Source organism: Pseudoalteromonas sp. 2CM37A (assembly GCF_023161885.1).
In the GTDB taxonomy this organism is placed as follows: domain Bacteria; phylum Pseudomonadota; class Gammaproteobacteria; order Enterobacterales; family Alteromonadaceae; genus Pseudoalteromonas; species Pseudoalteromonas atlantica.
In genome coordinates this window covers 793,807-851,470 of record NZ_JALNTJ010000001.1, presented here as the reverse complement: position 1 = coordinate 851,470, position 57,664 = coordinate 793,807, and the positions used below count along the sequence as shown (strand labels likewise).

Genomic DNA, 57,664 nt, shown 5'->3' with positions numbered 1-57,664 from the left:
GAGCTGGATTCGAACCAGCGAAGGCTGAGCCGTCAGATTTACAGTCTGATCCCTTTGGCCGCTCGGGAACCCCTCCAATGCAACGGCGCTGATAATAGCAAACTGCGTATTTAAGTAAAGAAAAAAGCTAAAGAAATTTGAAATAAAGCCGATAAATATCTATCAGTTATCATAATCGGCTAAAGACTATGCAAATCGATGGTTTGTTAATCACAGAGAGTCAACTAAAGACCAGGCTAAATAAAAGTGTGCATGAAAATCGCAGAGGCGAATTCTCACTTTTATTAGCGATGCTATCGCACGATGCGCTGGATTTTAGTCAATTTCACTTGCCAAAAAGTGAAACGCATAGTGCTTATGTAGACGAAGAGCAGTTAAGGGAGCGCTTTGGTGCTGGACCAAAGCAATTATTAGCTCCCGAAAAATTTGATATGACCATAGGGCAAGAGCACGCGTCGATGATTGTTCAACAAGGCGAGCAAGCGGGCATGAAAACAATAAAATTAAGCCACTGCTTAAACCCTGAGCCACTAGCGATTAGAGATGACAAGTTACATATCCCTTTAACAGTAATCGATAATTGTGAACTATCAGTACGCAGGCGCTTAAATGACACGCACACCGCGCTTGCAAGTCCACAAATGGACGCCGCAGCATTTTATGACGATTTAACTAATGAGGCTATACATAAGCCATTGCTTGTTGCTAACGCATAAAAATAATTTAACACTTGTGCGTTTTAAAAGCCTAAAACACCTTATATTTAATAATCGGTTATGCAATAAAATAGAACAATTCTTTTTTTGTTTAAAAAAAGCATCCACAAATTAAATGCAATTGCTATAATGGCTGCAAATGGTATGACTTGAGTGCCATTATCATTAAATCAAGGTAATTAGGAACGTAATGAAGAAAACATTCACGCTAAATCATGAGAAAATCAAATACCCTCGTATGGTTGATGCTGCAAAGCATGAAGTGAAAAAATATTTGAAAAGAGAGCGCAATAAAACGCTACCTGTTGAAGCTGATTACTGGGCGTTTGACTGTAAGTTTGGCACAAGTGCCGATGATGCCGAAGTTGTTCACGTAGCTGAAATTAACAACAAGATCAGCGAAATCGAAAAGCAGGCGCTTACTTCATTCTATGTTGAGATTTTAGCTAGACCTGCGCAGCGTGAATCGTTCGATCTAGATGATGATGAATAACCAATAGCAATATTGTAGAAAATGGACCTAGATGGTCCATTTTTGTTTATGGCAGTTATTAACGTGTTTAGTGGTATAGAGTAGCGCTTAAATAAAAAGCTATTTTATGCTAAGTGTTTAGCTTATTTTATACACTGTGACACTTTTTATATTTTTTACCGCTTGCACATGGGCAGGGGTCGTTTCTGTCAACTTTTATATCGGCGGCCGGATTAATAATACCCTCTAAATAACGCCATTCACCGTCCTCTTTTATAAAGTCTGATTTCTCATCTAACTCACAATATAAGTTTTGGTAAAAATAATACGCGTTAAAGGCAACATAACCTCGCTCATCACTTTGCTGCGTATCGCGCACAACTAATTTTACAAAGCGGCAGCTATTGGCAAAGTCAGCAATTTCATTTACTGGGTTTTGTGCTTGTTTTTCTTTGGCGTAAGTTTTAAATACATAAGATGCATTTTTTAATGCATAAGCACTAAAGCGCGAACGCATTAGTTGCTCAGGTGTTGCTGGGGTTTTTATATCAAGATGATAAGGCTGGCAACAGTCCCCATAATTAAGCTGACTGTTGCATAAGCAAGCGCTAGTACTAGTTACACTCATAAAATACTAATTAACATAAATTAAAAATGCATTTTACCAAGCTTATTGAGTAAGTGATATTGCTGTAGTGCTGGTTTTTTTAGTAAAGCAAAATAGCTTAGCGCTTCTTTTGTTTAAATTAAGCGATAAATTAACAAGCTGCTGCTCACTTACTATATCTGTCCACGTAATAATGGCTGCAAAGTTCCCATTATGAAGTGCTGAATTAAGTACATACTCTAAATTTACTAAATGCTTTTGTCTTATTACAAGCAGTTTGCTGGTATCTATAGAGCAGCTATCTAGCAAGGCTTTACTAGGCACATGGTCGGGCGCAATCAGTAAGGTCCACGCGTTAGAGCTATTGTATTGGTGCAACACTTTTAGCATCTCAAACGTAGCAGAAATTTCATCTTCTACTTTAATTAAGTTTACCGACTCACTTTCATCATGTTGTTGGTAGCTTTTAACGGTTCTTACGGTAATTGGCTGTAGCATAGGTCTCACTCACTGGGTTTATATACAGTACATGTATACAGTAGTTTATACAGTTGTTGTGTGCAAGCGTTTTTTGTTATTTTTTATACAGTTAATGGTTTTAAAAAATAAACAATAAAAATAATACTTTAAAAACAGTTGGTTACAGTTTGTGCTGTGCAAGTGAAAGCTGAGGGTGTTTGCAGTACTGTATAAAGTGTAGCAGTGTTATACAGTACTTAAGGGATGGCTATACAGTTATTTTAGTGTGTTTTACAGTGCTTAGCTGTTAGCTATACAGTAGTTAGTTATTTTTTGGGATTAAGTGGGCAAACTGAATTTGGTGGATTTGCTCATACAAACTGGCTGCATAGCACTGAGCGTCTTTAAGACGTTTGGTGTCGATATATTTTCTTAAATCATTTAAAGCAACGGTTGCCGGTTCATAGCCTTGGCTGCTGGCTAAACTCAGCCATGCTGCTGCGTGAAATACGCTTTTTGGTACGCCTTGGCCTTTGACAAAAAATAACCCTAAATAAAACTGGGCGCGATGATTTCCGGCCATTGCGGCAAGGCGCATCCACTTAGCTGCCAACGGTGCCTGGTTATGCTTTAAATAATACAGTGCTTTGTTAAGTGTTGTTTGCTCACTTACATCACTATTGTTTTCAGCGCTGTGGTTTGTAGGCTGTGTTACAAAATTTAAAATATTGTTTAATTGCTGCTCTAAGTCTTGTCCGCTAGGCTGAGTCTTATTCATATATTTTCTTTTTTATAGTTTCTACGTCAACAGTTTAGTATATCGCAAGGTAAAATGTCCTGTTTATACTTAATTTTATGGTAAAATCACGTCACTTTTTACTATCACAAGTCTATTATGCTCGAAGCTCTATTTAAACTCCGCGAAAATAACTCCAATGTGCGACGCGAAAGCATTGCTGGAATCACTACTTTCATTACTATGGTTTACATTGTATTTGTAAACCCTGCAATGCTTGCGGAAGCAGGCATGGATCAAGGTGCTGCATTTGTTGCTACCTGTATTGCGGCTGCTATTGGCTGTTTTATTATGGGATTGTGGGCTAATTACCCTTTAGCACTTGCGCCGGGCATGGGTTTAAACGCATTTTTTACTTACGGTGTTGTACTGGGCATGGGTTATAGCTGGCAAGCTGCATTAGGTGCGGTATTTATGTCTGGTTGTATATTTTTAATATTAAGTTTGTTTAAGGTCAGAGAGTGGATAATTAATGCTATCCCTCTGGTTTTAAAGCAGGCTATTGCCACTGGTATTGGTGCGTTTTTAGCGTTAATTGCGCTTAAAAATGCAGGCATTATTGTTTCAAGCCCAGCTACATTAGTACAGCTTGGCGATATTACTTCGGCAGGTCCTTTATTAGCTATTTTAAGCTTTTTTGTCATTGCTGCTTTGCTTTATCGTGATATAAAAAGCGGCGTACTTATTAGCATTTTGCTAGTAACGGGCATTGCGTTAAGCCTCGACTTAGTTGAGTACCACGGCGTAATGTCAATGCCACCGTCTATTTTACCTACCTTCATGCAACTTGATTTTGCAGCAGCCTTTGAGCTTTCTATGCTGAGTGTAATCTTTGCGTTTTTGTTTGTTGATTTATTTGATACATCAGGCACGTTAGTTGCTGTAACTCAAAAAGCAGGCTTAGCCGATGAAAAAGGCAATATGCCACGTTTAGGGCGTGCTTTAAGTGCCGATAGTACAGCTACTATTGCGGGTGCAATGTTAGGTACTTCTACCACTACTTCTTATATTGAGTCTGTGGCCGGTGTATCGGTTGGTGGGCGTACTGGCTTAACAGCTGTTGTTGTGGGTATATGCTTTTTACTAATGATGTTTTTTGCGCCGCTTGCGCAAATGGTGCCGGCTTATGCAACAGCGGGTGCTATTTTATACGTTGCGGTATTAATGCTGCAAAACCTTAAGTTTGTAAACTGGGATGACATGAGCGATGCAATTCCGGTAAGTGTGGTACTACTTATGACGCCGCTTACATTCTCTATTGCGCACGGTATTGCTCTTGGTTTTATATCGTACACTGCGGTTAAAGTACTGTGTGGTAAACGCGATCAGGTTAGTATTAGCGTGTGGATTTTAACAGCGTTATTTATTATCAAGTTTGCATTTTTATCGTAATAGCTAATACCCATTCTTTTAGCTAAGAGGCTTAGTTTGAGGGTGGGTAAACATTTATTATTTAGTGTCTATCGCTCATGCCGCTGCGTTGTTATACCTTGCGTATCTATGTTGTGGTAAATGAGCGTTTATAATGTAGTTAGCGCTAGGTAGTGCCTCAAAATACGTTAGTATTTACCCATTGGTAAAAGCTTAACAGATACAAAAAAGCCCATACATTATGTATGGGCTTTCTTTTGGGTATTTAAAATTACCATTTCTTTTTAGGTGCAAATAATACGTCTAAGTCATCTTGCTCTGCTTCTGCTTTTTTCTTCAAGGCAGTGGCATTTGATGCTTTTAGTTCGGTGCTTATTTCTTCTAAATAGGCTTCAACTTCTTGGCGTTTTGCGTTTACGTATTCATCAGAATAGGTAACGGCACTAAGTGTGGCATAGGCTTTTTCAAAATATTGCCTAGCAGAGCCCACCATGCTCGCTGAGCGAGCAGATAAACCGCGTTTAATTTGGCTTTCTATATTAATTCTAAGTTGTAACTTTTCTAGGCGCTTATCTTCTGCTGCAAATACTTGGCTATCTACACGGCCTTTACTGTGCTCAGAGCGCATAATAACTCTAAGCTTTTTTATGCCCTGAATTAACGAGACTAACTGCTTATCGTTACTTGGTAACGATAAATTGTCGCTGCTATTACCTTGAACAGCACCACTTAGCTTTTCTTTAGCTTCGTTCATTCTGCTTTTTAATGCTTTAGAATTAGGTGAATGGTTCACCATAGCGTTTAGTGCTTCGTAACATCTACGTTGTAAAACGCGTATAATGTTTTCAGAAAGCGGAATATTAGCGCTATTCATAAGTGCTTCTTCGGTTTCTTCAATTATCGCTTTTTGTTTTGTTAATTCTTTGCGACGTTCAACTTCTTGCTTTTCTTTATGCTGCTGTACAGCGCTTACCCACAGTGCAATCACTATCAGTGCCACTATAAGCACAATTATAATCGAAACGATCATGGCTTAATTCTCGGATTCATAATCTATTTTTTTATATTACATCAAATATATGCTTTGAGGGTAGCTTTGCGCTGATTAACTTAAAAATATGTTAAAAATTAGATATAAGAATAATGTATTATAAGTTGAACCTGAATAAACATCGCTATCTGCAGCGGGTTTATTATGCTAGCCTTAATGCTTAAATAATGAAAATATACGTGCTTACTTTGCCAAGTTTTAACTAAATTAAACTTGGTTTTGCTTAGTATTACCATCATATAAGCTTAATAATAACGTTAAAAACTGCAACCATGAAATTACAACAACTTAGATACATCGTAGAAGTTCAAAACCATAAGCTAAACGTATCAGCAACTGCTGAGAGTTTATTTACCTCACAGCCTGGTATATCTAAACAAGTGCGCATGCTTGAAGATGAGCTAGGTGTACAAATTTTTGGCCGCAGTGGTAAGCATTTAACGCATGTTACAGGTGCCGGCGAAGAAATAATTAACATTTCTCGCGAAATTTTATCTAAAGTCGAAGGTATAAAAGCGGTTGCTAATGAGCATACGCTGCCTGATCAGGGTAAACTAAATATAGCCACTACACATACTCAAGCTCGTTATGCTTTGCCAAGTGTTATTCAGGGCTTTATGAAAAAATACCCAGCAGTTTCGCTGCATATGCATCAAGGTACACCACAACAGATTTCTGATGCGGCAGCGCGCGGTGACGCAGACTTTGCCATTGCAACTGAAGCACTTCATTTATACTCAGATTTAGTTATGCTGCCTTGCTATCATTGGAACCGCAGCATTGTGGTGGCAAAAGATCACCCTCTAGCACAAAAGGCCGACAATTTAACCGTTGCCGATATAGCGCAGTATCCGCTTATTACGTATGTATTTGGGTTTACTGGGCGCTCTGAGCTTGATAAAGCATTTAACGCGCACGGCCTTGAGCCGCACATTGTGTTTACTGCAACCGATGCCGATGTAATTAAAACTTATGTAAGGTTAGGGCTAGGTGTAGGTGTAGTCGCTTCAATGGCCGTTGATCAATTAAGTGACACAGATTTAGTGTGTATTGATGCCAGTCATTTATTTGAAGCTAGCACAACTAAAATTGGCTTTAGAAAGGGCAGTTTTTTACGTACTTATATGTATGATTTTATTGAGCGTTTTGCCCCGCATTTAACTAAAGAGCGAGTAGAGCGAGCAAGCTTATTACGTAATCAAGAAGATGTTGATGCGTTATTTGCCGACATAGAACTGCCGGTAAAATAGTAAGACTTTAACTATATAAATACTAAAAAACCGCGTATTGCTAAAATACGCGGTTTTTTGTTTTTATACGCTTAACATTCAATAATGTTTACCGCTAATCCACCGCGGGCGGTTTCTTTATATTTGGTTTTCATGTCGTTACCGGTATCGAGCATGGTTTTAATCACTTTATCAAGCGACACCTTTTGCTCGCCACTGCCACGTATTGCTAGGCGAGAGGCATTAATTGCTTTAATGGCGCCCATGGCATTGCGCTCAATACACGGTACTTGTACCAATCCGCCTACAGGGTCGCAAGTTAGGCCTAAATTATGCTCCATGCCTATTTCGGCGGCGTTTTCAACATGTACTACATTACCACCAACAATTTCGGTGAGTGCGCCAGCGGCCATTGAACAGGCAACACCTACTTCACCTTGGCAGCCTACTTCTGCGCCCGAAATAGAGGCATTTTTTTTGTATAAAATACCAATCGCCGCTGCGGTTAATAAATAGCGTGTGGCTATGTCGCGGTCCACTTCTTTAATAAATGTGTGGTAGTACATTAAAACGGCCGGCAATATACCCGCAGCACCATTTGTTGGCGCCGTGACTACGCGCCCACCTGCGGCATTTTCTTCATTTACAGCCAAGGCGAATAAATCCACCCAATCCATTGCTCTGAGTGGGTCATTACTCACTTCTACATTTAGCTTTAAATACAAACTAGGTGCACGGCGTTTAACTTTTAAACCACCTGGTAAAATTCCCTCGGTGCGCATGCCACGTTCAATACAGGCTTTCATTACTTGCCAAATATTAAACAACTCGTCTTTAATATCGTCTTCTTTGCGCAGCGTTTTTTCGTTATGCATCATTAAAGTAGATACACTAAAGCCTGATTCTTTACACAGCTCTAGTAAATCTTTTGCACTTTCGAACGGGTAAGGAGCCGGGTTTTGTTCGCGTATATCAAGGGCTGCTTGTTTTTCGTTTTCAAATTCTTCATCGGTAACAATAAAGCCGCCGCCAATAGAGTAGTACACTTTGCTATATACTTTTTCGCCATTGTTTGAGGCAATAATTTCCATTGCATTAGAGTGCTTAGGTAAGGTTTTGCGACGATGAAAAACAATAGCCCCTTGCTTAGGAAAGTTCGCTTTATGGGTTTGGTTGAGGTATATCACTTGCTCTTTTTCAATGGTGGCAAGGATATCGTCAACTAAATCGGCATCTATTGTTTCTGGGTCGTAGCCGGCAAGCCCTAATATAACGGCTTTACCAGAGCCATGGCCTACGCCGGTTTGACCCAGTGAGCCATAAAGCTCTACCTTTATATCGGTAACAGAGGTTAAAAGTTGTTGCTCTTGTAGGTCATTAACAAATAAGCGCGAGGCACGCATTGGGCCAACGGTATGTGACGACGATGGGCCAATACCAATGCTAAACATATCAAATGCACTGATCATACTATGGGTCTCTACTTTATTTACTCAGCCCGAAAGCTGTTCTTTGAACGGTCGAGTATCATAACGTTAATTCTATATTATGTAACTATTTGGCCGTAAGTTTTACACTGGTAGGGCAAGCTGTTTTGTAAAGTTTTTTATAATGCTAGCCGTTGCTCCCCACAGTAATCCGTGCGGTGTACTAAACCCTTGCAAGGTGATGGTTTTGCCAAAACGTTGAAAAGGAATGGGCTGCCAATTGGCCTCGTTTGAAAGCTGGGTAAGCGACAGTAAAAAGCTAGCTTGCACTTCATTATAATCGTTCTCCCATACTGTGTGTTCACCAAGTAAACCCACAAATGGGCTAATGCTAAAGCCAGTTAGGGTAGAGTATTGTGGCAGCTGCCCGAGCACTTTAACATTACTTGGCGCTATATTAAGCTCTTCGTGTAGTTCTCGAAGCGCTGTGGTGCGCAGGTGTTTATCGCTTTGCTCAAACTTACCGCCGGGTAAACAAATTTCCCCAGGGTGATGATGTAAATAAGTAGGGCGTTTGCACAATAAAATATGCGCGTGGTTATCAACATCAATAATAGGCAGCATAACCGCACTGGCACGCTTTTTACGGGTATCTTTTATTTGATTTGGCGCGGCAGTAGGGCTTAGCTGAAACCGCGCCATAATATGTTCACTATTCAAAGCGTTCTACTGTTTTAATAAAGGAAGTATTTTATTCACTTTATCGTATGTTTCTTGGTATTCCAATTCGACTTTAGAATCAGCGACAATACCACCACCGGCCCAGCAATAAATGTGTTCGTTATGACAAACCAATGTACGGATTGTAATACTGGTGTCCATATTACCGCAGGCGCTTAAATAACCTATAGAGCCACAGTAAATACTACGCCTATGAGGCTCTAGCTCTTCAATTATCTCCATAGCTCTAATCTTAGGCGCGCCAGTGATTGACCCACCGGGGAATGCTGCTTCAAGTTGATCAACACACGTTTTGCTCTCATCCAGTTCTGCCGTTACGGTACTCACTAAGTGATGCACTGCCGGAAAGCTCTCAATAGCAAAAAGTGAGGGCACCTTTACAGAGCCAGGTTTTGCAACCTTACCTAAATCGTTACGCAGTAAATCAACAATCATTACATTTTCTGCGCGGTCTTTAGTTGAGTTTTCAAGGGCTCTGGCTTGCTGTTGGTCGGCGATTGCATCTGCCATGCGTGGCAAAGTGCCTTTGATGGGTTTTGTTTCAACTATATTGTCGTGAACTGCAATAAAGCGCTCTGGCGATATTGATAAAATGGCGCCACGTGGGTGGTTAATAAAGCTAGAAAATGGCGCTTTATTAGCCTCACGTAATACTTTGTAGGCTTGGAAAGGGTCGCCTTTAAAACCGGCACTAAAGCGCTGTGCTAGGTTGATTTGATAGCAATCACCACTTTTTAAATAATCTTGTATTTGCGCAAATTTGTCAGCGTATTCATGCTCACTCATATTTGAGTGCCAAGCGCTGGTGAGCGAAAACTGTGCAGGCGCTGCATCGTTTGCTAAATACTGCTGGTAAAGCGCTAAACGGTTCACCTCAGGTTGGGAAACGTAAAACCAACTTTGCTGGTGTTTATCAAATATCAGCGCATCTAAATAAAGGCCAATGGCCATTTGTGGCAATGTTATATCGTGTTTTGCCGTGCGTGGCATGTGCTCAATAATACGCCCTAAATCGTAACCAAAATAACCAAGCCAGCCGCCGTTAAAAGGCAGGTTATTAGCGGCTTTTTGCGCGCTAAGTTTACTTAGTTCTTCGTTCATTATTGTAAAGGGGCTACGCGAGTCAAGCTGCTGATTAAATATACTTTGATTATTGTTTACTTCTAAAATAGCGTGAGGCTCTATCGCAATAATATCAAAGCGACTATTTATGTGCTCGCTATTGGCTGAGTCTAGTAATACGGCATAGGGTAAATGCGCAAAATGCGCGAAAACATCAATGCAGTTTTGTGTTATAGCTAATTTTACACAATTTTTTTCATTGTTTAGCATTTACTGCCCCTTTAAGAACTGGCTCGAAACGGGCTGGGAGGGTATCATAAGTCAAATTTTTTTGGCAGCGTTTAGTATCAAATCTACGTTGTAATTAAAACAGTGCAAACCACCGTCACCGGTTTGGTATAGATTACGCTTAAGCGTAACGCTAACTTAAGGAACCACTATGAGTACAATCCGTCAGCAAGACTTTATTGATAGCATTGAAGATGCGTTGCAATATATCTCTTTTTATCATCCCCTTGATTTTGTTCAAGCGCTAGAAAAAGCCTACAACAAAGAACAAAGCAAGGCTGCAAAAGATGCAATCGCGCAAATTTTAATTAACTCGCGTATGTCGGCTGAAGGCAAGCGTCCATTGTGTCAAGACACGGGTATTATTACCTGTTTTGTAAAAGTAGGGATGGATGTTAAGTGGGATAAAACAGATTTAACCGTACAACAAATGGTTGATGAAGGCACACGTCGCGCATATTTAAATCCAGATAACCCACTACGAGCTTCTATTGTGGCTGACCCTGCTGGCACACGTAAAAACACTAAAGATAATACCCCTTCAGTTGTGCACATCGATTTAGTGGCGGGCGGCGAAGTAGAAGTAATGGTTGCAGCGAAAGGCGGCGGCTCAGAGAACAAAAGTAAAATGGTTATGCTAAACCCATCTGACGATGTAGCTGCATGGGTAGAAAAAACGCTACCGACAATGGGCGCTGGTTGGTGCCCGCCAGGCATGCTAGGTATAGGCATTGGTGGAACCGCCGAAAAAGCAGCGGTAATGGCAAAAGAGTCGTTAATGGACCCGGTTGATATTCATGAGCTTATGGAGCGCGGTGCAGAAACAACGGAAGAAAAACTGCGTTTAGAAATTTTTGAACGTGCTAACAAGCTAGGTATTGGCGCGCAAGGTTTAGGTGGTTTAACAACGGTTGTTGATATTAAAGTAAAAACAGCGCCTACGCATGCGGCATCAAAACCTGTTGTGATGATCCCTAACTGTGCTGCTACGCGCCACGTACACTTTACACTAGACGGCTCAGGCCCTGCAGATTTAAAAGCACCTAAACTAGAAGACTGGCCAGAAGTGACGTTTGAAGTAGGTGAAGGAACTCGCCGTGTTAATTTAGATACGTTAACTAAAGAAGATACCCGCGAGTGGAAAATGGGAGAAACTGTTTTACTCTCAGGCACTATTTTAACAGGCCGTGATGCTGCTCATAAACGCTTACAAGATATGATCAATTCAGGTGAAGGTTTACCTGAGGGCGTTGATTTTGATAATAAGTTTATTTATTACGTTGGTCCAGTTGATGCTGTAGGTGATGAAGCTGTAGGCCCTGCAGGCCCTACTACTGCAACACGTATGGATAAATTTACCGATATGATGCTAGAAAAAACCGGCATTGTAGGCATGATAGGCAAAGCTGAGCGTGGTCCTGCTACAGTTGAGTCGATTAAAGAGCATAAATCGGTTTATTTAATGGCTGTAGGTGGTGCGGCATACTTAGTATCTAAAGCAATTAAAAAAGCACGCGTGGTTGCCTTTGAAGATTTAGGTATGGAAGCAATCTACGAATTTGAAGTAGAAGATATGCCAGTTACGGTTGCCGTAGACAGCGAAGGTGCTAACGCACATACGCAAGGCCCTGCAATTTGGAAAGCTAAAATTGAAGAGCTAGACGGCAAGCTTAAATAAAGGTTTACGTAATCTAATAACAAAGCGAGCTTAGGCTCGCTTTTTTTGTATTTGTTTTATGAAATATTAAAAAAGCGCAAATTGCCCCTTCAAATAAACACCTCAGACCAGTTGTGGTAAATCTGCTTTTTTCTTCATAAACCTATACACTGTGCGACTTTGCTGGGAGGGGAACTGTGTAATACAAGGTTTACACTTGGTATTACCTTTACGTTCACGTAAATGTGAAGGCGCTTTTTAACGGTGTTGTTAGCTTTAAATTTAATTTATATGCCTTTTATTGAATTTTATATCCGTATTTTGTTGTTATTTAGATTTATTAATTCACAAGGCTGGCTTTTTACGGGTTTAACTTCTCATTATGTGGCACCCTTAAAAATGAAGTGGTAAAGTTTCGTCAATTTCCAGCGCTCATCCCTCTCACGGGTAAACTATTTTGGAGTAATTACAGTGGCTGTGTTTAATCAAGCTGAATTTGATAACCACGAACAAGTGGTTTTTTGTTCTGACGAAGCGTCAGGTTTAAAAGCAATTATTGCCGTACATAATACTAACCTTGGCCCTGCTGTTGGTGGTTGTAGAATGTGGGACTATGCCAACGATGAAGATGCCGTTTACGATGTTTTACGTCTCTCTAAAGGGATGACCTATAAAAATGCGGTTGCTCGCCTACCGTTTGGTGGTGGTAAATCAGTTATAATTGGCAATGCAAAAGAGATTAAGTCAGAGCAGTTATTTCGAGCTTTTGGTCGCCAATTAGAGCGATTAAATGGCCGTTACTATTCTGCCGAAGATGTAAACATTACATGTGATGACGTTGCATTAATGAATAAAGAAACGAATTATGTGCTGGGCTTGGAAGGAAAAAGCGGTAATCCGTCACCTTTTACAGCTTACGGTACGTTTTTAGGAATTAAAGCGGCATTACAGCACCAACGTGGGCATCAAGATTTTGCGGGCATTAAAGTGGCGGTACAAGGTTTAGGTGCAGTCGCCTATGGTTTATGTAAGCATTTAGCCCAAGCTGGTGCAAAATTATTTGTAACAGATATCAATCAAGATGCTGTAGAGCGCGTAGTAAATGACTTTGGTGCTACGGCAGTGGGTATTGATGAAATTTACGACCTTGATGTTGATGTATACGCACCTTGTGCATTAGGTGCCACCATTAATGATGAAACCATTGCACGTATTAAGGCAACCATTATTGCTGGGTGTGCTAATAATCAGCTAGCGCAGTCTCGTCACGGTGAAGTACTTCGTGAAAAAGGTATTTTGTATGCACCCGATTACGTTATTAACGCTGGTGGCATTATTAATGTGTATTACGAAACTGCACCACAAGGCTACAGTGAGGCGGCGTCTAATAAACATGTTGAAGGTATTTTTGATACCTTAACCGAAATATTCACCCGTAGTGAAAAAGAGCAAAAATCAACGCACTTGATTGCCGATGAGTTAGCGCAAGAGATAATTCAAAACGGCCTGTAAACTTACCCCGTTTATTTAAACTAAGGCGTACAGTGGTACGCCTTTTTTGTTTATACTCTGTGGCGTGGTAGTTTTTGTGGCCAAGACCCTAAAGGCATTGCGGCCTAATCGTTAACGACAAGCTTATGGATATTATGACTGATACAAACGCCTTAATGGAGCCCATCGACCTTGATACATGGCCTCGCCAACAACACTTCGAATTATTTAAAAACTTTACCCAGCCATATTTTAATGTGTGCGTAACACTTAACGCCAAGCCTTTATTTGAATATTGTAAACAAAATAAACTGTCTTTTTTTCAAGCATATGTGCATGCCACATTAAAAGCTTGCCACGCTTATAACCCGATTATGCTAAGAATTATTAATGACCGTCCATGGCGATTAAAGCAAGTAAGAGCCAGTGTGGTAGAGCTTGCTAGTGATGATTCGTTTATATTTAGTTACTTTAATTATTCGCCTTGCCTTGAAGAATTTGCTCAGCACGCCACAGCGATAAGCGCCAATGCTAAATCTCAACCGTTATTTTCTCAGGCGTTTAATCAAACCGAAGGGCAGGCCGATTTGATACATATATCGGTTTTACCTTGGCTTAATTTTAGTAGTTTTTCGCATGCCTTTAGTGAAGGGAAAAGCTTAGGTATTCCTAAATTTGTGTTTGGTCAATACGATAAAACCACGGGCCTAATGCCGTTTTCGATTGATGTGCATCATTCGCTAATGGACGGTTTACACGTCGCAGCGTTTATAAACGTATTACAAAACAATATTGACGACTTTTGTAAAGATTAATTGAATTTAGTTAATGCAATGTATTTATTTGCTATGGTAGTATTTTTAGTTAGATAGGCGATATAAGTTAATTTGTAACGATTAGCTGATACGTTTACGACATTAAGTTTTAGCGACTTATTTAAGGTGCTTTTTAGCACGTATTATTACGTTGTTTACGCTATTGTTTAGTTTTAATTAACGCGCTTTTAGCGCTTAAACAAACCCTAGTGTATTCACCCAATGCGTATAGGGATTTTAACGCTTTGTTGGAGCGCACAATTTTGGTGTGCTCAGTGCCAAGTAAATTCTTTCCTACTCCTTTTAAATAACGATAAAACGCTTACACACAAGTAAAAGAATAACTAAGGCAGTTGATGATGAGACAATTAAGCATTATATGTTCTTTTTTCGTCATGTTTTTATGTGAAGCCCAAGAGCAAACCCGTTTACCGTTAAGTGATTATTTTTCTGAAACATGGAATACCCGCTCTGGATTGCCACACAACAGTATTAATAGCGTTACGCAAACCCAAGATGGCTACTTATGGGTTGCTACATGGGAAGGTTTGGCACGTTTTAATGGCCAAGAGTTTACAATATTAACCCGTGCTCATATTAATAACTTACCCGACTCGGGTTTAAGGGCACTCACTCCCACAAATAGTGGTGGGTTATACATAGCGGGGTCGCGCGGAGGAATTAGCTTATATCAACATAGGCAGTGGGATACCAAGCGATCAGCATCAACCATGGTTAATCATTTAATTGAAAGTGCTGATCAAAGCCTATGGTTAGCTCTTGAAAACGACGGCGTGTTTTATCGTGAACATAACAGCGATACCGACCTTGCAATTATTAAAAATGTGAGTGCTTATCGGGTTATAGAAGATCACGATGGGGTTATTTGGGCAGCAACCAGTGCAGGCCTTTATAAAATACACAACAAAATACCGACCTTAATGACACCACACTTTGGTTTACCAAATGCACCTGTCTATAACTTATTAATTACTCGTGGTGGCTCGCTTATTGTGGGAAGTGAAAAAGGCGCGTGGATCAAAACCAATGCGCAGTTTCAGCCAATACATGAAAAGCTTAGCAATGAATCTATTTCTAGCTTATTAGAGGATAACCATGGAGATTTATGGTTTGGCACAATTAATAAAGGGGTGTTTAGGTTATCGCCTGATGGCGTAGAGCAGTTAGATGCCAATAACGGATTACCCGCCAACCGTATTTTATCTTTGTTACAAGATAGAGAAAACAGTATTTGGATTGGCACAAACGCCGGATTGTTTCGCCTGCGTGAGTCGCCGTTTTCATCGTGGACCCAAAAAAGAGGTTTAGCGGGGGATTATACCCGCACAGTGCTTTCTCACTCCGATGGCAGTTTATGGGTGGGGGGAAGCTCTGGCTTAAATATAATAAAAAACAACCGCGCTACCTTGGTTTCAGGCTCTAAAGAAAGCAGTCCTTATTCTGTGCTCAGTTTACACGAAGCACCCGATGGTAGCGTGTGGGCAGGTACGTATACCTCAGGTGTTTTAAAAATAGTTAATAATACCTTTACCCCGTTTATTAATCGTAGCACTGGCCTTGGGAGTAACGAAGTAAGGGCTTTATTATTTGATTCTAAAAACCGTTTGTGGATAGGCTCTGCCATGGGGCTGACGCGCATCAATGAAGATGGCAGCTTAAATCAATTTACAAATAAAAAAGACTTACCAAGTGGGTTTGTACTTGCACTTAGTGAAGATAACGCAGGCAATATTTGGGTAGGCACCGGCAATGGGGTAGTGGTATTTGATATTGTTAGTGAGCAATTTACAACGGTTGAATTCCCTCGTGAGTTTTCTGCGCAATATGCGTTTGGGTTTTATATTGATGAGACCTATACATGGATGGCCACAGATAGAGGCTTAATACGCTATGAGCTAACAAGCGGAAAAATGGCCATGCTTGGCTTAGAGCAAGGTTTACCTATCGATAAACTATTTCAAGTGGTGCCGCACAATGGCTCATTTTGGCTCTCGAGCAATCGCGGAATTATTCAAATCGATAAAAATCATATACAGCAAATCCTCGACGCTCCCGCGAGCGCTAAAGCACCCGTGCTTAACTATCAACTGTATGATGAAGGCGATGGGATGTTAAGTGCGCAGGCCAACGGAGGTTCAACCCCTTCGGCTGTAACGCATAACGATGGGAGTATTTGGTTTGCAACCGCAAAGGGTGTGAGTACCGTAAAACCAGCGCGCTTACAAGCATCAACGCAAATTGCGCTGCCGACCATTATTGAAAATATTTTTGTAGATGGTAAGCCTATTGCGCTTCCGCTTGAAGGGGAGTCGGTATTTTTGCCTCCGGGGGTTTCTCGTTTATCGTTTCATTATGCAGGGCTGAGCTTTATTATGCCGCAGCGATTAAATTTTCAAACCCAATTAAAGGGCTTTAACGATAAATGGGTTAATCGCCAACATATGACCGGTGCTGAGTACACTAACTTACCGCCAGGGGAATATACCTTTATGGTACGAGCAAGTTACCCTAACGCACAGTGGCAAGATAATCAGCAAGCTGTAAATATTGTAATTCAGTCATTTTTTTGGCAAAAACCGCAATTTAAGTTTGCAGTATTTGTATTATTTTTAATGGTTATTTTTGCTATATACAAATACCGTTTATACCACTACAAAAAAATAGAAATAGAGTTGACTAATCGCGTAGAAAAACAAACCCAAGACCTACAAACGCAAGCCAATGCGTTTGCATACCAAGCAACGCACGACCAACTTACCGACATGCCTAACAGGCGTGCTTTTGATAGCTGGCTTGCCCATAACTTTGCCACTTACAAACAGCAAAACCGGCCGTTAGCCATAGCTATACTGGATATTGATCACTTTAAGCGGATTAACGATAACTGGTCGCATATTATTGGCGACAAAGTGATTTGTACTATTGCAGAGCTGCTTAAAAATGGCTGCCAAGAAAACCAGCATATAGCACGTTGGGGCGGTGAAGAGTTTACAATTGTTTTTGCAGATAAAACCGCCGACGAAGCAAAAATCATATGCGAAGCACTGCGCGAGAGCATTGCACAGCATGACTTTTCGGCCATTGGTGAGGGGTTAAGTGTAACAGCCAGTTTTGGCTTGTCTGACTCAACCAACGTCGGTGATTACGACCGCCTTTTATCGCGGGCAGATCAAGCATTATACAAAGCTAAAAATAGCGGACGAAATTGCACAGAAATTATCTGATTGAAAATGAGTGAATGCGCACATATTAATAAGAGACTAACTTATTTTGGATGTCCCCATGATAAACGGGCTACTCATTTTTGCTTTGGCTATTTTTGTTGTAATTTATTGGCGCTGGCAGGCACTACAAAACTGGCTTTGGAATAAAAAATATAAAAACGCGGTTTTAAACTCTCAACAAAAAGAAATACTCCTTCGTTGCATGCCTATCTATAAAAAGATGACGGATAACGACAGAGCCAAGCTTGAGCGCCACATAATATGGTTTTTAAATGAGAAACGCTTTTTAGGCCGAGACGGACTAAAGCTAACCCCCGCCATGAAGCTGATAGTTGCTGCCGATGCCTGTGTGTTAGTGCTTAATAAACCTTGGCCACTTTATAAAAACGTGAAAGAAATTTTACTCTACCCCAGTGCGTATTATGCGCCGCAATCTACACGAGATAGTGCTGGGCTGGTTAGTTACCACAACGCGGTACGCTTAGGTGAGTCGTGGCCTGGTGGCACGTTAGTGCTAAGTTGGCATGATGTACTTGAAGGCAACCGTTTACCAAGCGATGGCCATAATTTAGTGTTTCATGAATTTGCTCACCAGTTAGACCAAGAAACCGGAAAAACCACTGGCACTCCATTATTAAAAACCCCCAATGCTTATAAAGAGTGGGCCCGAGTGTTTAGCCGTGCCTTTGTGCAGTTAAAAAGTCATGTTGCTTATAACATGCCTCACGTTATTCATAGTTATGGGGCCACCAACGAGGCTGAGTTTTTTGCAGTACTCACAGAGACCTTTTTAGAAAAGCCGGCGCAGCTTAGGCAACACGACCCTGAAATTTATAGAATGCTGGTGGATTACTACCAATTTGACCCCATAGTTTGGCATTAATTTTTGGTACTTGGTCTGATAACGCTGGCAAGTTAGCGCTGTTTTTGTTGCAATCGTGTTAGAGAGTTTAACTGCAATAATAACAAGCGAGAAATGCATGAAAAAAATGCTTCACACTGCACTGGCTTTATCAGTCGCCCTTGCAATAGGTCAGCCGCACGCAAACGAAGAGCAAGAAAAGTGGCAGGTAGACTCACCAAAAGGCGAGTTTGTAGATGCCACCATTAGCACAGAGCAAGGCACATGGATGAACATTGATGTTAGTCCTGATGGCAACACGCTAGTGTTTGACTTACTTGGCGACATTTACACTATGCCTATAAGCGGAGGTGAAGCAACTAAACTCACCTCAGATATTGCTTGGCAAATGCAGCCTCGCTTTAGCCCTGATGGTAAACACATTGCGTTTACCTCAGATCAAGGCGGTGGTGATAATATTTGGGTTATGGACGTTGATGGTAGCAATCAACACGCTGTGACTGACGAAACCTTTAGACTTTTAAACAGCCCCGCATGGAGCCCTGATGGCGATTACCTTGTCGCACGCAAACACTTTACCGCTAGTCGCTCACTAGGGGCTGGAGAAGTGTGGCTCTATCACAAAGCGGGTGGTAAAGGTGTTCAGCTTACTAAACGTGAGAACGACCAAAAAGACTTAGGTGAGCCAATGTTCTCACCAGATGGGCGCTATGTTTATTTTTCTCATGACGCGACACCAGGTAAAACCTTTCACTACTCTAAAGATTCTGTTGCCGGTATTTATAAAATTAAGCGCTACGATAGAGAAACAGGCGAAATAGAAACCATAATACAAGGCATGGGCGGTGCGATAAGACCCACACCTTCACCTGATGGTAAAAAGCTTGCCTATATAAGACGTGATGACTTTCAAACAAGCTTGTACTTATACGACCTAACCAGTGGCGAGCACACCAAGCTTTATGACAAGCTTGAACGCGATATGCAAGAAACTTGGGCTATTCATGGTGTGTATCCGACCATTGCGTGGACCCCAGATAACGAAGAGCTGGTGTTTTGGGCTTCCGGTTCGATACATAAAATTGCTGTTGATGATAAAGCTGTTGCGCGTGTTCCCTTTAAAGTAAACACCAGTAAAAAAATACAAACCGCGGTACGCTTTACTCAAAATTTAGATACCGATGAGTTTGATGTAAAAATGTTGCGCAACGTGCAGGTTAGTCCCGATGGTGAAACTGCGATTTTTGAAGCATTAGGTTATATTTATAAACGCGATTTAGACTCTGGTAAAATTAAGCGCTTAACCAAACAAACTGATCATTATGAGCTGTTCCCGCAGTACTCCCGCGATGGTAAAAAGATTGTTTACACCACGTGGAGTGATACTCAGCAAGGCACTGTACGCGTTGTTTCCGCCCGTAGCGGGCGCGGCGAGGCGCTAACTCGCGAGCCGGGTAAATACGTTGAGCCAACTTTTAGTCCTGACGGCAAAACAATCGTTTATCGTAAAGCCACCGGCGGAAGTATTTTAAATCCTAAGTGGTCACTTAACCCTGGTATTTATAAAGTAAGTGCAAAAGGGGGAGAGAGCGAGCTTATTTCTAAAAGTGGGTATCAACCTCAGTTTGGTAGCGCCAATGACCGTGTATTTATCATGAGCCCTTGGCCTAAGCCTACCTTAAGTGTTGTGGAGCTTGAAACTAAAAACGTTCGTAAACTTTACGAATCAGAGCATGCGACTGAATTTCGAGTCTCACCAGATGGTAAATACTTAGCGTTTGCTGAGCGCTTTAAAGTATTTGTTACCCCGCTGGTAGAAAGCGGCTCACCTATCACAATAAGCCCTAAAGATAACCAGTTTCCTATTGAGCAGTTGTCTGTGCGTGCGGGTGAAAATATAAGTTGGAGTGCTCAAAGTAACACACTCTACTGGAGCTTAGGGCCCGAGCTATACCATGCAAGCCTTGATGGTATGTTTGCTATTGATAAAGCCGATGATGCCGACTTTAAAGTAAAAAGCGGTGAGAATATTAGCTTTAGTAAAAAAATGGCTGCACCAAAGGGCATGATTGCGCTAAAGGGCGCCAGCATTATTACCATGAAGGGTGAGCAAGTCATTGAAAATGGTGTCATCATCACAGACGGTAAACGCATTAAAGCAATGGGTACTGCTGATGAGGTAACGATCCCCAAAGGGGCTGAAATTATCGATGTAGCAGGTAAAACAATTATGCCTGGGATTGTTGATGCGCATGCACATGGCTCACAAGCCAGCGATGAAATTATTCCTCAGCAAAACTGGAAAAACTATGCTGGTTTAGCGTTAGGTGTCACAACAATTCATGATCCATCAAACGATACCTCTGAAATATTTACCGCCAGTGAAATGCAAAAAGCCGGCATGATTGTCGGGCCACGTATTTTTTCTACCGGCACCATTTTATATGGAGCAAATATGCCTGGTTACACCTCGCATATTGATTCGCTAGATGATGCTAAATTTCATTTAGAGCGTCTTAAAAAGGTTGGGGCGTTTAGTGTTAAATCGTACAACCAGCCACGCCGTGAGCAGCGCCAACAAGTTATTGAAGCAGGGCGTGAGCTTGAGATGATGGTTGTGCCAGAGGGCGGCTCACTGCTACAACATAACTTAAGTATGGTTGTAGATGGGCATACGGGCATTGAACACTCAATTCCGGTTGAGCATATTTACGATGATATAAAACAATTATGGTCGCAAAGTGATGTTGGTTATACCCCAACGCTTGTTGTCGCCTATGGTGGAATTTGGGGAGAAAACTACTGGTACGATAAAACAGATGTGTGGAATCACCCGCGTTTAAGTAAGTTTGTGCCTAAAAATCAGCTGTTGCCACGTGCTATGCGCCGAGTAAAAGCGCCCGATTATCACTATAACCACTTTAATAACGCCCGTGTTGCTAAAGAGCTGCAAGATTTAGGTGTACTGGTAAATTTAGGTGCTCACGGACAACGCGAGGGCTTAGGTGCACATTGGGAAATGTGGATGTTTGCTCAAGGCGGTATGAGTTCACTTGAAGCAATTAGAGCCTCTACGCTTGACCCTGCTAAATACTTGGGGCTTGATAAAAATATAGGCTCGCTAGAAGTAGGTAAGCTTGCCGATTTAATTGTTATTGATGGCGATCCGCTGAAAAATATTCGCGATTCAGATAAAGTCGATTACACCATGATCAATGGGCGCTTATTTGATGCAAGCACAATGAACGAAGTGGGTAAAAAGCAGCGAAAACCACTTTATTTTGAAAAGCTATAATTGTAATACACGTTTAAAAAGCGGCTATTAGCCGCTTTTTTTTAGCTCAAAATAAATTATTTAATAAAGCGAATTGATAGAAGGTGATAAACAGGCACAAAAAAACCGCTTAACGCGGCTTTTTTATTAATCACATGTTGTTTAAACAACACCGCGCGGTAAGCGACAGTCGTGATCTTTACTTGCAAGCTCAACAATCCAAAGCTCTTCAGCTGTGTAGCCGTCTTCGCTTTGTGTTACAACAGTAAACGGCGCTGTTTTTTGTGCTTTAACAGGCGCAGCAGCTTTAGTTTTAGTTTTTTTCGCAGGCGCTTTTTGCTCAGCTTGTGCAGGCGATTTGCCAGAGCTTAATTCTTTCGTTAGCTCTGCTACATCAGCTAGGCGTAAGTTTTTGCCACCATCGATGCTGTACCAGCCAGGTTTTGTAGTAATTTCAGGTTTTTTACCATTGGCAGCTTCATATGCAGCTTCAAAGGCAGATAAAACTTCTGTTTTGTCTAGTTTGCTCATCAGAGACCCTATACGTTGTGAACACAGATAAAGAAGCCGTATTTATACCTATTTTCCAACTGTTTTTCAATTTTTTGCGATTTTCCTTCCATTTTAGCCCCATAAACGCCAAAATTTGCACAAAATTCAGTGCTGAGTAAGGTAATAAGTATGCAACGTAGAGAATTTAACCAACTGTTAAACGACATTTTAAAGCCTCACACAATTAAAGATTTTTGTCCTAATGGGCTGCAAGTCGAAGGTAAAAATGAAATCAGAACGATTGTTACGGGGGTGACTGCAAGCCAAGCACTCATTGATGCAGCGATAGAAAAAAAAGCCGATGCTGTTTTGGTCCACCATGGTTATTTTTGGAAAGGTGAATCGCAACCTATTACAGGCATGAAAAAACGCCGTATTGGGGCTTTGTTAGCGCACGATATTAATTTATTTGCCTATCATTTACCGCTTGATATTCACCCTGTTATAGGTAACAACGCCCAGCTTGCTAATTTGCTCGATATTGAAATAGAGACAGGGCTTGAACCCATTACTAATAGCGTTGCTATGAAAGGACGGTTAAAAACTCCGCTTACAGGTAGCGAGTTTGCAAATAAAATAGCCAAAGTTTTAAACCGCGAGCCTTTAAGTAGTGTTGTACGCGACGAAAAAATTAACACCATTGCCCTGTGTACAGGAGGTGGGCAAGGTTATATCGACTTAGCAGCAGAGCAGGGGATTGATGCATACCTAACGGGTGAAGCCTCAGAGCAAACTATTCACAGCTCGCGAGAGCAAAATATAGACTTTTTTGCAGCAGGGCATCATGCAACCGAGCGTTACGGAATTAAAGCCCTTGGTGAGCTACTTGCCAAAGAACATGGTTTTGATGTGAGCTTTATAGATATAGATAACCCAGTATAAATTTATATATACTACAGCGCCTCTGGGTTTATCCAGCGGCGCATACTTATCCACGCATACCCAATCACTTCATGGGCATATTGCGTTACTACACGTAATGCCTCAGCATTTGGTATAAATTGTTTATACAAAGGTAAAGCCGCAAAATTGTGATAATCCGTAGCGGCAGGAATTACCTCAATGCCTTGGGCATTAAACAAGTTTATTGAGCGCGGCATATGTAGCACAGACGTAACCAGTGCAACCTTAAAATCAACGAGCTTAGGCGCGAGGAGTTTGGCTTCTGCGGCTGTATCCATCGCCTGTGGGTTTTGTTTTATGCGGTTTTTACTCACCCCTAAATTTATTGCTGTTTGGCTCATTAACGCGCTATTTGTTACTTTATTATAGCCACCGCCAGATACGATAAGCGTTGCATTAGGGTTTTTTTTTGCAAGCTTAACCCCTTCTACCAAGCGAGTAAGCGCACAGTTTCCTAGCTGATTATTAGCGCTTAAAGCGGGGTTAGGGTTTATGTTGCAACCCAGTACAACAATTTTATCAAGGGTTGGGTGTTTTAGTGCATTAAAAGCCAATGACGCGGGCTCATTGTTTTTAATCAGTTGATGCGCAGCAAACGGCGTACTTAATACTAAAAGCGCCAATAGACTTAAGCTTGCGATTACTAAAGCAGACTTACGTTCACGAAACGCCAACACTAGCATTACAAACGCAAGTAAACCAAATAGTGGTAGCGGCATAATTAAGCCACCTAATAATTTTTTTAATTCAAACATAAAAAGCAACATAAAACACAATAGGCCTTATGTTACTTATTCGTTTGTGATTTATCGACCGTTATTTTGCTTACAGGTATTTAAAAAATGGCGATAAACGGGGTTGTCTTTCATGTCTTTTTTCATGGCTAGGTACATAGGGCGGGTTAGGCCTAGTGCACCAAGCGGGATAGATTTAATTAAACCTTGGCTTTCGTAAGGTGTTACCAACCAATCAGGCAGCGCTGCTACACCCATTCCTGCACTCACTAGCTGAAAAATTAATAAGCCTTGGTCTACATTTTTTAAGGTGCCGTCAAAGCGGGCATTTTGAATAAAGTGTTTAAATATATCTTGTCGCTCGCGCGGAATAGGATACGAAATAATGGTTTCGTTTTTTAAATCAAGCGCCGTTACATATGCTTTTTTAGCTAGGTCGTGATCAGGGGCGACGATAAGCTTTAATTTAAAATCAAATAAGTGAGCGTATTCAAGTTTATCAGGATCGCGTATATCTGAGGTCAATACTAAGTCGAGCTCATCGTTGAGTAAATCTGGTATAGCGTCGTAGCTAAAGCCGCGTTCGTAGTCAATTTTAATATCTGGCCAAAAATTATTAAATTCTTTAATAGTAGGAAGCAGCCAATGAAAACACGCATGGCATTCAACACTTAAGCGCAGTTGGGAAATAGGTTGATTAAGGCTTTCTTTTAAACGGCACTTAGTGGCTTCTACTTTAGGTAAAACTTCGTTGGCAAGTTCGAGTAATAGCATTCCTTGTGGCGTAAAGCGCACAGGTTGCGTTTTTCTTTCAAATAATTGGCAGTCTAATTTGTTTTCTAAGTCTTTAATTTGATGAGATAAAGCTGATTGCGTTAAAAATAATTCCCGGGCTGTATTAACTAACGATCCGGTGTCTTTTAATGTCGCAATAGTTTTCAGGTGTTTTATATCAATCATCTTTAATAATTCTCAAGGGAAAAGTGAGTTTGGCTCAGATTGACTACATACTACGCCTTTACAAAAAACGTTTCAACGTCTAGATGGCTAAAATAATCTATTATTTACTAAAATAACCCCTTAAAGTTAAATTAACTAATGTGAGTACTTTGGTTGCTACTGGTTTGATGAGTTTGGCATGAGTTTAGCTCAAGTTGTTTTGTTGGGTTATGCAGCGGCTGTTAAAAGCAGCGTTATGGGCAGGGCAGCTTAATAAATGGCACTGGTTTTTAAGAGGGATAAGTAATTATCACAACGCGCAATAACAGGTCTGTTTTTAATGGGCTAAAGCTTAAACAGCAACAACATGTTTTTATTACTTCAAAACTGAGCGCTTAAATAAACGAATGGGTATTACGGGGCTTACTTTTTATATCTTTTGGTTGTGAAAAAGTAAGCCTTTGGATAACAGCTACTACAGCGGTTTATGGATAAGTTTAATGGCGTGTTGTGCTGTAACTGGTTTTGACTTTAAAAAGCCTTGCCCGTAATTACATTGAGTGGCTTGTAAAATATTTAGTTGCTCTTGGGTTTCGATTCCCTCAGCCACAACTTCAAAGTTTAGTGATTGCGCTAATGAGAGAATGGCCTCTACTAATGGGTTATTGGTTTTGTTGAGGTGATCGATAAAGCTTTTATCTATTTTTAAAATATGAATAGGTAATTGGTGTAAGTAACCAAGTGCTGAGTATCCAGTACCAAAGTCATCCAAGCATAACTTCACTTTAAGTGGGGCAAGCCCTTCTATTATTTGGGTTGCTAAATCAAGGTTAGCAATAAGCCCTGATTCAGTGATTTCTAAACACAACGACCCTAAAGGCAGTTGGTATTTATTATACAATGCGTGAACTTGGGCAACAAAGTCGAGGCTGGCAAAATGACGCGATGACACATTGACCGTTACTTTTAAAAAGCGATGCCCTAATGTGTGCCAGTGCGCAATATGTTGGGCTGCGAGGTCAAGCAAGTGCAAATCGAGGTTAATAATTTGCCCAGTGGTTTCGGCTATCGGAATAAACTCATTTGGTGGCACAAACCCTTTTTTAGGATGGTGCCATCTCACTAATGCCTCAAAGCCGACAACTTCGCTTGTCGCTATAGTAAAAATAGGCTGAAAATAAAGCTCAAATTCGTTGTGTTCAATGCCGTGTTGTAAGTCGTTTTCTATATCGGCATGTGTTTTGAGCTTTTTACGCATGGTGTTATTAAAAAACTTAACTTGGCCACGCCCGCTTGATTTAGCTTCGTACATAGCGGCATCGGCTTGCTGTAATAACAAATAGGCTTTATCGTCGCTGCTTTCGCTAAAGGCGATGCCAATGCTGGTTGATGCTTGCAATAAATGACTATCCACATTAAGTGGCTTAGCAAGGGCTGTGTTTATTCGTTTTAACGCTTCGCTAACCTGGTTTCGGTGCGTGATGTTTTCCATAAAAATAGCAAATTCGTCGCCACCAAGGCGTGCAAACGTATCAGTGTTTCTGACGGTGCCTTTTATGAGCTCACAAATCTCAATTAAAAAGTGATCGCCAACCTCATGGCCAAGCGAATCATTGATACTTTTAAATCGATCAAAATCTAAATAAAGCAAGGCATGGCTCGTGCCTTTTTTAACACGCGATAAACGCAAAATTGCATGTTTAATACGCTCAATAAGTAACGAGCGATTAGCGAGGCCTGTTAGCTCATCATGCAATGCTTTGTGTTCAAGCTCTTGCCTTGCAAGCTGCCTATCTATGGCCATACTAATTTGCCTACTTACGTAGGTTAAAAGGGCGCTGTCGTGTTCGTTGTAATGCAGCTTTTTATCGTAACTTTGAACAACAATTACACCGCTTATTCTATCATTTGCTTTAAAAGGCACACCTAGCCAGGATTCAGAAAGACGGCCAACAAGTTTAAAGTCGCCGTTATCTATATGTTGTTGATAATCGTTTTGATTTAATAGCAGTACACGGTCTGATTTTAGTAGGTAATACGAAGCTGTGTCTTTTAATTGCTCTTTTGATATTTTTTTGTGGGCGTGCGTTTGAATGCCTTCTTCAACGATGTAAACCAAATCGAGTATGTCTACTTGCTTATCGTAAAGGGCAATAAAAAAGTTATCTGCAGGAAGTAAGCTATTTATTATGCTGTGAAGAGCTTCAAAAAAGGTATCTAGGTTACTGGCTTTATACGTTAAATTAGCGATTTGCAGTAAGCTGTTTTCAAGCTTTTGCGCATCATTTAACTGTTTTACTGTGTGCGTTAAGCTATTGACCGTGTTTACTTGGTTTAGCTTAGCACTTAATAAGTGCGCAACCGTGGTTAATATTTCTAGATGGGCGTTTGTGAAGTAGTTTTTTATTGGATGTTCACAATCAATAACCCCTAAAACATGATCCTTGTATATAAGTGGCACACATAACTCTGATTGAGCAGGGCGTTCATCAGCAATGTAGCGAGGGTCTTGCGTTACATCGCCAATAATAATAGCTGTGCCTGTGCGGGCAACATAACCGGTTATACCTTCGTTAAAGCCAATAACTTTGCGCTCTGCTTGGTATTCGTCCCTGGTGTGGGTTATGCCCATAGAAGCGACTTGATTTAGCTGTAAACGTGTTTCATCAGCCAGGTAAATAACACAATCAACAAACCCAAGGCGGTTTACTACTTGAGTGGTTACATACTCAAATAACTCTTCTAGGGTATCGAGCTGTAATAAGCTTGAGGAAAACTGATTTATTATGCTCAGTTGTTCAGTTTTAACTTCGAGCGCTTTATAGGTATCGATATGATTCGACATAGGGTAATTTTATTCTTTTTATTTATGTTAGCACTGATAAGTTAACCCAAATTTAAAGCATGTTCAAAATAAAACGCTTAAACGAGTGTAATCGTCGTTAAACTTAAACCCAATAGCATTTTGCAGCACTCATAGAGGGGAATAGTTTAGATAACACTTTACTAGATCTTTCCATATGCCTATGATCGGATAAATTCAGCCGTGGAAAAAAGTAATGAGCATTAATACCGATTCAAAAAACACATTAACCATAACTCGTCCTGATGATTGGCATGTCCATTTACGTGATGGTGAGCAACTTAAAGATACAGTACGTGATATTAGCCGCTACATGGGCCGCGCCATCATAATGCCAAACCTTGTACCGCCAGCAACGAGCACTGATTTAGCGCTAGCTTATCGAGAGCGAATTATGGCAGCGGGGCCGCAGGGCAACTTTGAACCCTTAATGGTGCTTTACCTAACCGATAGAACCACACCTGAAGAAATTAAAAAAGCCAAAGCAACGGGCAAAATTGTTGCTGCCAAGTTGTACCCAGCAGGGGCAACCACTAATTCAGACTCAGGGGTTACATCAGTAAAGAATATTTACCCTTTATTAGAAGCGATGCAAGACGTGGGCATGCTGTTATTAGTGCATGGTGAAGTGACTGATTCATCAATAGATATTTTTGACCGTGAAAAAGTATTTTTAGAGACGATTTTAGGCGATGTTGTAGCGGATTTTCCAAAGCTGAAAATAGTGCTAGAACACATTACGACAAAAGACGCCGTTGATTTTGTAACAGCCGCGCCGCAAAATGTGGCGGCAACTATTACCGCGCATCACTTATTGTACAACCGTAACCACATGTTAGCTGGTGGCATACGTCCGCATTATTACTGTTTACCTATTTTAAAGCGCAATATTCACCAACAAGCGTTAATGGCAGCAGCTATAAGCGGAAATAAAAAGTTCTTTTTAGGGACTGACTCAGCACCACATTATAAAGATAAAAAGGAAGCGGCATGTGGTTGTGCTGGCGCCTATACAGCACATGCTGCGATTGAACTTTACGCCGAAGCCTTTGAAGAGGCGGGCGAGCTGGACAAACTAGAGGGCTTTGCAAGCCATTTTGGGCCTGACTTTTACGGACTTGCCCGTAACACCGATACAATTACCCTAGAAAAAAGCCCTTGGCAAGTTCCCGCAAGTTACACACTTGGTGACTCACAAGTTGTGCCTATTAAAGCAGAAGCTACGATTGACTGGCAGGTTAAGTAATTAAAGTGCATTAAATTAGCATTGTATTAAAGCCGTATAGCTTGCTGTACGGCTTTTTATTTGCTTGAAATTCAATCTTTACCTGAGATTTAACGCTCTTTACGAGGGGCTTTATTTGTAAAGCTAAGCTGTTATACATGATTTGTTACAATTACGAGCAACAAAGCTGCCGTTTTTTGTTCAATTTTAGCTTTAAAAATAACCGCTTACACATAATGCTTTATTTATTTTTGTTCTGAGTAAATAAATCTTAATTAATAGAGCCAAAAAAAAATTAATGTGTTAACCTTAACTTGCTTTGAGTTTTTGCGTATTGAATTTACGGATATTGTGCTGCGTTTAAGGTTACCGGTTAGGTTAAAACTTGTTCCTGTACTATACCTCCAGAATTTTGGGCACTGACTCAGGGAGGATATAGCCATAATAATATGGCTGAATTTTAATTATTGACTTACAGGAAAATTTAGTATGTCGGTTACTGGTAAAGTAAAATTTTTCAACGAAGCTAAAGGCTTTGGTTTCATTGAACAAGAAAATGGTCCTGACGTGTTTGTACATTTCAGCGCAATCACTGGTTCTGGTTTTCGCACTCTTAGCGAAGGTCAAGCAGTGACTTTCAGCATCAAACAAGGTCAAAAAGGCCCTGAAGCTGAGAACGTAGAAGTAGCATAATTTTAATTATGTGAACCTTAGTTCATCTTGGTGAAGCAGTTTTCTGTTTCACCATAATTCCTAAAAATCTTCCTCATTGTTTTTATACTCTCTAATATTGTTTGTTCACTCCCTAATACAGTCAAACGTTTAAATTTAACTTCTTGCTATAGCTTCAAACACGTTTAACATATTTCCCATTTTGCTAGTTAATAATCCTATTAAATAGCAACGCCGCTTCAATACACTAACAGCTCATAATCTGCATACTTACCAAGGTTAAACAATACATTTAGCACACGCATAGTGTGTATTAAAAACCGTGTAATTAACTGAGTGTTTTACTAACTTTAATAAGGCTTAACTTGGGCTTAGCAAAGTTAAAGCCATTAACTTAAATGCAGTAATATTTATACATCATCTCAAAACCACTTTCGAATTGTTGTATTTTTATACGATGAAGCGCAGGATTTGTAAGTTAAGATGTGTTTTTAGACTAATTTAACCAAATCTAGTTCATCAAATTGTCACATTTTTATTATTTTTGTTTTTTTTTAAGGTGTAATTCAGTTTTGTTTAGATGTTGCATTTTTGTTTCATGTAAGTGTCTAATTTTTAACTAGTGTTTAATTTTAAAGGGGCTATATAATGCTAAAACGGCTTAATGCTGGTTGCATTTATGTTAACAGTATTTTTTGTAATACTTTAGTTTTAGCTTTTTCAAGGTATTTATTTACTTAGAATAGCTAACATCAAGTTGACAGGGCGTATTGCATTTAGCATTATTGGAGGGTTGATATCTATTAAAAGATATCAGGGTTGTCATCCTTAATAAGGTTGATAATTAAATTATAAAAGTAACATTACTTAATTGGTTGGGAACTATGTCTGTTAAAATCAGAAAGAGTCTTGTAGCATCTGCGTTGGTTGGCGCTTTTGCATTTGCAAGCAGCAATGTGATTGCAGATCCTTTGAATGACGTGCAAAAAGCAGGTCAGCAAATTCAAAAGGCTGCTGTTAAGTCTCAAACTAAAATTGACAACGTATACGGTCAAACTCAAGAGCTAATCGCTGAGTACCGTAGTATTGTTGATGAGACTGAACTTATGAAAGTGTACAACGATCACGTAGCACGTTTGGTCGCTGACCAAAATGCGTCAATCGAATCGTTTGACCGTCAAATCGCTACTATCGACAACACTAAACAAAACGTTGTGCCTTTGATGTATCGCATGATCGATACGCTTGAGCAATTCATCAAAGCGGACGTTCCGTTCAATCTTGATTCTCGTCTTGCTCGTGTAGAAAGACTTCGTGAAATCATGGCTTCTGCGTCTGTAACGACGTCTGAGAAATTCCGCCAAGTTCTTGAAGCATACACAGTTGAAACTGCTTACAGCTCGGCTGTAACTGCTTCTCAAGGTACTTTAGAAGTTGATGGTAAAAACATTAACGTTGATATCGGTCGTTTAGGTCGTATCACTTACGTAGCACAATCTTTTGACTTAAAACACGCTTGGGTGTGGGACAACAACACTAAAGAGTGGAAAGAATTAGGTGAAGAATACCTAAAACCAGTTAAAGAAGTGATTCGTATGGCGCGTAAGCAAGCGACACTAGAACTTGTTAAACTACCAATCTTTGGCGCGGAGTAATCGAATAATGAAGAAACTATTTAAAGGTTTTGCTGTTGCAGCAGTACTATCTGTTTCTGCAGGTACCGCGCTTAATGCACATGCAAATACTGATGCTTTAGATAAAATTCTTGAGCAAGTAAAGCAAGAACGTATCTCTGAAGGTAAAATCAATAAGCAACGTGAGCAAGAGTTCTTATCAGAACGTGCTGACAAGCAAGCATTACTTAACAAAGCAAAAAGCCAATTAGCGTCTGAAAAAGCACGCGGTGACAGCTTAGCTAAGCAATATGCACAAAACGAAAATACATTAGCTGAAAAAGAGCAAGCGCTTCAAAACGCACAAGGTACTCTTGGTGAAATGTTTGGTGTTGTACGTCGTGCAGCGCAAGACGCTATCGGTTCTATCGAAGCTTCACTAGTAAGTGCTGAAAAGCCAGGCCGTGCAGAAGTACTTCGTTCATTAGCAGCTGCTAAAGAGCTTCCAACAGTTCGTGAACTTGAAGAACTTTGGATTGCACTTCAAACAGAAATGACTGAGTCAGCAAAAGTTTCTACTTTTGAAACTGAAGTGTCAGGTCTTGACGGTAACTCTACAGTTAAGCAAGTAACACGTATTGGTAACTTTAACTTAGTTACTGACGAAGGTTACTTAATCTACTCGCCAGAGACAAAATCTATTCAGCCTTTAGGTAAACAACCTGATAGCTACATTTTAGATGGTATCTCTGCTCTTGAAGGTACTTCTTCTGACAATTACGCTGGCGTATACATTGACCCGACTCGTGGTGCAATCTTACGTATCAACACGCAGAAGAAAACACTTATGGAATACTACGAGCAAGGTGCTGAAGTTGGTTACATCATCACAGTTTTATTAGCTGTTGGTCTACTAATCTTCTTAGTACGTTTCGTTGACTTAGCGCTTACTACTTCTAAGATCAAGTCTCAGCTTAAAAACTTGTCTACACCGAATACAAACAACCCACTGGGTCGTATTCTTAAAGTGTACCATGACAACAAGAGCCAAGACGTTGAAAACCTTGAGCTTAAACTTGATGAAGCTATCTTACGTGAAACGCCACGTGTTGAAGCTGGCATCAACATCATCAAGATTCTTGCTGCAATCGCACCGTTACTTGGTCTACTAGGTACAGTAATCGGTATGATCTTAACGTTCCAAACAATCACATTGTTCGGTACGGGCGATCCGAAGATCATGGCTGGTAACATCTCTCTAGCTCTTGTAACTACAGCGCTAGGTCTAATTGCTGCACTACCACTTATCCTACTTCATTCAATTGTTGCAGGTCGTAGTAAGTCAGTATTACATATCCTTGATGAGCAAAGCGCAGGTATCGTTGCTACTCACGCGGAGAAGGAGAAAGCCTAATGCTAGTCCTGATGGAGATATGGGAATCTATCAGGGATTTTGTTGGCACAGGCGGCCAGGTATTATACGTGGTCGCGATAGCACTCTTTCTTATGTGGGTTTTAATGATTGAGCGCTATTGGTTCCTACTTGCTGAATTTCCTCGTTTAACGAAGGATATTGTAGCGAAGTGGGATGCCCGCCAAGACACTACGTCTTGGTACGCACACAGAATCCGTGAAGCATGGATTTCTGAAGCGTCTGAAAAATTAGATCAGCGTATGTTGTTGATTAAAACATTAGTAGCTGTTTGTCCTTTAATAGGCTTACTTGGAACTGTAACGGGTATGATCGCGGTTTTCGAAACCATGGCAACCCAAGGTACTGGTAATGCACGTTTAATGGCATCAGGTATTTCAATGGCAACAATCCCAACAATGGCTGGAATGGTTGCGGCACTATCTGGAGTTTTCTTTAGCTCACGCCTTGAGGCAAGAGCGAGAATGGTGAAAGCCAAACTTGTAGATAGCATGCCTCATCACTAGAGAGAGAATTAAATATGGCACGTAAACAACGTTTTCGTGAAGAAGAAGAAGCAGCGGTAGATATGACGCCAATGCTTGACATCGTATTTATCATGCTTATTTTCTTTATCGTAACTACATCGTTCGTTAAAGAGGCTGGTATCGAGGTCAATAAACCTAAAGCGGCCCAAGCTACGAAGCAAAAAAATGCTAACATTTTTGTTGCTATTCGCAGTGATGGTGCTATCTGGATTGATAAACAACAAGTTGATGTTGAACGTGTTTCAGCAAAAATCGAAAGTTTATTAGCAGAACAACCTACTGATGTTGTGATTTTGCAAGCTGATAAAGAAGCAAAGCACGGCGTAGTGGTTAAAGTTATGGACCAGATCAAAGCGACAGGTGACAACCTGAGAATTTCAATAGCTGGAGATCAGTAATGATTCGTTTTCTGTTTTCACTGATTGCAGGTGGGGCAGTTACTTTCGGCTTGTTCTACTTCATGGCTTACCTCATCTCTGGTGGGGCTGACCGTAATACTGAACAAAAAGAGCAGATCATAGTCGAAATAATGACGAATCCGCCTGAATCTAAGGTGCAGGAGAGGAAGCGTGTTCCGCCTCCGCCTCCGCCACCGCCAAAGCAGCCGCCTAAACCGCAGCCGCCACAGCCGGAGAATAACAATCCTAACCCTGGTGCTATGTCATTTAACATGGGTAGCATTGATGTAGGAAGTTCGGCTGGTGGACTAAGTGGTCCAGGTGCATTTGGACGAGATGGTGATGCGACACCTATCGTTCGTATTGAACCAAAATATCCAACGCAAGCAGCGCGTGATGGTAAAGAAGGTTGGGTACAACTTTCGTTCACAATTGATGAGTTAGGTGGCGTGACTGACGTTCAAGTTATTGACGCAGAACCAAAACGTATCTTTGACCGTGAAGCTAAACGTGCATTACGCAAGTGGAAATACCGTCCTAAAATTATTGACGGTAAACCACAGAAACAAGTTGGTTTACAAGTTCAACTAGACTTTAAACTTAACCAAGGCTAAGGAGGCGAGTAATGAGAAATTTATCTAAAGTAACTGCTCTTGCAATTCTTATGTCTGTGTCAGGTGCAGCTATAACTGCACCTGTATTAGCAGCGCCGGATTACGCTAAAATTGAAGAGCGTAAAAAAGCCAAGACTAAAATCATGGGCGAGCGTACTGGTAAAAAGGTAATTAAAGCGTTTGACTTGTACAACGAAGACAAAATTGATGAAGCAATTGCCTTGTTAAAAGAGATTGACGCATCGAACGACTTCGATAAAGCGACTGTAAATCGTTACTTAGGTAGCATGTACGCGCAAAAAGAGAAGTACGATGAAGCGATTAAATACTCTAGACAAGCTGTTGCCCCTGATATTTTAAACTTCGCAGATCACGAGCAAACTTTAAAGCTATTAGGTGATTTATACGCAGGTACTGAAAAGTTCCAAGAAGCCAAAAAAGCTTATACAGCTTGGATGGACTTCACCGGCGAAGAAGACCCTAAAGTGTATACTCGTATTGCGCAAGCTAACTATCAGTTAGGTCAGTTTCGTGATGTTTTTAAACCTGCCGACAAGGCAATCTCTTTACAAAAGGAGCCTAACAAGGCCCCTTACCAATTAAAATTAGGTTCTTACTTTGAACTTAAAGATTACGCCAACATGGTGAAAATTGGTGAAGAGATTGTACGAGTTTGGCCAGATGACAAAAAAGCCTGGGTTAGTTTAGGTAAATACTACCTACAAACCGAAGACTACTCTAAAGGTCTAGCGACCATGGAAGTAGCATTCAAAAATGGCTATTTTGAAGCGGAAGTAGATTACAAAGTACTTTCTAACTTTTACTCTTTAAACGAAATTCCATTTAAAGCGGCTAAAACCCTTGAAAATGCGATTAAAGAAGACAAAGTTAAGCGTACTAAGCAAAATGTTAACGCAATTGCTAGTAACTACCACCGTTCTAAAGACATCGAAAAAGCTGCTAAGTACTACGAAGAAGCTGCTAAATTTGACGACGATGCAGAGCTTTACCGCAAAGCAGGATCGTTACTTTTACAATCTGAGAACTTTAGTGCTGCTGTTGTTCGTTTGAACAAAGCGTTAGAGCTTGGCTCTGACAAAAAAGGCACCATTTATTCAGATTTAGCTGAAGCGTACTACTACCAAGCTAAATACAAGCAAGCTTATGCTGCTATTACTAAAGCAATGGACGACCCACGCACACGTAAGTTTGCTAAAGGTTGGTCTACATTTATTAAAGATAAAGCCGCTCGCAACGGTGTTAAAATTTAACTTTAATTTGTTTTAGCAATTATATAAAAAGCCCCTATGGGGCTTTTTTTATTGGAATTTATAATGAATAAAACGCATTTTTTGTCTGTCCTATTTAGTCTGTTTTTGGTTGCTTGTTCAAAACAACCACCGCCTTTTGAATCTTATGATGCTGCGCAGCAGAGTATTAAAAGTTTAAACACGGCGCTAAAGCCTGTGGGCACTGAAAGTGTATCCACTGAACAAGTACTGCCTTTTTCCTCAGCGTATTTATCGCTTCGTCATCAGATGTATCAGCGCCTACAAACAATGACTCTTTCAAACGCGCAAACAAAGCAGCTAAATTACTTAATTATTGCTGAGCGTTTTCCTGAGCGCTTTTTCAGCTGGCCTGCACAGGTGAATGTGTTAGAGAACTTATTATCAGCGCAAATGCAAATTACTAAGGCTAACGAGGTAATTGAGTGGCTTAAGTTCACTCAAGATCAATTAGATAGTGCGCTGCAAAGCAATTTGAGATTAAACAAGGTTGAATTAAACCTCCTGCAGGGTTACTTACAAACGTCACTATTAAAACAATCTAGCGTAAACGATTTAAAAGTCCAGATTGCAGAGTTTAATGATTACTTGGCCCAGTACAAACCAAGGGGAAGCATTGGCTTACGTGGACTTGCTAATGGCAGTGAATGGTATCAAAGTAAACTAAATTACTTCAGTGGGGCAGTTAAGTCGCCTTTGCAATGGGTTGATACTATTAATCAGCATCTTCAAATGAACTCGCACACTGCACCTAATTTGAGCTATATCGAGCATCATAGTACTTCATTTATTAGCCAATATTTAAGCACAGCGCCAAAAGTAAAAGGGATTGATTGGCAAACTGATTACATGCTGTTGCCAGCTATGGCTAAAAACAGCCAGCTAAGCCCAGAAGATAAAAGGTTAATGCTTGCGCTAATGGAAACCGATGTGGGCATACACTACCATGCATGGACTTTATCTCAGGCAAAAGTGAACTTAGTAAAACGATTAGCTATTTCACAGCGCGATGCGCAGTATTTAGTTGAAGATAGTGTGCTTTACCCAGGCCACGCTTTTAGTTTTGCCGAGCAACTATTAACACTTTAAACGCTTATGTGCGCTTAGCACACATTTCACAGCGCTGTGTTGCAGGGTCTTTTTTAAGTAACCGCTCAGAAATTGCTTCTTCACAATCGCAGCAATAGCCGTATTGACCAATATCAATTTGGCTTATTGCCGCTTCTAATTCTGTCAGCCTATTAACTAAAGTTTGATATTCAGGACCTAAGTGGTAGGTGGCAGTGTCAAGCCATTCGTTATGCTGGCTAGTTAATATAACGTCACGTAGCTTAAGATGGGCAGGGTGTGCTGATTGGCTCAGCATCGCTAATATTACTGATTTAACGTGTGCTATTTCACTGTGCAGTTGTTGCTGATAAAGCATATTGGTATAACCTTCATTTAGCGTTTCGTTATACCGGTATTATCTGAGCTGCGCTGCTTATACGCTATGATTTGAATCAAGTTGCGGAGACTTAGCGTATTTTTTTAAAACTTGGGCTACATCACCTTTTACTTTAAGACGTCTTATTTCATCAAATAGTGCATTAGCTTGTGGGTATTGGCGTTTTAGATAACCAAGCCATTGTTTAGTACGAGAGGCAAAATATTTTTCATCTTGTGTGGGGTCTTGATGAATAGCAGAGTGAATCAAATGATAAATTATATGTTCCCACTCTAGGCCATTATATTGTTCATTATTAACATGAGCTTTAATTTTTTTCGCTAAATCAGGGTGAGAAAGGGCACCGCGCCCTAGCATTAAATCGCTACACTGGCTTCGGGATTGGCAAAGTAGGGCATCTTCCACTTGCCAAATTTCACCGTTGGCAACCACGGCTATGTTTTTACCTTTTATTAGCGGAGGGATTTTTTCCCAGTATGCAGGTGGGTTATAACCGTCACGCTTAGTACGGGCATGTATTGCAATACTATCTGCACCGGCGCTTACAACGGCATCTACAATTTCTTGGCTATTGCTATCATCATCAAAGCCCAAGCGTATTTTAGCGCTTACTTGATGTTTACTATCTACCGCATCCCTTACCGCTTTGATTATGTCATACATATGGTCAGGGTCTTTTAGCAGTACAGCGCCCCCGCGGCTTTTATTTACCGTTTTTGCAGGGCAGCCAAAATTAAGATCTATACCGTGGGAGCCTAATTCGATAGCTCTAACCGCATTTTCTGCTAATACGTCGGCCACTTGCCCTAATAACTGTACGCGCACAGGAGTACCGGCTTTGGTTAAACCGTTATTATTGAGTTCAGGGCAATAGCGATGAAAAACTTTAGCCGGTAAACATTTATCAATTACTCTAACAAATTCTGTTACGCATAGGTCAAAGCCACCAATATTGGTAAGAAGTTGGCGCATTTTAAAATCAACAACACCTTCCATAGGCGCTAAAACAAGTTTCATAGAGTATTTTTATTGAAAAAACGGGTGCGTAGTGTACCTGCAAAGTATGGTTTGATAAAAGTTAAATTACTGCCCATATTTGTATGTATAAATTTAAAAGTAAAAAAAATGAAAATAAATGAAAGTTTTTATTTGATAGCAGGTCTATTTAATTATACAAGCAACGCATAATTGACAATAATTAGTTTGCGTTATCTTAATACACACTTATATAAGAGAGTCATACAATGAATACAGTAAAGAAAAACTCAATCGCGTTAACCTTAGGTGCAGTAGTTGTTGGCTCTGCAAGTTTTGCCTCTGCAGATGCACAAGCAAACCCATTTGAATTTCAACAGCTAGTAACCGGATACCAGCTTGATGCGGCAGAAGGTAAGTGCGGTGAAGGCAAATGTGGCGGCGACGCAAAAGGTAAAAAAGAAGGTAAGTGCGGCGAAGGCAAATGTGGTGGCGACGCAAAAGGTAAAAAAGAAGGTAAGTGCGGCGAAGGCAAATGTGGCGGCGACGCAAAAGGTAAAAAAGAAGGTAAGTGCGGCGAAGGCAAATGTGGCGGCGACGCTAAAGGCAAAAAAGAAGGTAAATGCGGCGAAGGCAAATGTGGTGGCGACGCAAAAGGCAAAAAAGAAGGTAAGTGCGGCGAAGGTAAATGTGGCGGCGACGCAAAAGGTAAAAAAGAAGGTAAATGCGGCGAAGGCAAATGTGGCGGCCAATAACAGGCTGATTTAAGTACCTGATTTACTCAGATATACGTTATGCTAAAAGGGCCAAAAGGCCCTTTTTGTTTTAGGAGATAATGATGAGAGCAACACAAAACTCAGCATTTGGGATGGTGGGCTTAGGTCTTCGTCGAGAGATGCTTGATGAATTACTAGCGCATACACCAAAGCAAATTGATTTTATGGAAGTAGCGCCTGAAAACTGGCTTAAGCTGGGAGGGCGCTTTAAAAAACAATTTAAAACCTTAACTGACGCCAATAATTTTGTTTGCCATGGTTTATCGCTTTCTATCGGCTCGCCTGAACCTCTTGATATTGAATTTGTTAAATCGCTAAAAACGTTTTTTGATCAGCACAACATTAAACTATTCAGTGAGCACCTAAGTTACTGCTCTGGAAAAGGGCATATGTACGATTTAATGCCAATCCCTTTTACTGAAGATGCCATTGCACACGTTGTACCTCGCATCAAACAAGTGCAAGATATTTTAGAGCGCCAAATAGCCATCGAAAATGTCTCTTATTATGCGGCGCCTGGCCAGCAGTTATCAGAGCTTGAATTTACAAACACGATTTTAGAGCAAGCTGATTGTAAGCTACTCCTTGATGTAAATAATATTTATGTTAATTCAATTAATCATGGTTACAACGCCGAAGCGTTTTTATTAGGGTTACCTTCAAAACGCATTGCATATGGGCACGTAGCTGGGCACTACAATGAAGCCGATGATTTAATTGTTGATACCCACGGCGCTGATGTTATTGACCCCGTATGGGACTTGCTTGATAAAGCGTACCAAGCGCATGGGGTGTTTCCTACCTTATTAGAGCGTGATTTTAATATTCCAAGTATAAATACACTAACAAAAGAGCTTGATATTATTCACGATTTACAAAATAAGCAGTTATGCGCATCGCCTACTCAGCAATTAGCATAAAGGAAGAAATATGAGCTTTATTGACAGCCAAAATGAGTTTATGGCGCACATACGTGAGCCTGAGCATAACCCAAAGCCTAACGATATTGAAGATAGACGCATGGCGATTTACCGTGACTTATTTTTTAATAATATTGCAGGGTTTATCTCATCTGGTTTTCCGGTGCTTAAAACTTTATATACACAGCAGCAATGGCAAAAATTAATAAGGGCTTTTTTTAGTGAGCATGACTGTAAGTCGCCTTACTTTTTAGACATAGCGGGGGAATTTATTAATTACTTATCGAGCAGCTATACCCTGCAAGAGTACGATTATGCATTTATGCTGGAGCTGGCACATTATGAGTGGATAGAGCTTGATGTTTCCGTGGCTAATGAAGATACCAACGAGCAACGCTTAAAAAGCACTGAACTAACCAGTTCTACACTTTACTTATCGAGTGTAGCGCGTAATTTAAGCTACCAATATGCGGTGCAAAATATCAGCACAGAGTATAAACCCAGCACGCCATCTGAGCAGCCTAATTACTTTGTTGTATACAGAGATGATAACTACGACGTACAGTTTTTAGCTACAAATGCAATGACCGCCTTGCTACTTTCAATAATAGAATCCAATGCGGGCATTGACTTTGAGAGTGTATGCCAGCAGGTTTTAGTCCACGCGCCTAATTTTAGCGAACAACAAATTGCGCATGGTGCGTTAAGTACGCTTAATGCAATGTGTGAGCGCGGTATTATCGTGACAAAAAATCAACATTAAGGTCTTTATAGATGTTTTTACTTCGTCTATCATGGCAGCCTTATTTGTCGTGCTTAAAAAAAGGTTATACCAATGTCAGATGATAAAGACTTTAAAGATCCGTTTAACGCTACTTACTTTATTGCTTTTTTAGCAGTTTTTGTGGGTATTGGCTGTTTAAATGCGATTTTGGGCTGGATCACAAGCCTAACTTAAAGCTCCTTGCTCTATTAAGGCTGTTGTTTATATCAGCCTTAAGCTTCTTTTCTTCCTCCACCCTTATAATTTTCAAACCACCTCGGTATTAATAACAGCAAACTCGCATTTTAACGTCAGTTAAGGTTATAATCAGCTGCTTTGAAATATAAACTATTGAGCAATTAAACTTATGACTCAAGTAACACCCGCTATTATTAAAAACAGTATCGCAACCATTGCCGACTATCCAAAACCAGGCATTATGTTTCGTGATGTAACAACACTAATGGCAAATCCAAAAGCCTTTAAAGCAACAATCGATGCTTTTATAAACGAATATAAAAACCAAGGCTTTACAAAAATTATTGGTACAGAATCTCGCGGCTTTATTTTTGGTGCACCGTTATCTTACGCGTTAGGGATCCCTTTTATTCCTGTTCGTAAGCCAGGCAAGCTACCACGCGAAGTGATTCGCCAAGATTACCTACTTGAATACGGTGAAGACACATTAGAGCTTCATGTTGATGCTATTGTCCCAGGCGACAAAGTATTATTAGTTGACGATTTATTAGCTACCGGTGGCACAATTGAAGCCACAGCAAAGCTAGTTGCAAAATTAGGCGGCACAGCCACTGATGCAGCGTTTGTTGTTTCATTACCAGAGCTCGGTGGTGAGCAGCGTATAGAAAAAATGGGTATTAAAATCTTAAAACTGGTTGAGTTTGAAGGCGAGTAATTGATGAGTTATCAGGTTCTAGCGAGAAAATGGCGTCCGCAAACCTTTCATGAATTGGTTGGCCAGTCTCATGTAAAGCAAGCGCTTGTTAATGCACTAACGCAAAATAGACTGCATCACGCTTATTTATTCACTGGAACCCGTGGTGTCGGTAAAACGACCATTGCGCGTATTTTTGCTAAAAGCTTAAATTGTGATGAGGGTATATCGGCATCTCCATGTGGGCAATGTAGCAGTTGTACTGATATAGAAGCAGGGCGATACATTGACTTACTTGAAATCGATGCCGCTTCTCGCACCAAAGTAGAAGATACTCGTGAAATTCTTGATAACGTTCAATATGCACCCACGCGTGGACGTTACAAAGTATACCTAATAGATGAAGTACACATGCTCTCTAAGCATAGCTTTAACGCGTTATTAAAAACGTTGGAAGAGCCGCCAGAGCATGTGAAATTTTTACTAGCAACCACCGATCCGCAAAAGTTACCTGTTACCATTTTATCACGCTGTTTACAGTTTAACTTAAATGCACTTTCGCAAAGCGAAATTAAAACTCAGCTTGAGCATGTCCTTACTCAAGAGGAATTAAACTTTGATAAAGATGCGCTAAGTATTATTGCAAAAGCCGCCGATGGCAGCATGCGTGACGCGTTGAGCTTAACAGATCAAGCTATTGCGCAAACCAACGGCGACATCAACAATCAAGCCGTACAAGCTATGCTTGGTTTAATGGACACACATTACAGCCAAAGTTTACTTGCTGCTTTGTTAGCACAAGATGGTGGCGCACTGATGGACGAAATAGCCCAAGTAGCGAGCCGTAATCCTAACTATATTGCACTACTTGATGATTTAATTGCATTAACTCATCTTATTCAATTAACTCAGCTTGTCCCGCAAGCAGCGCAACTTGATGATAAAAACGCCGATTATGTTAGTCATGTTGCACAGCACACCCAGGCTCAACAAATACAGGTTTATTACCAGTTACTATTAAACGGTAAAAAAGACTTACAATGGGCGCCAGAGCCTCGTTTAGGCTTTGAAATGATAATGCTGCGTTTATTAGCATTTGAATCTGCAGGTACAACGCCTGCTCAATTGCTTCCTGAGCCTAGTGACACACCAAGTGCTGCAACGCCTGGGCCAACCAGTAGTAAAGGCCGTGCCGATGCGCTGCGTGATATATTAAATAAAAATAAAACACCATCGCAAGACGAAATCCCTGCTCCGCGAGTAATGGTTGAGAAAAGCCAAAATCAAAGCACTGCGCAAAGCCAAACAAGTGATGAACCAGTAGAGCAACCGCCTACAGAGCAGCTAACACGCTCGCCAAGTGAGCAACACAGCAACAGTGTATCACCTGCGGCTCAAAGCCCGCAAAACGATATACCGAGCCCTGTGCAGCAAAGTGCGCACATTGCTAAGAGTGACGATGCTGCTGAGCGCCAAAGTGAAGACGATGCTTATCTGCAACACAGTAATATGGAGCAAAGCTTAGCAGCACAATTTGATGATGTTATGAGCAGTGCGGTAGAGCAAGGTTATAACCCTGAACCTGTAGCGCTACACACACAACCCGCGCCTGAAAACGCCGATGCTAAAGATAGCAGTGTGCGTGAACAAGAAGCTCAAGCACAATCAGCAATTGCGCGAATTTTACGGGATAGAAATATATCGGGTGCTGGCAGGCTTTCTGGGGGGAGTGTAAATACCCCTGAGCAAGCGCAAACACCAAAAACACCTGCCCAAGCTACGCCTAACAGCAAAGCAAAGCCACATAATACAAGCCCGCAAGCGAGTGAGTCACAAAACGATTCACCGCCATGGCATGACCATGCGCAAGGCGATAGCGAAAAAAAGCCAACGCTCCCAGTAACAGGGAGCCAAACGCCAGCTGAGCCAGTAACGCAAAGCCAGCCAGCGCGTAAGGTTGATTTTAAAGAAAAGCATCAAACAATTACTGAAAACTTAGCGCCTGAGCTGCTTGAGCAAATTAACCCGCAAAAAAAGCCTGAGGTAATAGAGCAAGAGCCCGCTATACCGGTCCCAGATGATTTTCAAAGCCCAATTAGCGAGATTAAATTTGCGCATCAGCAAGATGAGTGGGCTTATTTAATTAAGCGTATGGGGCTTGGTGGGCGAATGCGCCAATTTGCATTACACTCGATTTTTACCAAGCAAGGCGACAGTTTACATATTGACGTGGATGAATCGCAAAAACACTTAGATACGCCCATGCTTAGGCAAAAGCTCGATGCGGCGTTATCAAGCATTTACGGGCATAACGTATCGCTGAGTATTAACTTTGCAAAAGGGGTGATTGACTCGCCTTATTTAATTCAGCAAAAAATAGATGCAGGGCGACACCAGCAAGCAATTGATGTGATCACATCTGATGAAAACATAGTACAATTTCAGCAGCTATTTAGCGCCGAAATTGACGAAAACAGTATTCAGGCATTGTAATTAAATACAATCGCCCTTATCTTCATGACAACTAGAGTTTAAAAGAAAGAGAGAAAATTATGTTTAAAGGTGGAATGGGTAACATGATGAAGCAAGCGCAGCAAATGCAAGAGCGCATGCAAAAAGCCCAAGACGAAATCGCGACAATGGAAGTTGTTGGCGAAGCCGGCGCAGGCCTTGTAAAAGTAACCATGCTTGGTAATCATAACGTGCGTCGTGTTGAGCTTGATGAAAGCCTTATGGAAGACGACAAAGACATGATTGAAGATTTACTTGCTGCAGCATGTAACGATGCTGTTCGCCGCGTTGCTGATGAAACGCAAGAGCGTATGGGCAAAGTAACTGGCGGTATGCAATTACCACCAGGTATGAAAATGCCGTTTTAAGCAAATATGCAACTTTCAGATAGTTTAACGCAGCTTATAGAAGCGCTACGTTGCCAACCGGGTATTGGTCCTAAATCGGCTCAGCGCATTGCGTTTCATTTATTAGAGCGCGATCGTAAAGGCGGTACTCAACTTGGTAACGCATTGACCAAAGCCATGGGCGCGGTTGGGCATTGTCAGTCGTGCCGCACTTTTACTGAGCAAGCGCAGTGTGATATTTGCTTAAGTACAAAACGCCAAGACAGTGGTGTGCTGTGTGTTGTTGAATCGCCTACCGATGTGTTGGCAATAGAGCAAACGGGCCAATACCTTGGTTTGTATTTTGTACTTATGGGGCATTTATCGCCAATTGACGGTATTGGCCCTAAAGAAATTGGCCTTGATATACTTGAACAAAAGCTCTCGCACGGCGGTATTAACGAAGTAATTTTAGCAACCAACCCCACGGTTGAGGGCGAAACCACTGCACATTATATTGCCCAGCTTTGCCATAAATATAAAGTAGGGGCCTCGCGCATAGCGCATGGTATACCTGTTGGTGGCGAGCTTGATTTAGTAGATGGCACAACGTTAATGCATGCATTTAGTGGCCGCCGAGCGGTTATGCAGGACTAACACAACTATCTGAAATCGTTTTAAAAGCCTACATAGCAAAATATGTGGGCTTTTTTGTGTTTGCTATTTAATTACCGTATAACGTGTGTGAGTTTGCCGGTAATCATATTAAATTAATAAATGAGTTAAACTTGGCGACGTTGTGTTATAAATTATTGACTAACAACAACTAGATAACGTGATAGTTGCACGGCTCACGCGCCTTAAAAATATCGCTCAAGTTGCTATAAAAACATCAGGAATTTATCTGATTAGTAAGGAGTACTATGCAAAATAATAAACACGACAATAAAGGCGGTTTACTCAGCAGTAAGCGCTTTTTACCGCTATTTGTAACGCAGTTTTTGTCGGCTATGAATGATAATGTGTATAAGCAATCCGTGCTTATATTGTTAGTGTTTCAAGCTGCAACCCTTGGCGATGGTGCGCTGTATTCAAACCTTGCAGCGGGCTTATTTATATTACCGTTTTTTTTATTCTCAGGAATGGCGGGGCAATTAGCCGAAAAAACAGAAAAATCAAAGCTGATCCGGCTTGTTAAATTTTGCGAAATACCGATTATGGTTATTGGCGCAGCCTCTATTTTTACGCAATATGTGTGGCTAATGCTGACCACCGTGTTTTTTATGGGCTTGCAAAGTACTTTTTTTGGCCCGCTTAAGTATTCAATATTACCACAACATGTGGCACCTAACGAATTAACAAAAGCCAATGGCTTGGTTGAGTCTGCCACTTTTGTAGCTATTTTAATTGGTACTATTTTTGGCACCTATTACATTACTCAAACAACAGGTCCAACAATTATTAGTATTGCCGTGCTGATACTTGCAGTACTTGGCTTTTTCAGCAGCCGCTTTATTCCTATAAGCCAAGCCAATAATCCTAATTTGCTCTTTACCTATAATATTTTTTCATCGACTAAAAATGTATTTAAAGCGCTTAATGCTCAAACAGAATCGGTTGGTAAATCGGTGTTGGGTATAAGCTGGTTTTGGCTAATAGGTGCGGTTATTTTAACGGCATTACCTAATTACGTTAAACATGTAATGGGTGGCGATGAACTCGTGGTAACCAGTGCGCTGGTGGTGTTTTCGCTAAGCATTGCCGTGGGGTCTTTGTTGTGCGAAAAGCTCTCACGCTCACGTATTGAGCTGGGCATTGTACCTTTTGGCGCTATTTTAATTACGCTATTTTTGTATTTATTAAGCCAAGAGCCGGCTATTAGTCAATATATCGCGCCCTCTGAAAATTTATTAACGCTTAAACAAGTGCTTAATACAGGCGACATGGTATGGCATTTTGTTTGGATGGCAGGTATTGGTATTGCATCCGGTTTTTATACTGTGCCGCTGTATGCGCTTATTCAACAGCGTACCGAGGAGGCAAGTCGTTCACGGGTGATTGCTGCTAATAATGTGCTTAATGCGCTCTTTATGGTTGGCAGTGCCATATTAAGTATTGTAACGCTCTCTGTTTTAGAGTGGCATATTTCGTCGTTACTATTGCTTTTGGCGGGGCTTAATTTGCTTATCTCTATTTATATTTACACTAAGGTACCGGAATTTTTCTTGCGCTTTGTTATCTATATTTTAGCTATATGCATGTATCGTGTGCGCACAAAAGGGCATGAAAATATTCCAAGCGAAGGCGCAGCCGTTATTGTAGCTAACCATGTAAGCTTTGTAGATTGGATGTTTATTTTAGCCACTTCGCCTAGGCCTATACGCTTTATGGTGTTTGCCCCCATTTATTACTCAAAAGCGCTGCATTGGCTATTTAAAATGGCAAAAGCTATTCCAATTGATAGCGAAAAAGCCAACCCAAAGGCGTTTGCAAAAGCATTTGATGAGGTTGCCGCAGCGCTTGAACGCGGTGAGTTAGTTGGTATTTTTCCTGAAGGAAAACTAACAAGTAATGGCGAAATGGACATGTTTAGGCGGGGCATTGAGCGCATTATAGCGCGCACACCTGTGCCTGTTGTGCCCGTTCACTTAGGTGGCTTGTGGGGCAGTATGTTTAGCCGTAAAGCCAAGTGGCAACTACCACGCCTTAAATGGTCTTTAGTATCGGTGAGTGTGGGAGAGCCGATTGAAGCTGAGCAGGTAAGTGCTAATTATTTACACGAACAAGTCAGCGCTTTAAAAGCCCAGCACGCTAAAAATACACCGTAGTTTAACCCTAAAAGCCACATTTTTATGTGGCTTTTTATTTATGTCAGCACAAAAGCTGCTTTTTTAAATTTTTCCCTTGAAGTTACTCCACCTCACCCCATATTAAGTGCATAACGCAGACACTTTGCTAATTGGAGATACATAAATGACTGCAGCACAAAAAGAAACATTAGGCTTTCAAACAGAAGTAAAACAACTATTAAACTTAATGATTCATTCGTTATATTCGAATAAAGAAATATTTTTACGTGAGCTTGTATCAAATGCATCAGATGCCGCCGATAAGCTACGCTTTTTAGCGCTTTCAAATGGCGACCTTTACCAAGGTGATGCCGATTTACGTGTACGTATTAGCGCAGATAAAGAGGCGAACACAATTACCATATCTGACAATGGTATTGGTATGACGCGTGAAGAAGTGATTAGCTCTTTAGGAACTATTGCTAAGTCGGGTACTGCTGAGTTTTTCAAAAACTTAACAGGTGACCAAAGTAAAGACTCGCAATTAATTGGTCAATTTGGTGTTGGTTTTTACTCGGCATTTATTGTGGCTGATGAAGTGACAGTGCGCACGCGTAAAGCGGGTGAAACACAAGCGTACGAGTGGCAATCACAAGGTGAAGGTGAGTACACGTTACAAGAAATTGAAAAAGAAGGCCGTGGTACGGATATCATTTTACACCTGCGTGAAGAAGAAAAAGAATACGCGGATGAATACCGTTTACGTAGCATCGTTACTAAATACTCAGATCATATTTCTACGCCTGTACAAATGTATAAAGCAGAAGTGCCTGAGTCTGAAGGCGAAGACGGCGAAAAAATCCCAGCAGTTCCAGGTGAGTGGGAAAGCATTAACCGTGCAACCGCTTTATGGACACGTGATAAGTCAGAGGTTTCTGATGAAGAATACAAAGAGTTTTACAAACATGTAAGCCATGATTGGGAAGAGCCGCTAAACTGGGCGCATAATAAAGTAGAAGGTAAAACTGAGTACACAAGCTTATTGTATATCCCTAAAAAAGCGCCGTTCGATTTATGGAACCGTGAGCGCCAAAGTGGCTTAAAACTGTATGTTCAACGTGTCTTTATTATGGATGACGCTGAGCAGTTTATGCCAAGCTACCTGCGCTTTGTAAAAGGGTTACTTGATTCAAACGACTTACCACTAAATGTATCGCGCGAAATTTTACAAGATAACAAAGTAACGCAAGCGATTCGTAAAGGGTGTACGTCTCGTATTTTAAAAATGCTAGAGCGTATGGCTAAAAACAAAGCAGAAGACTACCAAACATTTTGGAACGAGTTTGGTCAAGTAATCAAAGAAGGCCCAGCAGAAGATACAGCGAACAAAGAAGCCATTGCTAAATTGTTACGGTTCTCATCTACGCATACCGACTCAGAAACACAAGATGTATCGCTTGAGCAATACATTGAGCGTATGAACGATGAGCAAGATAAAATTTACTACGTGGTTGCTGATTCGTTTACAGCGGCTAAAAACTCGCCGCACTTAGAAATCTTCCGCAAAAAAGGCATCGAAGTATTATTACTAAGTGACCGTGTTGATGAGTGGATGATGAGCCACTTAACTGAGTTTAACGAAAAATCATTCCAGTCAATTACCCGTGGCGACCTTGATTTAGGTAAGCTTGACGACGAAGAAACGAAAAAAGCGCAAGAAGAGTCTGAAAAAGAAGTAGAAGGCTTAATTGAGCGCATTAAAACAGCGCTAGGCGAAGAAGTTAAAGAAGTACGCTTTACGCATCGCTTAACAGACTCTCCTGCCTGTGTTGTTAGCGATGAGAACGACATGAGCTCGCAAATGCAAAAGCTTATGGAGTCAGTAGGGCAACCTGTACCAGAGGCTAAGCCAGTGTTTGAGCTTAACCCTGAGCATCAGTTAGTTAAGCACTTAAACGATGAGCAAGACGAAGATAAGTTTGCCCAGTGGTCTCATGTATTACTAGACCAAGCTTTACTTGCTGAACGCGGTACATTAAAAGATCCTACTGGGTTCGTAACACGTTTAAACAAGTTAATGCTTGATTTAAATAAGTAAGGCTAACAGGCTCTTTTAATTGCTAAAAGAGCCTAAAATATAACCATAATTATAAAGGAAGCGTATGCTTCCTTTTTTTATGCGCTCTAAAGTAGGCAATTAGTATAAGTTGCTTGAGTATCTGCAGCGCTTGTGGAAGAATTCAGGCTTTAAAATAAATATCCATACTAGGGGACAATGATATGCGCATTATTCTTTTGGGCGCGCCAGGTGCTGGTAAAGGTACTCAAGCTCAGTTTTTAATGGACAAATACGGTATTCCACAAATTTCTACCGGTGATATGCTTCGTGCAGCCATTAAAGAAGGTACACCACTTGGCTTAGAAGCGAAAAAAGTAATGGATGCAGGTCAGTTAATTTCTGACGATATCATCATTGGTTTAGTGAAAGAGCGTATTGCTAAACCAGACTGCGAACAAGGCTTTTTACTTGATGGCTTCCCACGTACCATTCCACAAGCAGATGCAATGAAAGAAAATGGCGTTGTGGTTGATCACGTTATTGAGTTTGACGTTGCTGATGAAGTAATTGTTGAGCGTATGGGTGGACGTCGCGTACATCCTGGCTCTGGCCGTGTTTATCACGTTGTTTACAACCCACCAAAAGTGGAAGGTAAAGACGATGAAACAGGCGAAGAGCTTATTATTCGTGCAGATGACACGGAAGAAACAGTTCGTAAACGTTTAGCTATTTACCATGAGCAAACTATGCCATTGGTTGATTACTACCAAGCTGAAGCGCAAGCAGGTAACACGCAGTACCATAAAATTGATGGTACGCAAGCTGTTGAAACAGTAAGTCAGCAACTAGCAGAGCTTTTAGGTTAATATAATCTAAACACAGCTTAGGTATTTAAAAACCGCCCTTGGGCGGTTTTTTTGTATTTAGTAGCTTTTAACAATTTAAAATTAAACCACCAAAGGTCAACACGCCCTGTTACCTACAACGTTTTTAGCTTTTCTATTACTGAGTCGTAGTTTGGCTCGGTAGATAAATTAGACACGAGCTGTTTGTATATCACTGTATGGCTTTTATCTAAAATAAGCACAGCGCGAGTTAGTAGCCCCATATCTTTTATAATTAAGCCATATTTTTGGCCAAAGTCTCGCCATACAGAGTCAGAAAGAGCTGTTACTTTGTCGATGTTTTCAGCATTACAAAAGCGTTTTTGAGCAAAAGGTAAATCGGCACTGATGGTCAGTATTGCGGTAGCAGGAAATTGCGTTGCTACTTTTTCATTAAAATGTTTAGTTTGTAAGCTACAAATGCCAGTATCTAAACTTGGCACCACGCTGATTAATACAGCTTGCCCTTTATAATCATTAAGATTTACAGGGGCAAAACCACCATCAACCACTTTAAAATTTGGCGCATCATCACCTACACTTACACCTTTACCTAACAAAGTGACAGGCTTACCTTGAGCAGAGACCTTACCTGCATCAAGCGTGTTTTCTGGGTACTGTGATGCGTGCACAACTGAGCTTAAAGCCAGTGTGCTTAGTGCAAAAATAAGAGAGCGTACCATAGGTTATTTCCTTTTAAATTAACGCAATAGGTTTGAGTGTATTATACTCAATATCACTGACCAAGCGATTAAATATCACTGTAAAAGTAATAATAAGTTCTGTGATATATAAATTGTAAACTGCAAGAACTTTTATTAACATGTAGTTACAAAATGTATCTTTAATAAAGTCATAAGGCCTATTGACAACATTGGGTTAAATAATAGAGAGATAGTATGTCAACATCCGTATTAATATGTGACGACTCAAAATTAGCGAGGCGCCAGCTAGCTCGCTCTTTACCAGATGACTGGGATATTAAAGTAGAGTTTGCTCAAGATGGTGTTGATTGCATCAAAAAACTAAAAATAATCGAGCCTGAAATCCTTTTTCTTGATTTAAACATGCCTGAAATGGACGGTTACGAAGTCCTTATGGCCATGAAAGAGCAAGGCCTTAATATTCTAACCGTGGTTGTATCGGGCGATATTCAGCCAAATGCGCACCAACGCGTACTTGAATTAGGCGCCATTGATTTTATCCAAAAACCTTGCTCACCTGAAAAACTTGCCGATATTATCGAGCATCATGGCATTAAAGATAAAGCCATGCGCGAGCGTCTTGCTCATTCTTTAGGTGAACAAGTAGACCCAGATGTGCGCGATATATACCAAGAGCTTACAAATGTCGCTATGGGCCAAGCAGGCGATTTGCTTGCACGGCTTTTGAATGTGTTTGTAGAGCTGCCAATTCCGAATGTGAATGTGCTTGAAGTTAATGAACTGGATATGGCGCTGCAGTCAATTGACAATAATGCTGCCACATCAGGGGTGTGCCAAGGCTTTATTGGCGGTGGCGTATCGGGCGAGGCATTACTTTTATTAAACGACTCAAGCTTTAAAGAAATTGCGTCACTGATGAATTACGACGGTGAGCTGAACGACAAAGTTGAGCTTGAGCTACTTATGGATATTAGTAATATTTTAATAGGCTCAATTTTAACGGGGCTTTCTAAACAGTTAGATATGTCTTTTAGCCAAGGTCATCCCATTGTACTTGGCCAACATCGCGATGTATCTGAATTGGTTAAATCAAATAAATCTCGTTGGCAAAGAACCTTAGCGATAGAAATAAGCTACGGCATCGAAAACCACGATATTAACTGCGATCTTATGCTGTTATTTACCGAAGATTCACTTAAAACTTTGAAATACAAAGTTGCTTACCTATTAGAAGACTAAGTTATGGCCGCTGATTTAGAAATGAATGAGATCCATTGGTTAATGGATATGTTTAACACGGTTGATGTGGGCCTGGTTGTACTGGATAGAAATTATAAAGTGTGTGTGTGGAATGGCTTTATGGAAAACCATTCTGGGCTATTGCCAAGTGCTGTAAAAGACAAAGACCTATTTGATTTATTTCCTTCAATTGATGAAAAATGGTTTAGAAGCAAGTCAGAGTCTGTATTTGTACTTAAAAACCGCTCTTTTACAATCTGGGAGCAGCAACCTTACATCTTTCGTTTTAAAAACTACCGTCCCATTACCGGTAAAGCAGATTACATGTACCAAAATGCGACCTTTATTCCACTTACCAACACACTGGGTGAGGTAAGTCATATTTGTATCATTATTTATGATGTTACCGATGTGGCAGTCAATAAAAAAGAATTAGAAGATTTAAATAAGCGTTTAGAGCAAGTAAGCCAAACTGACAGCTTAACGCAGCTGTTTAACCGTGGGCATTGGGAAAGCACACTGCACCAAGAGTTTTTGCGTGTTAAGCGCAGCGGTGGCAGCAGCACATTATTGATGTTTGATATCGATCATTTTAAAAAAATTAATGATGAGCATGGCCATAGCTGTGGCGATGAAGCGCTACGCCACCTTTCAGAACTGCTACGAACGACGCTTCGCGAAACCGATATAGCAGGGCGTTATGGTGGGGAGGAGTTTGTTGTTACTTTACTCGATACCGACAAGCAAGGCGCAGCAACTTTTGCCGAGCGCATAAGAGCGTTAATAGAAGCCAACCCTTTTGTTTATAAAAACACAAAAATAGAGATGACTGTGAGTGTTGGTTTTGCAGGAAATAGCCCTGACTTTGCAAAACATGAGCGGTGGATTGAAGCCGCTGACAAAGCCCTGTATCACTCAAAAGAGCATGGCCGTAACAGAGTAACCGATTTTGAGGATATAAAAAATGACGCATAAGCGTCATTTTTTATGCGCTGCTAAAATTAAGGCAGCGGTAATATTACTGCTAAATTAAAGTAACCAAGGATGCACCTAATTGCGCTGCAAGCTTTGGCAGTAAATCCTTAACAAGGGCTTGGTTAAAGTGCCGTTTTTATCAGCCGTTTTATTTACTCTGTAGTATGGCGAGTATCATCTGCTGGGCATTGGCCAAGAGTAGACACATCGCCTGTACTGGTCTCTTGCTCTAATTGAACCTTGAATCCCCATAACCTGTAAAGGTGTTTTAGCACTTCTTTATGCGAGTCAGCAAGGGGGATGTTATTGTGAGGAACATAACGCAACGTTAAAGAGCGATCGCCTCTAACATCAACATTATATACTTGAATGTTAGGTTCGTGATTACTCAAATTATATTGCGCTGAAAGCGCTTCGCGTACAGCCTGATAACCGCTATCATCATGTATTGCGCCTACCTCTAGATGTGGATTACGGCTGTGATCGACAATAGTAAATAGCTTAAAATCACGAATTAACTTAGGTGATAAAAATTGGCTTATGAAGCTTTCATCTTTAAAGTTTTCCATTGCAAAATGCAGTGTGTCTAGCCAATTAGTGCCTGCATATTCAGGAAACCAGCGTCTATCCTCATCTGTTGGGTTTTCGCAAATACGGCGAATATCCACCATCATATTAAAACCCAATGCATACGGGTTTATACCTGAATAGTAATTGCTGTTATAAGGTGGCTGATAAACAACGTTGGTATGGCTTTGCAAAAACTCCATCATAAAGGAGTCGGTTAATTTACCTTCATCATATAAGTGGTTTAAAATGGTGTAGTGCCAAAAGGTGGCCCAGCCTTCGTTCATCACTTGGGTTTGTTTTTGCGGATAAAAATATTGCGATATCTTTCGCACAATACGTATTATTTCTCGCTGCCAAGACTCTAATAAAGGCGCGTTTTTCTCAATAAAGTATAAAATGTTTTCTTGCGGCTCTTGCGGAAAATGCCTCTCTTGCTTTTTAGCTTCTTGCTGTTGAGCGGGGATAGTGCGCCATAGCTCGTTTACTTGAGATTGCATGTAGTCTTCACGCTCTTTTTGGCGTTTTTGCTCTTCAAAAAGGGAAATTTGCTGCGGGCGTTTATATCTATCTACGCCGTAATTCATTAATGCGTGACACGAATCAATTAAGCTTTCTACTTGTGTAATACCGTATTTTTCTTCGCAGCGGCTAATGTAATTTTTAGCAAACACTAAGTAATCTATGATGGAGTCGGCGTCAGTCCATGTTTTAAATAAGTAGTTTCCTTTAAAAAATGAGTTATGGCCATAACAGGCATGCGCCATAACCAGTGCCTGCATAGGGAGTGTGTTTTCTTCCATTAAATAAGCAATACAGGGGTTTGAATTAATCACAATTTCGTAAGCCAGCCCCATTTGCCCACGCTTATAATTTTGTTCGGTTTGTATAAATTTTTTACCATATGACCAATGACTGTAGCCTATAGGCATGCCTACGCTTGAATAAGCATCCATCATTTGCTCAGCTGTTATTACCTCAATTTGGTTAGGGTAAGTGTCTAAGCGATAATGCGCTGCAACACGGGCTATTTCAGTTTGGTATTGCTCAAGCAGCTCAAAGGTCCAATCTGGGCCATCGCTAATTCGTTCAGTGCTCATAGTAAACCTCGCTTAGGCTAAGCAGCCCCTTGTTGTTGACGATTTTTTTTAAATAGCTCCCTAAACATAGGGTAAATGTCTTCAACACTTTGAATATGTTGTATTGCAAAGTTGCTATGGGTTTGGGCGATGTTTTGGTATTCGCGCCATAAGCTTTGGTGCGCACGCGTGGTAATTTCTATATAGGCAAAGTAGCGTACCGCATTAAGTAGCTTATTGCGTAATATTTCACCGCAGTGTGGGGTATCGTCTGCCCAGTTATCGCCATCAGATGCTTGCGCTGCGTATATATTCCATTGCTCTGAATCATAGCGCTCTTTTATTATTTCGTTCATTAATTTAAGGGCACTGGAGACAATAGTGCCGCCAGTTTCTTGGGAATAAAAAAACTCTTGTTCGTCGACCTCTTTAGCTTGTGTGTGGTGGCGTATATACACCACCTCAATGTCTTTATAACTTCGGGTCAAAAATTGATACAACAAAATATAAAAACGCTTTGCCATGTCTTTTGTGGCCTGATCCATTGAGCCCGATACATCCATAATACAAAACATAACGGCTTTGCTGGTGGGGTGGGGGCGTTTTTCATAATTACGAAAACGTAAGTCGTAATTATCAATAAATGGTACGGCTTTTATTTGCTGTTTAAGTTGCTCAATTTCCTCTTGTAATAACGCAATGATGGCTTGGTCGCTGTCGGCTTGCTCACGCTCCATCGCAAGCTGACCTTCAAGCTCTGCTAGGCGTCTTTTTTTTCCCGCACTCATGGCGACTCTTCTAGCGAGTGAGCCCTGTAATGAGCGTACTATATCAATATTACTGGGCATACCATCGCTACAAAAACCAGCCCGATGAGTTTTCATTTGTACAAGCTTATCTAGCTGGTTTTCTTGTAAGTTGGGCAGCTCTAGGTCTTCAAAGAGTAAATCAAGGTATTCATCTTTAGAAATAGAAAACACAAAGTCATCTTGGCCTTCGCCTGAATCACTTGCATCGCCATTGCCTGCGCCACCACCTTGGCCGCCTTTAGGGCGCTCAATTTTGTCACCTGTTGAAAATTGATCGTTGCCAGGGTGAATTTGTTCTCTGTCACCCCCTTTACCTTGGTGAAAAATGGGCTCACTAATATCTCGTTGCGGGATAGATATACTCTCCCCTGAACTTGAGTCGGTAACGCTGCGTTTATTAACCGCATCAGACACTGCTTCTTTTATTTGCTTTTTATAGCGCCTAATAAAGCGCTGACGATTAAGCGTGCTTTTGTTTTTACCATTTAAGCGTCTATCTATAAAATGCGCCATACTGTTCCCCCTAAACTACATGAAGGTTACTGCGATTTTCTAACCCGTAAATACCACTCAGAAAGTAAACGCACTTGTTTTTGCGTGTAGCCTTTTTCAACCATGCGGTTAACAAAGTCCTCGTGTTTTTGTTGATCCTCAGCGGAGGTTTTTGTATTAAAGGAAATAACAGGGAGTAGATCTTCGGTATTTGAGAACATTTTTTTCTCAATCACTGTGCGTAGTTTTTCGTAGCTTGTCCATAACGGGTTTTTACCATTATTGTGAGCGCGTGCACGTAATACAAAGTTAACTATTTCGTTCCTAAAATCTTTGGGATTAGAAATGCCGGCGGGTTTTTCTATTTTTTCAAGTTCTGCATTTAACGAGGCGCGGTCAAATAACTGTCCTGTATCTGGGTCTCTGTATTCTTGATCTTGTATCCAAAAATCAGCATAAATCACATAGCGGTCAAAAATATTTTGGCCGTATTCAGAGTATGACTCTAAATACGCGGTTTGTAACTCTTTACCAATAAACTCAACATATTGCGGAATTAAATAGCCTTTTAAAAAACTTAAATAGCGCTCTTCTACTTCGGCGCTAAATTGTTCACGCTCTATTTGTTGTTCCAAAACATAAAATAAATGCACCGGATTAGCTGCAACCTCGGTGGTATCAAAATTAAATACGCGCGACAAAATTTTAAAAGCAAAACGAGTGGAAAGGCCGGTCATGCCTTCATCTACCCCTGCGTAATCACGATACTCCTGGTAAGACTTTGCTTTAGGGTCGGTATCTTTTAGCGTTTCACCATCATAGACCCGCATTTTTGAGTAAATACTAGAGTTTTCAGGCTCTTTTAATCGAGATAAGGTAGTAAATTGCGCTAACGCTTTAAGCGTACCTGGTGCACACGGTGCACTGGCAAGTTCACTATGTTGAATAAGTTTGTCGTAGATTTTTATTTCTTCGGTCACGCGCAGGCAATAAGGGACCTTTACAATGTAAACACGATCTAAAAACGCTTCATTATTTTTATTATTTTTAAATGTTTGCCATTCTGACTCATTTGAGTGGGCTAAAATCATGCCGTTAAAGGGCAGAGCGCTAATACCTTCAGTACCGTTGTAGTTACCCTCTTGCGTTGCGGTAAGGAGTGGATGCAGCACCTTGATAGGGGCTTTAAACATTTCTACAAACTCCATTAAACCTTGGTTAGCTAAACATAAAGAGCCTGAGTAAGCGTAGGCATCGGGGTCGTTTTGAGCAAAGTGCTCAAGCTGGCGAATATCTACTTTGCCCACCAATGCAGAAATATCTTGATTATTTTCATCACCGGGTTCGGTTTTGGCTATACCTATTTGATTTAAAATAGAGGGGTAGCGTTTGACGACTCTAAATTGGCTAATATCGCCGTTAAATTCTTTTAATCGTTTACCTGCCCATGGCGACATAATCGTTTTTAAATAACGTGGTTTAATACCGTATTCTTTTTCGAGAACGCTGGCATCTTCTACTGGGTCAAACAAACTGAGAGGGTGATCGTTTACCGGAGAGCCTTTAATTGAATAGATAGGCACTTGTTGCATTAAATATTTTAGTTTTTCTGCAATTGAAGATTTACCTCCCCCAACAGGGCCGAGTAAATAAAGGACTTGTTTGCATTCTTCTAGGCCTTGAGCCGCATGCTTTAGATAGGAGACAATTTGTTCTATGGCATCTTCCATGCCGTAAAAGTCTGCAAAGGCAGGGTAGCGTGCAACCACTCTATTAGAAAATAACCGGCTTAAACGTGCATCGGTTGCAGTATCAACCATTTGCGGCTCGCCTATTGCCATAAGTAAACGCTCAGGGGCGCTGGCATAAGCTGATTTATCATTTTTACAAACTTCTAGAAATTCGCTAATGCTGTATTCTTCTTCTTGTGCTGCTTCGTATCGTGCTTGGTAGTGCTCAAAAATAGTCATAATAACCTCCGAAACCCGCTTTAAAAAGGTGCTTACTTTTTGAAGTTTAGTCAGAGATTGATATTTTTGTGCAATAAAATTAAAAATTTAAGTGAAAAAAGATCATGTGGCTAAATTGGCAATTTCGCGCGTATAAAGTCGGTTTGAATTTTATAAAGGCATAAAAAAAGACGCCGAGGCGTCTTTTTAAATCAGCGTATAA

50 protein-coding genes are annotated in these 57,664 nt (G+C 40.8%); 33 read left to right on the top strand and 17 right to left on the bottom strand.

All coding sequences use genetic code 11. The annotated features are described in order from the left end of the window. Positions 1–188 precede the first annotated feature (188 nt). Together MTF68_RS03765 and MTF68_RS03760 are read left to right on the top strand one after the other, a co-directional pair. A complete protein-coding gene (locus MTF68_RS03765; RefSeq protein WP_248461693.1) occupies positions 189–716 on the top strand; it encodes a VC2046/SO_2500 family protein in 528 nt (175 codons plus the stop codon). Positions 717–906: 190 nt separating this feature from the next. Continuing rightward, positions 907–1,209: a DUF6172 family protein gene (locus tag MTF68_RS03760; RefSeq protein WP_004589192.1), complete on the top strand. Its 303-nt coding sequence runs from the start codon at positions 907–909 to the stop codon at positions 1,207–1,209. Between the two features lie 127 nt (positions 1,210–1,336). Here MTF68_RS03760 and MTF68_RS03755 read toward each other — a convergent pair whose 3' ends face one another. The 3 genes from MTF68_RS03755 to MTF68_RS03745 all read right to left on the bottom strand — a co-directional run bounded on the left by MTF68_RS03755 (position 1,337) and on the right by MTF68_RS03745 (position 3,032). After that, a complete protein-coding gene (locus MTF68_RS03755; RefSeq protein ID WP_248461692.1) occupies positions 1,337–1,816 on the bottom strand; it encodes a YchJ family metal-binding protein in 480 nt (159 codons plus the stop codon). A gap of 42 nt (positions 1,817–1,858) precedes the next feature. Next, entirely contained in the window at positions 1,859–2,293 is a 435-nt protein-coding gene (locus MTF68_RS03750; RefSeq protein ID WP_024032354.1) for a SulA-like leucine-rich domain-containing protein, read from the bottom strand. Positions 2,294–2,576: 283 nt separating this feature from the next. Further along, positions 2,577–3,032 carry a sel1 repeat family protein gene (locus MTF68_RS03745; protein WP_248461691.1) on the bottom strand — a complete coding sequence of 152 codons (456 nt, stop codon included), beginning with the start codon at positions 3,030–3,032 and terminating at the stop codon, positions 2,577–2,579. A 117-nt stretch (positions 3,033–3,149) separates the two neighbouring features. On the opposite strand from MTF68_RS03745, the gene MTF68_RS03740 reads away from it, so the two are divergent. Then, on the top strand, positions 3,150–4,442 hold the full coding sequence (locus tag MTF68_RS03740; protein WP_004589400.1) for an NCS2 family permease: 1,293 nt from the start codon (positions 3,150–3,152) through the stop codon (positions 4,440–4,442). A gap of 250 nt (positions 4,443–4,692) precedes the next feature. Here the strand turns inward: MTF68_RS03740 and MTF68_RS03735 are convergent, their stop codons facing one another. Continuing rightward, positions 4,693–5,451 carry a hypothetical protein gene (locus MTF68_RS03735; RefSeq protein WP_064386676.1) on the bottom strand — a complete coding sequence of 253 codons (759 nt, stop codon included), beginning with the start codon at positions 5,449–5,451 and terminating at the stop codon, positions 4,693–4,695. A gap of 293 nt (positions 5,452–5,744) precedes the next feature. Between MTF68_RS03735 and cysB the strand changes: the two genes are divergently transcribed. Continuing rightward, on the top strand, positions 5,745–6,722 hold the full coding sequence (cysB, locus tag MTF68_RS03730; RefSeq protein WP_024032357.1) for an HTH-type transcriptional regulator CysB: 978 nt from the start codon (positions 5,745–5,747) through the stop codon (positions 6,720–6,722). A gap of 71 nt (positions 6,723–6,793) precedes the next feature. Here the strand turns inward: cysB and MTF68_RS03725 are convergent, their stop codons facing one another. The 3 genes from MTF68_RS03725 to pabB form a co-directional block, all read right to left on the bottom strand. After that, positions 6,794–8,170, bottom strand: coding sequence for an L-serine ammonia-lyase (locus MTF68_RS03725; RefSeq protein ID WP_004589403.1), 1,377 nt, complete (start codon positions 8,168–8,170; stop codon positions 6,794–6,796). A gap of 102 nt (positions 8,171–8,272) precedes the next feature. Then, positions 8,273–8,848 carry a CoA pyrophosphatase gene (locus MTF68_RS03720; protein ID WP_024032358.1) on the bottom strand — a complete coding sequence of 192 codons (576 nt, stop codon included), beginning with the start codon at positions 8,846–8,848 and terminating at the stop codon, positions 8,273–8,275. A gap of 6 nt (positions 8,849–8,854) precedes the next feature. Beyond that, on the bottom strand, positions 8,855–10,201 hold the full coding sequence (gene pabB / locus MTF68_RS03715; protein WP_248461690.1) for an aminodeoxychorismate synthase component I: 1,347 nt from the start codon (positions 10,199–10,201) through the stop codon (positions 8,855–8,857). A gap of 169 nt (positions 10,202–10,370) precedes the next feature. On the opposite strand from pabB, the gene MTF68_RS03710 reads away from it, so the two are divergent. The 6 genes from MTF68_RS03710 to MTF68_RS03685 all read left to right on the top strand — a co-directional run bounded on the left by MTF68_RS03710 (position 10,371) and on the right by MTF68_RS03685 (position 21,584). Then, positions 10,371–11,897, top strand: coding sequence for a fumarate hydratase (locus MTF68_RS03710; protein WP_004589406.1), 1,527 nt, complete (start codon positions 10,371–10,373; stop codon positions 11,895–11,897). Positions 11,898–12,347: 450 nt separating this feature from the next. Further along, complete coding sequence (locus MTF68_RS03705) at positions 12,348–13,388, top strand: Glu/Leu/Phe/Val dehydrogenase (RefSeq protein ID WP_024033350.1); 1,041 nt, start codon at positions 12,348–12,350, stop codon at positions 13,386–13,388. Between the two features lie 155 nt (positions 13,389–13,543). After that, positions 13,544–14,182, top strand: a complete 639-nt coding sequence (locus MTF68_RS03700; protein WP_031289849.1) for a chloramphenicol acetyltransferase — start codon at positions 13,544–13,546, stop codon at positions 14,180–14,182. A 356-nt stretch (positions 14,183–14,538) separates the two neighbouring features. Next, a complete protein-coding gene (locus MTF68_RS03695; RefSeq protein WP_348983606.1) occupies positions 14,539–17,427 on the top strand; it encodes a two-component regulator propeller domain-containing protein in 2,889 nt (962 codons plus the stop codon). Between the two features lie 58 nt (positions 17,428–17,485). Then, positions 17,486–18,310, top strand: a complete 825-nt coding sequence (locus MTF68_RS03690; RefSeq protein ID WP_004588146.1) for a M90 family metallopeptidase — start codon at positions 17,486–17,488, stop codon at positions 18,308–18,310. Between the two features lie 97 nt (positions 18,311–18,407). Beyond that, positions 18,408–21,584, top strand: coding sequence for an amidohydrolase family protein (locus MTF68_RS03685; protein ID WP_248461689.1), 3,177 nt, complete (start codon positions 18,408–18,410; stop codon positions 21,582–21,584). 141 nt (positions 21,585–21,725) lie between these two features. On the opposite strand, the gene MTF68_RS03680 is transcribed toward MTF68_RS03685, so the two are convergent. Continuing rightward, positions 21,726–22,094 carry a hypothetical protein gene (locus tag MTF68_RS03680; RefSeq protein ID WP_004588144.1) on the bottom strand — a complete coding sequence of 123 codons (369 nt, stop codon included), beginning with the start codon at positions 22,092–22,094 and terminating at the stop codon, positions 21,726–21,728. Between the two features lie 150 nt (positions 22,095–22,244). On the opposite strand from MTF68_RS03680, the gene MTF68_RS03675 reads away from it, so the two are divergent. Continuing rightward, entirely contained in the window at positions 22,245–22,997 is a 753-nt protein-coding gene (locus MTF68_RS03675; RefSeq protein WP_248461688.1) for a Nif3-like dinuclear metal center hexameric protein, read from the top strand. Positions 22,998–23,008: 11 nt separating this feature from the next. On the opposite strand, the gene MTF68_RS03670 is transcribed toward MTF68_RS03675, so the two are convergent. From MTF68_RS03670 to MTF68_RS03660, 3 genes are all read right to left on the bottom strand, one after another. After that, complete coding sequence (locus tag MTF68_RS03670) at positions 23,009–23,773, bottom strand: ElyC/SanA/YdcF family protein (RefSeq protein WP_248461687.1); 765 nt, start codon at positions 23,771–23,773, stop codon at positions 23,009–23,011. Between the two features lie 51 nt (positions 23,774–23,824). Continuing rightward, a complete protein-coding gene (locus tag MTF68_RS03665) occupies positions 23,825–24,712 on the bottom strand; it encodes a LysR substrate-binding domain-containing protein (protein ID WP_004588141.1) in 888 nt (295 codons plus the stop codon). A gap of 454 nt (positions 24,713–25,166) precedes the next feature. After that, entirely contained in the window at positions 25,167–27,536 is a 2,370-nt protein-coding gene (locus tag MTF68_RS03660; RefSeq protein ID WP_248461686.1) for a GGDEF domain-containing protein, read from the bottom strand. 214 nt (positions 27,537–27,750) lie between these two features. On the opposite strand from MTF68_RS03660, the gene pyrC reads away from it, so the two are divergent. The 9 genes from pyrC to MTF68_RS03615 all read left to right on the top strand — a co-directional run bounded on the left by pyrC (position 27,751) and on the right by MTF68_RS03615 (position 36,413). Then, the gene (gene pyrC / locus MTF68_RS03655) at positions 27,751–28,800 is read left to right on the top strand and encodes a dihydroorotase (RefSeq protein WP_248461685.1); all 1,050 of its coding nucleotides are present in this window, start codon (positions 27,751–27,753) and stop codon (positions 28,798–28,800) included. A gap of 468 nt (positions 28,801–29,268) precedes the next feature. After that, on the top strand, positions 29,269–29,472 hold the full coding sequence (locus MTF68_RS03650; RefSeq protein ID WP_004588138.1) for a cold-shock protein: 204 nt from the start codon (positions 29,269–29,271) through the stop codon (positions 29,470–29,472). Between the two features lie 863 nt (positions 29,473–30,335). Beyond that, positions 30,336–31,106 carry a DUF3450 domain-containing protein gene (locus MTF68_RS03645; protein ID WP_004588137.1) on the top strand — a complete coding sequence of 257 codons (771 nt, stop codon included), beginning with the start codon at positions 30,336–30,338 and terminating at the stop codon, positions 31,104–31,106. Between the two features lie 7 nt (positions 31,107–31,113). Continuing rightward, complete coding sequence (locus MTF68_RS03640; protein WP_004588136.1) at positions 31,114–32,478, top strand: MotA/TolQ/ExbB proton channel family protein; 1,365 nt, start codon at positions 31,114–31,116, stop codon at positions 32,476–32,478. Next, positions 32,478–33,002: a MotA/TolQ/ExbB proton channel family protein gene (locus tag MTF68_RS03635; protein ID WP_004588135.1), complete on the top strand. Its 525-nt coding sequence runs from the start codon at positions 32,478–32,480 to the stop codon at positions 33,000–33,002. The genes MTF68_RS03640 and MTF68_RS03635 overlap by 1 nt, the downstream gene beginning before the upstream one ends. A 14-nt stretch (positions 33,003–33,016) precedes the next feature. Further along, on the top strand, positions 33,017–33,421 hold the full coding sequence (locus tag MTF68_RS03630; protein ID WP_004588134.1) for a biopolymer transporter ExbD: 405 nt from the start codon (positions 33,017–33,019) through the stop codon (positions 33,419–33,421). Beyond that, positions 33,421–34,035, top strand: a complete 615-nt coding sequence (locus tag MTF68_RS03625) for an energy transducer TonB (protein WP_004588133.1) — start codon at positions 33,421–33,423, stop codon at positions 34,033–34,035. Before MTF68_RS03630 ends, MTF68_RS03625 begins: the two co-directional genes overlap by 1 nt. Before the next feature lie 11 nt (positions 34,036–34,046). Continuing rightward, complete coding sequence (locus MTF68_RS03620) at positions 34,047–35,306, top strand: hypothetical protein (protein WP_004588132.1); 1,260 nt, start codon at positions 34,047–34,049, stop codon at positions 35,304–35,306. A gap of 63 nt (positions 35,307–35,369) precedes the next feature. Next, positions 35,370–36,413 (top strand): hypothetical protein, encoded by a 1,044-nt coding sequence (locus tag MTF68_RS03615; protein WP_248461684.1) that lies wholly within the window; start codon positions 35,370–35,372, stop codon positions 36,411–36,413. A 4-nt stretch (positions 36,414–36,417) separates the two neighbouring features. On the opposite strand, the gene MTF68_RS03610 is transcribed toward MTF68_RS03615, so the two are convergent. Next, a complete protein-coding gene (locus MTF68_RS03610; RefSeq protein ID WP_004588130.1) occupies positions 36,418–36,750 on the bottom strand; it encodes a hypothetical protein in 333 nt (110 codons plus the stop codon). A gap of 57 nt (positions 36,751–36,807) precedes the next feature. Next, entirely contained in the window at positions 36,808–37,788 is a 981-nt protein-coding gene (locus MTF68_RS03605) for a tRNA-dihydrouridine synthase (RefSeq protein ID WP_248450812.1), read from the bottom strand. Between the two features lie 227 nt (positions 37,789–38,015). On the opposite strand from MTF68_RS03605, the gene MTF68_RS03600 reads away from it, so the two are divergent. The 11 genes from MTF68_RS03600 (at position 38,016) to adk (ending at position 49,648) form a co-directional block, all read left to right on the top strand. Further along, positions 38,016–38,501 (top strand): hypothetical protein, encoded by a 486-nt coding sequence (locus MTF68_RS03600; protein WP_024033363.1) that lies wholly within the window; start codon positions 38,016–38,018, stop codon positions 38,499–38,501. 113 nt (positions 38,502–38,614) lie between these two features. Further along, a complete protein-coding gene (locus MTF68_RS03595; protein ID WP_095206655.1) occupies positions 38,615–39,442 on the top strand; it encodes a DUF692 domain-containing protein in 828 nt (275 codons plus the stop codon). Between the two features lie 10 nt (positions 39,443–39,452). Continuing rightward, the gene (locus MTF68_RS03590) at positions 39,453–40,205 is read left to right on the top strand and encodes a putative DNA-binding domain-containing protein (protein ID WP_248461683.1); all 753 of its coding nucleotides are present in this window, start codon (positions 39,453–39,455) and stop codon (positions 40,203–40,205) included. A gap of 72 nt (positions 40,206–40,277) precedes the next feature. After that, positions 40,278–40,400 (top strand): hypothetical protein, encoded by a 123-nt coding sequence (locus tag MTF68_RS19670; protein ID WP_004588125.1) that lies wholly within the window; start codon positions 40,278–40,280, stop codon positions 40,398–40,400. Between the two features lie 172 nt (positions 40,401–40,572). Next, positions 40,573–41,118 carry an adenine phosphoribosyltransferase gene (apt, locus tag MTF68_RS03585; protein ID WP_248461682.1) on the top strand — a complete coding sequence of 182 codons (546 nt, stop codon included), beginning with the start codon at positions 40,573–40,575 and terminating at the stop codon, positions 41,116–41,118. A gap of 3 nt (positions 41,119–41,121) precedes the next feature. Continuing rightward, positions 41,122–43,590 (top strand): DNA polymerase III subunit gamma/tau, encoded by a 2,469-nt coding sequence (gene dnaX / locus MTF68_RS03580; RefSeq protein WP_248461681.1) that lies wholly within the window; start codon positions 41,122–41,124, stop codon positions 43,588–43,590. A gap of 59 nt (positions 43,591–43,649) precedes the next feature. After that, complete coding sequence (locus MTF68_RS03575) at positions 43,650–43,976, top strand: YbaB/EbfC family nucleoid-associated protein (RefSeq protein ID WP_004588122.1); 327 nt, start codon at positions 43,650–43,652, stop codon at positions 43,974–43,976. 6 nt (positions 43,977–43,982) lie between these two features. Further along, the gene (gene recR, locus MTF68_RS03570; RefSeq protein ID WP_004588121.1) at positions 43,983–44,591 is read left to right on the top strand and encodes a recombination mediator RecR; all 609 of its coding nucleotides are present in this window, start codon (positions 43,983–43,985) and stop codon (positions 44,589–44,591) included. A 266-nt stretch (positions 44,592–44,857) separates the two neighbouring features. Beyond that, positions 44,858–46,762, top strand: a complete 1,905-nt coding sequence (locus MTF68_RS03565) for an MFS transporter (protein ID WP_248461680.1) — start codon at positions 44,858–44,860, stop codon at positions 46,760–46,762. Between the two features lie 145 nt (positions 46,763–46,907). Further along, a complete protein-coding gene (gene htpG / locus MTF68_RS03560) occupies positions 46,908–48,821 on the top strand; it encodes a molecular chaperone HtpG (RefSeq protein WP_024033368.1) in 1,914 nt (637 codons plus the stop codon). 182 nt (positions 48,822–49,003) lie between these two features. Then, positions 49,004–49,648 (top strand): adenylate kinase, encoded by a 645-nt coding sequence (adk, locus tag MTF68_RS03555; RefSeq protein WP_004588118.1) that lies wholly within the window; start codon positions 49,004–49,006, stop codon positions 49,646–49,648. Between the two features lie 113 nt (positions 49,649–49,761). Here adk and tpx read toward each other — a convergent pair whose 3' ends face one another. After that, positions 49,762–50,349, bottom strand: coding sequence for a thiol peroxidase (gene tpx / locus MTF68_RS03550; RefSeq protein WP_248461679.1), 588 nt, complete (start codon positions 50,347–50,349; stop codon positions 49,762–49,764). A gap of 216 nt (positions 50,350–50,565) precedes the next feature. On the opposite strand from tpx, the gene MTF68_RS03545 reads away from it, so the two are divergent. Together MTF68_RS03545 and MTF68_RS03540 are read left to right on the top strand one after the other, a co-directional pair. Further along, positions 50,566–51,570, top strand: coding sequence for a response regulator (locus MTF68_RS03545; RefSeq protein ID WP_004588116.1), 1,005 nt, complete (start codon positions 50,566–50,568; stop codon positions 51,568–51,570). Positions 51,571–51,573: 3 nt separating this feature from the next. Beyond that, the gene (locus MTF68_RS03540; protein WP_004588115.1) at positions 51,574–52,545 is read left to right on the top strand and encodes a diguanylate cyclase; all 972 of its coding nucleotides are present in this window, start codon (positions 51,574–51,576) and stop codon (positions 52,543–52,545) included. A 152-nt stretch (positions 52,546–52,697) separates the two neighbouring features. Here MTF68_RS03540 and MTF68_RS03535 read toward each other — a convergent pair whose 3' ends face one another. From MTF68_RS03535 to MTF68_RS03525, 3 genes are read right to left on the bottom strand one after another with little or no spacing between them, the layout of a single operon-like run. After that, positions 52,698–54,212 carry a SpoVR family protein gene (locus tag MTF68_RS03535; protein WP_004588114.1) on the bottom strand — a complete coding sequence of 505 codons (1,515 nt, stop codon included), beginning with the start codon at positions 54,210–54,212 and terminating at the stop codon, positions 52,698–52,700. A gap of 17 nt (positions 54,213–54,229) precedes the next feature. Then, positions 54,230–55,513: a YeaH/YhbH family protein gene (locus MTF68_RS03530; RefSeq protein ID WP_248461678.1), complete on the bottom strand. Its 1,284-nt coding sequence runs from the start codon at positions 55,511–55,513 to the stop codon at positions 54,230–54,232. A 26-nt stretch (positions 55,514–55,539) separates the two neighbouring features. After that, positions 55,540–57,462: a PrkA family serine protein kinase gene (locus MTF68_RS03525; protein ID WP_248461677.1), complete on the bottom strand. Its 1,923-nt coding sequence runs from the start codon at positions 57,460–57,462 to the stop codon at positions 55,540–55,542. Positions 57,463–57,664: the final 202 nt, after the last annotated feature.

Bases quoted from the DNA above. Each gene is read 5' to 3' on its own strand.
- MTF68_RS03765 (WP_248461693.1), top strand. From the start codon at position 189: ATGCAAATCGATGGTTTGTTAATCACAGAGAGTCAACTAAAGACCAGG.
- MTF68_RS03760 (WP_004589192.1), top strand. From the start codon at position 907: ATGAAGAAAACATTCACGCTAAATCATGAGAAAATCAAATACCCTCGT.
- MTF68_RS03755 (WP_248461692.1), bottom strand. From the start codon at position 1,816: ATGAGTGTAACTAGTACTAGCGCTTGCTTATGCAACAGTCAGCTTAAT.
- MTF68_RS03750 (WP_024032354.1), bottom strand. From the start codon at position 2,293: ATGCTACAGCCAATTACCGTAAGAACCGTTAAAAGCTACCAACAACAT.
- MTF68_RS03745 (WP_248461691.1), bottom strand. From the start codon at position 3,032: ATGAATAAGACTCAGCCTAGCGGACAAGACTTAGAGCAGCAATTAAAC.
- MTF68_RS03740 (WP_004589400.1), top strand. From the start codon at position 3,150: ATGCTCGAAGCTCTATTTAAACTCCGCGAAAATAACTCCAATGTGCGA.
- MTF68_RS03735 (WP_064386676.1), bottom strand. From the start codon at position 5,451: ATGATCGTTTCGATTATAATTGTGCTTATAGTGGCACTGATAGTGATT.
- cysB (WP_024032357.1), top strand. From the start codon at position 5,745: ATGAAATTACAACAACTTAGATACATCGTAGAAGTTCAAAACCATAAG.
- MTF68_RS03725 (WP_004589403.1), bottom strand. From the start codon at position 8,170: ATGATCAGTGCATTTGATATGTTTAGCATTGGTATTGGCCCATCGTCG.
- pabB (WP_248461690.1), bottom strand. From the start codon at position 10,201: ATGCTAAACAATGAAAAAAATTGTGTAAAATTAGCTATAACACAAAAC.
- MTF68_RS03710 (WP_004589406.1), top strand. From the start codon at position 10,371: ATGAGTACAATCCGTCAGCAAGACTTTATTGATAGCATTGAAGATGCG.
- MTF68_RS03700 (WP_031289849.1), top strand. From the start codon at position 13,544: ATGGAGCCCATCGACCTTGATACATGGCCTCGCCAACAACACTTCGAA.
- MTF68_RS03695 (WP_348983606.1), top strand. From the start codon at position 14,539: ATGATGAGACAATTAAGCATTATATGTTCTTTTTTCGTCATGTTTTTA.
- MTF68_RS03690 (WP_004588146.1), top strand. From the start codon at position 17,486: ATGATAAACGGGCTACTCATTTTTGCTTTGGCTATTTTTGTTGTAATT.
- MTF68_RS03685 (WP_248461689.1), top strand. From the start codon at position 18,408: ATGAAAAAAATGCTTCACACTGCACTGGCTTTATCAGTCGCCCTTGCA.
- MTF68_RS03680 (WP_004588144.1), bottom strand. From the start codon at position 22,094: ATGAGCAAACTAGACAAAACAGAAGTTTTATCTGCCTTTGAAGCTGCA.
- MTF68_RS03675 (WP_248461688.1), top strand. From the start codon at position 22,245: ATGCAACGTAGAGAATTTAACCAACTGTTAAACGACATTTTAAAGCCT.
- MTF68_RS03670 (WP_248461687.1), bottom strand. From the start codon at position 23,773: ATGTTTGAATTAAAAAAATTATTAGGTGGCTTAATTATGCCGCTACCA.
- MTF68_RS03665 (WP_004588141.1), bottom strand. From the start codon at position 24,712: ATGATTGATATAAAACACCTGAAAACTATTGCGACATTAAAAGACACC.
- MTF68_RS03660 (WP_248461686.1), bottom strand. From the start codon at position 27,536: ATGTCGAATCATATCGATACCTATAAAGCGCTCGAAGTTAAAACTGAA.
- pyrC (WP_248461685.1), top strand. From the start codon at position 27,751: ATGAGCATTAATACCGATTCAAAAAACACATTAACCATAACTCGTCCT.
- MTF68_RS03650 (WP_004588138.1), top strand. From the start codon at position 29,269: ATGTCGGTTACTGGTAAAGTAAAATTTTTCAACGAAGCTAAAGGCTTT.
- MTF68_RS03645 (WP_004588137.1), top strand. From the start codon at position 30,336: ATGTCTGTTAAAATCAGAAAGAGTCTTGTAGCATCTGCGTTGGTTGGC.
- MTF68_RS03640 (WP_004588136.1), top strand. From the start codon at position 31,114: ATGAAGAAACTATTTAAAGGTTTTGCTGTTGCAGCAGTACTATCTGTT.
- MTF68_RS03635 (WP_004588135.1), top strand. From the start codon at position 32,478: ATGCTAGTCCTGATGGAGATATGGGAATCTATCAGGGATTTTGTTGGC.
- MTF68_RS03630 (WP_004588134.1), top strand. From the start codon at position 33,017: ATGGCACGTAAACAACGTTTTCGTGAAGAAGAAGAAGCAGCGGTAGAT.
- MTF68_RS03625 (WP_004588133.1), top strand. From the start codon at position 33,421: ATGATTCGTTTTCTGTTTTCACTGATTGCAGGTGGGGCAGTTACTTTC.
- MTF68_RS03620 (WP_004588132.1), top strand. From the start codon at position 34,047: ATGAGAAATTTATCTAAAGTAACTGCTCTTGCAATTCTTATGTCTGTG.
- MTF68_RS03615 (WP_248461684.1), top strand. From the start codon at position 35,370: ATGAATAAAACGCATTTTTTGTCTGTCCTATTTAGTCTGTTTTTGGTT.
- MTF68_RS03610 (WP_004588130.1), bottom strand. From the start codon at position 36,750: ATGCTTTATCAGCAACAACTGCACAGTGAAATAGCACACGTTAAATCA.
- MTF68_RS03605 (WP_248450812.1), bottom strand. From the start codon at position 37,788: ATGAAACTTGTTTTAGCGCCTATGGAAGGTGTTGTTGATTTTAAAATG.
- MTF68_RS03600 (WP_024033363.1), top strand. From the start codon at position 38,016: ATGAATACAGTAAAGAAAAACTCAATCGCGTTAACCTTAGGTGCAGTA.
- MTF68_RS03595 (WP_095206655.1), top strand. From the start codon at position 38,615: ATGGTGGGCTTAGGTCTTCGTCGAGAGATGCTTGATGAATTACTAGCG.
- MTF68_RS03590 (WP_248461683.1), top strand. From the start codon at position 39,453: ATGAGCTTTATTGACAGCCAAAATGAGTTTATGGCGCACATACGTGAG.
- MTF68_RS19670 (WP_004588125.1), top strand. From the start codon at position 40,278: ATGTCAGATGATAAAGACTTTAAAGATCCGTTTAACGCTACTTACTTT.
- apt (WP_248461682.1), top strand. From the start codon at position 40,573: ATGACTCAAGTAACACCCGCTATTATTAAAAACAGTATCGCAACCATT.
- dnaX (WP_248461681.1), top strand. From the start codon at position 41,122: ATGAGTTATCAGGTTCTAGCGAGAAAATGGCGTCCGCAAACCTTTCAT.
- MTF68_RS03575 (WP_004588122.1), top strand. From the start codon at position 43,650: ATGTTTAAAGGTGGAATGGGTAACATGATGAAGCAAGCGCAGCAAATG.
- recR (WP_004588121.1), top strand. From the start codon at position 43,983: ATGCAACTTTCAGATAGTTTAACGCAGCTTATAGAAGCGCTACGTTGC.
- MTF68_RS03565 (WP_248461680.1), top strand. From the start codon at position 44,858: ATGCAAAATAATAAACACGACAATAAAGGCGGTTTACTCAGCAGTAAG.
- htpG (WP_024033368.1), top strand. From the start codon at position 46,908: ATGACTGCAGCACAAAAAGAAACATTAGGCTTTCAAACAGAAGTAAAA.
- adk (WP_004588118.1), top strand. From the start codon at position 49,004: ATGCGCATTATTCTTTTGGGCGCGCCAGGTGCTGGTAAAGGTACTCAA.
- tpx (WP_248461679.1), bottom strand. From the start codon at position 50,349: ATGGTACGCTCTCTTATTTTTGCACTAAGCACACTGGCTTTAAGCTCA.
- MTF68_RS03545 (WP_004588116.1), top strand. From the start codon at position 50,566: ATGTCAACATCCGTATTAATATGTGACGACTCAAAATTAGCGAGGCGC.
- MTF68_RS03540 (WP_004588115.1), top strand. From the start codon at position 51,574: ATGGCCGCTGATTTAGAAATGAATGAGATCCATTGGTTAATGGATATG.
- MTF68_RS03535 (WP_004588114.1), bottom strand. From the start codon at position 54,212: ATGAGCACTGAACGAATTAGCGATGGCCCAGATTGGACCTTTGAGCTG.
- MTF68_RS03530 (WP_248461678.1), bottom strand. From the start codon at position 55,513: ATGGCGCATTTTATAGATAGACGCTTAAATGGTAAAAACAAAAGCACG.
- MTF68_RS03525 (WP_248461677.1), bottom strand. From the start codon at position 57,462: ATGACTATTTTTGAGCACTACCAAGCACGATACGAAGCAGCACAAGAA.